This window comes from Pseudanabaena sp. PCC 6802 (assembly GCF_000332175.1).
Classification (GTDB): domain Bacteria; phylum Cyanobacteriota; class Cyanobacteriia; order Pseudanabaenales; family Pseudanabaenaceae; genus PCC-6802.
This window is the reverse complement of the sequence record NZ_KB235911.1, coordinates 1-55,664: the sequence shown is the minus strand read 5'-3', so window position 1 is coordinate 55,664 and position 55,664 is coordinate 1. Positions and strand designations below refer to the sequence as shown.

Annotated in this window: 60 protein-coding genes and 1 pseudogene; 36 read left to right on the top strand and 25 right to left on the bottom strand. The window is 47.2% G+C overall.

Going from position 1 to position 55,664, the window contains the following annotated elements; all coding sequences use genetic code 11:
- Positions 1–65: 65 nt before the first annotated feature.
- The 3 genes from PSE6802_RS34215 (at position 66) to PSE6802_RS0104655 (ending at position 1,687) form a co-directional block, all read left to right on the top strand.
- The gene (locus PSE6802_RS34215; protein ID WP_019498900.1) at positions 66–296 is read left to right on the top strand and encodes a hypothetical protein; all 231 of its coding nucleotides are present in this window, start codon (positions 66–68) and stop codon (positions 294–296) included.
- 46 nt (positions 297–342) lie between these two features.
- Positions 343–1,080, top strand: coding sequence for a carbon dioxide-concentrating mechanism protein CcmK (locus PSE6802_RS0104660; RefSeq protein WP_019498899.1), 738 nt, complete (start codon positions 343–345; stop codon positions 1,078–1,080).
- Positions 1,081–1,240: 160 nt separating this feature from the next.
- Positions 1,241–1,687 carry a DUF29 domain-containing protein gene (locus PSE6802_RS0104655; RefSeq protein WP_019498898.1) on the top strand — a complete coding sequence of 149 codons (447 nt, stop codon included), beginning with the start codon at positions 1,241–1,243 and terminating at the stop codon, positions 1,685–1,687.
- A 34-nt stretch (positions 1,688–1,721) separates the two neighbouring features.
- Here the strand turns inward: PSE6802_RS0104655 and PSE6802_RS0104650 are convergent, their stop codons facing one another.
- Positions 1,722–2,039, bottom strand: coding sequence for a tetratricopeptide repeat protein (locus tag PSE6802_RS0104650; RefSeq protein ID WP_019498897.1), 318 nt, complete (start codon positions 2,037–2,039; stop codon positions 1,722–1,724).
- A gap of 411 nt (positions 2,040–2,450) precedes the next feature.
- Here PSE6802_RS0104650 and PSE6802_RS0104645 point away from each other — a divergent pair, with 411 nt between their 5' ends.
- The 5 genes from PSE6802_RS0104645 (at position 2,451) to PSE6802_RS27785 (ending at position 7,017) form a co-directional block, all read left to right on the top strand.
- Positions 2,451–3,224, top strand: a complete 774-nt coding sequence (locus PSE6802_RS0104645; RefSeq protein ID WP_019498896.1) for a ParA family protein — start codon at positions 2,451–2,453, stop codon at positions 3,222–3,224.
- Complete coding sequence (locus tag PSE6802_RS0104640; RefSeq protein WP_019498895.1) at positions 3,221–4,150, top strand: ParB/RepB/Spo0J family partition protein; 930 nt, start codon at positions 3,221–3,223, stop codon at positions 4,148–4,150. The genes PSE6802_RS0104645 and PSE6802_RS0104640 overlap by 4 nt, the downstream gene beginning before the upstream one ends.
- Before the next feature lie 6 nt (positions 4,151–4,156).
- The gene (locus PSE6802_RS0104635; protein ID WP_019498894.1) at positions 4,157–5,035 is read left to right on the top strand and encodes an Rpn family recombination-promoting nuclease/putative transposase; all 879 of its coding nucleotides are present in this window, start codon (positions 4,157–4,159) and stop codon (positions 5,033–5,035) included.
- A 211-nt stretch (positions 5,036–5,246) separates the two neighbouring features.
- A complete protein-coding gene (locus PSE6802_RS0104630; RefSeq protein ID WP_019498893.1) occupies positions 5,247–6,329 on the top strand; it encodes a 2OG-Fe(II) oxygenase in 1,083 nt (360 codons plus the stop codon).
- Positions 6,330–6,483: 154 nt separating this feature from the next.
- Positions 6,484–7,017, top strand: a complete 534-nt coding sequence (locus PSE6802_RS27785; RefSeq protein WP_019498892.1) for a PI-PLC domain-containing protein — start codon at positions 6,484–6,486, stop codon at positions 7,015–7,017.
- On the opposite strand, the gene tnpA is transcribed toward PSE6802_RS27785, so the two are convergent.
- A complete protein-coding gene (tnpA, locus tag PSE6802_RS0104620; RefSeq protein ID WP_019498839.1) occupies positions 7,014–7,412 on the bottom strand; it encodes an IS200/IS605 family transposase in 399 nt (132 codons plus the stop codon). The genes PSE6802_RS27785 and tnpA overlap by 4 nt on opposite strands.
- Positions 7,413–7,463: 51 nt before the next feature.
- Here tnpA and PSE6802_RS0104615 point away from each other — a divergent pair, with 51 nt between their 5' ends.
- The 4 genes from PSE6802_RS0104615 to PSE6802_RS0104600 all read left to right on the top strand — a co-directional run bounded on the left by PSE6802_RS0104615 (position 7,464) and on the right by PSE6802_RS0104600 (position 10,412).
- On the top strand, positions 7,464–8,612 hold the full coding sequence (locus tag PSE6802_RS0104615; protein WP_026103057.1) for an RNA-guided endonuclease InsQ/TnpB family protein: 1,149 nt from the start codon (positions 7,464–7,466) through the stop codon (positions 8,610–8,612).
- A gap of 218 nt (positions 8,613–8,830) precedes the next feature.
- Complete coding sequence (locus tag PSE6802_RS0104610; RefSeq protein ID WP_019498890.1) at positions 8,831–9,415, top strand: YdeI/OmpD-associated family protein; 585 nt, start codon at positions 8,831–8,833, stop codon at positions 9,413–9,415.
- A 5-nt stretch (positions 9,416–9,420) separates the two neighbouring features.
- Positions 9,421–9,729, top strand: coding sequence for an excalibur calcium-binding domain-containing protein (locus tag PSE6802_RS35740; RefSeq protein ID WP_019498889.1), 309 nt, complete (start codon positions 9,421–9,423; stop codon positions 9,727–9,729).
- An 86-nt stretch (positions 9,730–9,815) separates the two neighbouring features.
- The gene (locus tag PSE6802_RS0104600; protein ID WP_019498888.1) at positions 9,816–10,412 is read left to right on the top strand and encodes a Uma2 family endonuclease; all 597 of its coding nucleotides are present in this window, start codon (positions 9,816–9,818) and stop codon (positions 10,410–10,412) included.
- A gap of 100 nt (positions 10,413–10,512) precedes the next feature.
- On the opposite strand, the gene PSE6802_RS0104595 is transcribed toward PSE6802_RS0104600, so the two are convergent.
- Genes PSE6802_RS0104595 through PSE6802_RS30780 form a run of 3 tightly spaced genes read right to left on the bottom strand, consistent with a single transcriptional unit; the run spans position 10,513 to position 14,763 of the window.
- Positions 10,513–11,673, bottom strand: a complete 1,161-nt coding sequence (locus tag PSE6802_RS0104595) for a hybrid sensor histidine kinase/response regulator (protein WP_019498887.1) — start codon at positions 11,671–11,673, stop codon at positions 10,513–10,515.
- 22 nt (positions 11,674–11,695) lie between these two features.
- The gene (locus PSE6802_RS0104590) at positions 11,696–12,085 is read right to left on the bottom strand and encodes an MAPEG family protein (protein ID WP_019498886.1); all 390 of its coding nucleotides are present in this window, start codon (positions 12,083–12,085) and stop codon (positions 11,696–11,698) included.
- A gap of 20 nt (positions 12,086–12,105) precedes the next feature.
- Entirely contained in the window at positions 12,106–14,763 is a 2,658-nt protein-coding gene (locus PSE6802_RS30780; protein WP_083901659.1) for an ATP-binding protein, read from the bottom strand.
- Positions 14,764–14,851: 88 nt separating this feature from the next.
- Between PSE6802_RS30780 and PSE6802_RS0104580 the strand changes: the two genes are divergently transcribed.
- Entirely contained in the window at positions 14,852–15,505 is a 654-nt protein-coding gene (locus PSE6802_RS0104580; RefSeq protein ID WP_019498884.1) for a response regulator transcription factor, read from the top strand.
- Here the strand turns inward: PSE6802_RS0104580 and PSE6802_RS0104575 are convergent.
- Both PSE6802_RS0104575 and PSE6802_RS0104570 read right to left on the bottom strand, forming a co-directional pair.
- Positions 15,502–16,758 (bottom strand): urease accessory protein UreH domain-containing protein, encoded by a 1,257-nt coding sequence (locus PSE6802_RS0104575; protein WP_019498883.1) that lies wholly within the window; start codon positions 16,756–16,758, stop codon positions 15,502–15,504. The two genes, PSE6802_RS0104580 and PSE6802_RS0104575, sit on opposite strands and share 4 nt — an antisense overlap.
- A 2-nt stretch (positions 16,759–16,760) precedes the next feature.
- Positions 16,761–17,396, bottom strand: coding sequence for a hypothetical protein (locus PSE6802_RS0104570; protein WP_019498882.1), 636 nt, complete (start codon positions 17,394–17,396; stop codon positions 16,761–16,763).
- A gap of 584 nt (positions 17,397–17,980) precedes the next feature.
- Between PSE6802_RS0104570 and PSE6802_RS30775 the strand changes: the two genes are divergently transcribed.
- Positions 17,981–18,556, top strand: coding sequence for a helix-turn-helix domain-containing protein (locus PSE6802_RS30775; RefSeq protein ID WP_019498881.1), 576 nt, complete (start codon positions 17,981–17,983; stop codon positions 18,554–18,556).
- Positions 18,557–18,564: 8 nt separating this feature from the next.
- On the opposite strand, the gene PSE6802_RS0104560 is transcribed toward PSE6802_RS30775, so the two are convergent.
- Positions 18,565–19,605, bottom strand: coding sequence for an IS630 family transposase (locus PSE6802_RS0104560; RefSeq protein ID WP_019498645.1), 1,041 nt, complete (start codon positions 19,603–19,605; stop codon positions 18,565–18,567).
- A gap of 66 nt (positions 19,606–19,671) precedes the next feature.
- Between PSE6802_RS0104560 and PSE6802_RS27770 the strand changes: the two genes are divergently transcribed.
- Complete coding sequence (locus PSE6802_RS27770; protein ID WP_019498880.1) at positions 19,672–19,908, top strand: transposase family protein; 237 nt, start codon at positions 19,672–19,674, stop codon at positions 19,906–19,908.
- Positions 19,909–19,951: 43 nt separating this feature from the next.
- Here PSE6802_RS27770 and PSE6802_RS27765 read toward each other — a convergent pair whose 3' ends face one another.
- Positions 19,952–20,266 carry a hypothetical protein gene (locus tag PSE6802_RS27765; protein WP_019498879.1) on the bottom strand — a complete coding sequence of 105 codons (315 nt, stop codon included), beginning with the start codon at positions 20,264–20,266 and terminating at the stop codon, positions 19,952–19,954.
- Between the two features lie 114 nt (positions 20,267–20,380).
- On the opposite strand from PSE6802_RS27765, the gene PSE6802_RS0104545 reads away from it, so the two are divergent.
- On the top strand, positions 20,381–21,634 hold the full coding sequence (locus PSE6802_RS0104545) for an IS256 family transposase (protein WP_019498360.1): 1,254 nt from the start codon (positions 20,381–20,383) through the stop codon (positions 21,632–21,634).
- Between the two features lie 79 nt (positions 21,635–21,713).
- On the opposite strand, the gene PSE6802_RS27760 is transcribed toward PSE6802_RS0104545, so the two are convergent.
- The 3 genes from PSE6802_RS27760 to PSE6802_RS0104525 form a co-directional block, all read right to left on the bottom strand.
- Positions 21,714–22,601 carry an IS110 family RNA-guided transposase gene (locus tag PSE6802_RS27760; protein WP_225902651.1) on the bottom strand — a complete coding sequence of 296 codons (888 nt, stop codon included), beginning with the start codon at positions 22,599–22,601 and terminating at the stop codon, positions 21,714–21,716.
- A gap of 906 nt (positions 22,602–23,507) precedes the next feature.
- Positions 23,508–23,972: a hypothetical protein gene (locus PSE6802_RS0104535; protein ID WP_019498877.1), complete on the bottom strand. Its 465-nt coding sequence runs from the start codon at positions 23,970–23,972 to the stop codon at positions 23,508–23,510.
- A 297-nt stretch (positions 23,973–24,269) separates the two neighbouring features.
- Entirely contained in the window at positions 24,270–25,304 is a 1,035-nt protein-coding gene (locus PSE6802_RS0104525; RefSeq protein ID WP_019498875.1) for a lipase family protein, read from the bottom strand.
- A gap of 157 nt (positions 25,305–25,461) precedes the next feature.
- Between PSE6802_RS0104525 and PSE6802_RS32475 the strand changes: the two genes are divergently transcribed.
- The 3 genes from PSE6802_RS32475 to PSE6802_RS0104515 all read left to right on the top strand — a co-directional run bounded on the left by PSE6802_RS32475 (position 25,462) and on the right by PSE6802_RS0104515 (position 28,657).
- A complete protein-coding gene (locus tag PSE6802_RS32475) occupies positions 25,462–25,686 on the top strand; it encodes a hypothetical protein (RefSeq protein ID WP_083901658.1) in 225 nt (74 codons plus the stop codon).
- A gap of 342 nt (positions 25,687–26,028) precedes the next feature.
- Complete coding sequence (gene ltrA / locus PSE6802_RS0104520; protein WP_019498560.1) at positions 26,029–27,339, top strand: group II intron reverse transcriptase/maturase; 1,311 nt, start codon at positions 26,029–26,031, stop codon at positions 27,337–27,339.
- 259 nt (positions 27,340–27,598) lie between these two features.
- A complete protein-coding gene (locus PSE6802_RS0104515; RefSeq protein WP_019498874.1) occupies positions 27,599–28,657 on the top strand; it encodes a ParA family protein in 1,059 nt (352 codons plus the stop codon).
- Between the two features lie 250 nt (positions 28,658–28,907).
- On the opposite strand, the gene rd is transcribed toward PSE6802_RS0104515, so the two are convergent.
- The 3 genes from rd to PSE6802_RS27750 all read right to left on the bottom strand — a co-directional run bounded on the left by rd (position 28,908) and on the right by PSE6802_RS27750 (position 30,947).
- Positions 28,908–29,066, bottom strand: coding sequence for a rubredoxin (rd, locus tag PSE6802_RS31710; protein WP_071592261.1), 159 nt, complete (start codon positions 29,064–29,066; stop codon positions 28,908–28,910).
- A gap of 86 nt (positions 29,067–29,152) precedes the next feature.
- Positions 29,153–30,367, bottom strand: coding sequence for an MFS transporter (locus PSE6802_RS27755; protein WP_019498872.1), 1,215 nt, complete (start codon positions 30,365–30,367; stop codon positions 29,153–29,155).
- A gap of 328 nt (positions 30,368–30,695) precedes the next feature.
- Positions 30,696–30,947 carry a hypothetical protein gene (locus PSE6802_RS27750; RefSeq protein WP_019498871.1) on the bottom strand — a complete coding sequence of 84 codons (252 nt, stop codon included), beginning with the start codon at positions 30,945–30,947 and terminating at the stop codon, positions 30,696–30,698.
- 336 nt (positions 30,948–31,283) lie between these two features.
- On the opposite strand from PSE6802_RS27750, the gene PSE6802_RS0104495 reads away from it, so the two are divergent.
- The 5 genes from PSE6802_RS0104495 to PSE6802_RS0104475 all read left to right on the top strand — a co-directional run bounded on the left by PSE6802_RS0104495 (position 31,284) and on the right by PSE6802_RS0104475 (position 37,394).
- Positions 31,284–33,125, top strand: coding sequence for an NAD(P)H-quinone oxidoreductase subunit F (locus tag PSE6802_RS0104495; RefSeq protein ID WP_026103055.1), 1,842 nt, complete (start codon positions 31,284–31,286; stop codon positions 33,123–33,125).
- A gap of 84 nt (positions 33,126–33,209) precedes the next feature.
- Complete coding sequence (locus PSE6802_RS0104490; RefSeq protein ID WP_019498869.1) at positions 33,210–34,793, top strand: NADH-quinone oxidoreductase subunit M; 1,584 nt, start codon at positions 33,210–33,212, stop codon at positions 34,791–34,793.
- 23 nt (positions 34,794–34,816) lie between these two features.
- Positions 34,817–36,133, top strand: coding sequence for a CO2 hydration protein (locus PSE6802_RS0104485; RefSeq protein ID WP_019498868.1), 1,317 nt, complete (start codon positions 34,817–34,819; stop codon positions 36,131–36,133).
- Positions 36,134–36,151: 18 nt separating this feature from the next.
- Positions 36,152–36,619: a fasciclin domain-containing protein gene (locus PSE6802_RS0104480; RefSeq protein ID WP_019498867.1), complete on the top strand. Its 468-nt coding sequence runs from the start codon at positions 36,152–36,154 to the stop codon at positions 36,617–36,619.
- 292 nt (positions 36,620–36,911) lie between these two features.
- A complete protein-coding gene (locus PSE6802_RS0104475) occupies positions 36,912–37,394 on the top strand; it encodes a hypothetical protein (RefSeq protein ID WP_019498866.1) in 483 nt (160 codons plus the stop codon).
- A 79-nt stretch (positions 37,395–37,473) separates the two neighbouring features.
- On the opposite strand, the gene PSE6802_RS27745 is transcribed toward PSE6802_RS0104475, so the two are convergent.
- The 3 genes from PSE6802_RS27745 to PSE6802_RS0104460 are packed head-to-tail and all read right to left on the bottom strand — an operon-like array spanning position 37,474 to position 39,188.
- On the bottom strand, positions 37,474–37,863 hold the full coding sequence (locus PSE6802_RS27745; protein ID WP_036945471.1) for a DUF4087 domain-containing protein: 390 nt from the start codon (positions 37,861–37,863) through the stop codon (positions 37,474–37,476).
- 6 nt (positions 37,864–37,869) lie between these two features.
- The gene (locus tag PSE6802_RS0104465) at positions 37,870–38,769 is read right to left on the bottom strand and encodes a M56 family metallopeptidase (RefSeq protein ID WP_019498864.1); all 900 of its coding nucleotides are present in this window, start codon (positions 38,767–38,769) and stop codon (positions 37,870–37,872) included.
- Positions 38,769–39,188 (bottom strand): BlaI/MecI/CopY family transcriptional regulator, encoded by a 420-nt coding sequence (locus tag PSE6802_RS0104460; protein WP_019498863.1) that lies wholly within the window; start codon positions 39,186–39,188, stop codon positions 38,769–38,771. Before PSE6802_RS0104460 ends, PSE6802_RS0104465 begins: the two co-directional genes overlap by 1 nt.
- A 121-nt stretch (positions 39,189–39,309) precedes the next feature.
- Between PSE6802_RS0104460 and petJ the strand changes: the two genes are divergently transcribed.
- The 5 genes from petJ to PSE6802_RS0104435 all read left to right on the top strand — a co-directional run bounded on the left by petJ (position 39,310) and on the right by PSE6802_RS0104435 (position 42,909).
- Positions 39,310–39,717: a cytochrome c6 PetJ gene (petJ, locus tag PSE6802_RS0104455; RefSeq protein ID WP_019498862.1), complete on the top strand. Its 408-nt coding sequence runs from the start codon at positions 39,310–39,312 to the stop codon at positions 39,715–39,717.
- A gap of 219 nt (positions 39,718–39,936) precedes the next feature.
- On the top strand, positions 39,937–40,893 hold the full coding sequence (locus tag PSE6802_RS0104450) for a tetratricopeptide repeat protein (RefSeq protein WP_036945469.1): 957 nt from the start codon (positions 39,937–39,939) through the stop codon (positions 40,891–40,893).
- Between the two features lie 18 nt (positions 40,894–40,911).
- Positions 40,912–41,484, top strand: a complete 573-nt coding sequence (locus tag PSE6802_RS0104445) for a superoxide dismutase family protein (protein ID WP_019498860.1) — start codon at positions 40,912–40,914, stop codon at positions 41,482–41,484.
- 187 nt (positions 41,485–41,671) lie between these two features.
- Positions 41,672–42,082 (top strand): DUF1993 domain-containing protein, encoded by a 411-nt coding sequence (locus PSE6802_RS27740; RefSeq protein WP_263970308.1) that lies wholly within the window; start codon positions 41,672–41,674, stop codon positions 42,080–42,082.
- Between the two features lie 227 nt (positions 42,083–42,309).
- Entirely contained in the window at positions 42,310–42,909 is a 600-nt protein-coding gene (locus tag PSE6802_RS0104435; RefSeq protein WP_026103051.1) for a DUF6151 family protein, read from the top strand.
- Positions 42,910–43,428: 519 nt separating this feature from the next.
- Here the strand turns inward: PSE6802_RS0104435 and PSE6802_RS0104420 are convergent.
- Both PSE6802_RS0104420 and PSE6802_RS27735 read right to left on the bottom strand, forming a co-directional pair.
- On the bottom strand, positions 43,429–43,911 hold the full coding sequence (locus tag PSE6802_RS0104420; protein WP_156815420.1) for a hypothetical protein: 483 nt from the start codon (positions 43,909–43,911) through the stop codon (positions 43,429–43,431).
- A 42-nt stretch (positions 43,912–43,953) separates the two neighbouring features.
- Positions 43,954–44,181 carry a helix-turn-helix domain-containing protein gene (locus PSE6802_RS27735; RefSeq protein ID WP_019498854.1) on the bottom strand — a complete coding sequence of 76 codons (228 nt, stop codon included), beginning with the start codon at positions 44,179–44,181 and terminating at the stop codon, positions 43,954–43,956.
- 204 nt (positions 44,182–44,385) lie between these two features.
- Between PSE6802_RS27735 and PSE6802_RS0104410 the strand changes: the two genes are divergently transcribed.
- The gene (locus PSE6802_RS0104410) at positions 44,386–44,976 is read left to right on the top strand and encodes a Uma2 family endonuclease (RefSeq protein WP_019498853.1); all 591 of its coding nucleotides are present in this window, start codon (positions 44,386–44,388) and stop codon (positions 44,974–44,976) included.
- Here the strand turns inward: PSE6802_RS0104410 and PSE6802_RS27730 are convergent.
- The 3 genes from PSE6802_RS27730 to PSE6802_RS0104395 form a co-directional block, all read right to left on the bottom strand.
- Entirely contained in the window at positions 44,973–45,947 is a 975-nt protein-coding gene (locus PSE6802_RS27730) for a tyrosine-type recombinase/integrase (RefSeq protein WP_019498852.1), read from the bottom strand. The two genes, PSE6802_RS0104410 and PSE6802_RS27730, sit on opposite strands and share 4 nt — an antisense overlap.
- On the bottom strand, positions 45,940–46,149 hold the full coding sequence (locus PSE6802_RS0104400) for a hypothetical protein (protein ID WP_019498851.1): 210 nt from the start codon (positions 46,147–46,149) through the stop codon (positions 45,940–45,942). Before PSE6802_RS0104400 ends, PSE6802_RS27730 begins: the two co-directional genes overlap by 8 nt.
- Positions 46,150–46,278: 129 nt before the next feature.
- Positions 46,279–47,613, bottom strand: coding sequence for an HlyD family secretion protein (locus tag PSE6802_RS0104395; protein WP_019498850.1), 1,335 nt, complete (start codon positions 47,611–47,613; stop codon positions 46,279–46,281).
- Positions 47,614–47,909: 296 nt separating this feature from the next.
- Between PSE6802_RS0104395 and PSE6802_RS0104390 the strand changes: the two genes are divergently transcribed.
- The 6 genes and pseudogenes from PSE6802_RS0104390 to PSE6802_RS33140 all read left to right on the top strand — a co-directional run bounded on the left by PSE6802_RS0104390 (position 47,910) and on the right by PSE6802_RS33140 (position 53,129).
- Positions 47,910–48,494: a sigma-70 family RNA polymerase sigma factor gene (locus PSE6802_RS0104390; RefSeq protein WP_019498849.1), complete on the top strand. Its 585-nt coding sequence runs from the start codon at positions 47,910–47,912 to the stop codon at positions 48,492–48,494.
- A gap of 7 nt (positions 48,495–48,501) precedes the next feature.
- A complete protein-coding gene (locus tag PSE6802_RS0104385) occupies positions 48,502–49,248 on the top strand; it encodes an anti-sigma factor domain-containing protein (protein WP_019498848.1) in 747 nt (248 codons plus the stop codon).
- A gap of 349 nt (positions 49,249–49,597) precedes the next feature.
- A complete protein-coding gene (locus PSE6802_RS35190) occupies positions 49,598–49,732 on the top strand; it encodes a hypothetical protein (RefSeq protein WP_019498847.1) in 135 nt (44 codons plus the stop codon).
- A gap of 181 nt (positions 49,733–49,913) precedes the next feature.
- Positions 49,914–52,058 carry a peptidase domain-containing ABC transporter gene (locus PSE6802_RS0104375; protein ID WP_019498846.1) on the top strand — a complete coding sequence of 715 codons (2,145 nt, stop codon included), beginning with the start codon at positions 49,914–49,916 and terminating at the stop codon, positions 52,056–52,058.
- Positions 52,059–52,416: 358 nt separating this feature from the next.
- Positions 52,417–52,767, top strand: a pseudogene (locus PSE6802_RS27725) (Uma2 family endonuclease); the annotation flags it as partial.
- Positions 52,768–52,982: 215 nt separating this feature from the next.
- Positions 52,983–53,129 carry a hypothetical protein gene (locus tag PSE6802_RS33140; RefSeq protein WP_156815418.1) on the top strand — a complete coding sequence of 49 codons (147 nt, stop codon included), beginning with the start codon at positions 52,983–52,985 and terminating at the stop codon, positions 53,127–53,129.
- 137 nt (positions 53,130–53,266) lie between these two features.
- Here the strand turns inward: PSE6802_RS33140 and PSE6802_RS0104365 are convergent, their stop codons facing one another.
- Positions 53,267–54,406, bottom strand: coding sequence for a CO2 hydration protein (locus PSE6802_RS0104365; protein WP_019498845.1), 1,140 nt, complete (start codon positions 54,404–54,406; stop codon positions 53,267–53,269).
- Between the two features lie 16 nt (positions 54,407–54,422).
- Positions 54,423–55,664: NADH-quinone oxidoreductase subunit M (locus tag PSE6802_RS27715; protein WP_019498844.1), on the bottom strand; the 1,242-nt coding region annotated here is incomplete at its 5' end.

Below are 55,664 nucleotides of genomic sequence, written 5' to 3'. Positions count from 1 at the left end.
GCTACAAGTTTGCTACACTATTCGAGAGAAGTGTGGCACATTCTGCACCACAGGCTGGATCGCATATGCCAAGAGATAAAACTTTACGAGTTCGTCTAAATCAACGCGAGTTTGATAAGATTCAGCTTCTGGCGCAGCAGCACGACGTGCCCATGTCTGAAGTTGTGAGGGATTTAATCAAACAATTACCAGAACCGCTAACTGGCTCGTTATCTGAAGGATCGCTATATACGAGCGGTGAAGTATCCTCGCCGTCTCTCTATACCCCTGTGCCAAGCGATCTCAGGGAGGTATGAGTACATGGCTGACCCAATAGCTGATACGGATAGAATGACAACTAGAATGACAACCGCTCGGCGAGCTAGAAAAGATCTCGATCTGCGCGAGATGGCTTTAGGCATGATTTCGGTCAGTAGTTTCCCCGCTATTATCGGTACGGCGGATATGATGCTGAAGTCGGCGGCGGTGACTTTTGTGGGCTACGAGAAAATTGGATCGGGGCATTGCACGGCGATCGTGCGCGGCAGAATTACGGATGTGAGGCTGGCGGTGCAGGCGGGCGTGGAGACGGCGGAGCAGTTCGGTCAGCTTATTTCTACCTCGGTGATTCCGCGACCGTTTCCTAACCTGGATGCGGTGTTACCGATTAACAGCCGCCTCAGTCAGTATGCCAATGGTGAATACAGTCGCCTCAATAATCAAGCGATTGGCCTATTGGAGACGCGTGGCTTCCCGGCGATGGTGGGGGCGGCGGATGCCATGCTCAAGTCGGCGGAAGTGCATCTGGCTGCCTACGAGACGATTGGGGCTGGTTTATGTACGGCGATCGTGCGCGGTTCGGTGGCGGATGTGGCAGTGGCGATCGAAGCTGGCATGTATGAAGCCGAAAGGATTGGCGAGTTTCACACCCTGATGATTATTCCTAGACCGCTCGACGATCTCGAAGAAACCCTACCTGTGGCGAGCTGCTGGATCGAGCAAGCCAAACCAGTGATGTTGCCGCTGACGATTCGAGAAAAAGAAAGAGAGCTGATGCAATTACCCGACCTGGAGAAACTTTCTAAAGAAGATCGCACGTAATTTGCTGATGTAGAAATCCATTGACGTAGGCGCAGTAGGGGCAGGGGCAGGTTTTGTAAAGGCTTTACTCGTTTAAGTCAGGAAGTTTTAGCTAAACCTGCTCCTATATATAACCCGTCAATGCATATCAATTCAATAAAAATGTATAGGAATAATCGCTATGATTGCAGTTAACAAGACGCTTTACGAGCAAGACTATCATTTGTGGTTGTCGCAAACTGTTGAGAAATTGCGATCGCAACAATTCAGCGAGATAGACTGGGAAAATTTAATTGAGGAACTAGAGGCTTTGGGAAGATCCGAACGGCAGCAACTAAGAAATCGACTCAACACTTTAATCGAACATCTACTTAAGCGCTTGTACGTCAATCTACCCAATGATTTTAATGGCTGGGAACGCACAATTAGGGAGCAACGCAAGCAAATTATATGGTTGTTATCGGATTCGCCTAGCTTGAAAAGTATATGGGGTGAATCTTTTGATACGGCATGGCTGTTTGCTATTCGAGACGTTGCTAAAGACTATCCAGGGTACCAATTCCCTGCCAAATGGCAATTTAGCAGCGACCCTGATGAACTTTTGTATAGAGAGTATTGGGTTGATTAAGCTGAAAGCTAATAGCTAATAGCTTTTTAAGATTTCACATGTTTTTTGCGTAGTTAGTGTCTTCTCTGGCTCCTTCGATATCACCCAGCTTGGCGCGTGCCATCCCGCGATTAAAGTAAGCTTCAGCGGCATTCGGTGCTAGTTCGATTACTTTGGTATAGTCGGCGATCGCCCCCTCGTAGTCTTTAATCTCAGAGCGATCGTAGGCGCGATTGAAATATGCCTCCGCATATTCTGGGTCTAGGGCGATCGCTGCGGTATAGTCAGCGATCGCTCCCTGAAAATCCCCTGCATCGCCGCGTTCGACAGCACGGTTATAGTAATCTTCTGCTGTATTTAATTCTTCAGACATGAAATTTATTTTGTGATTTGCTTAGATATCTATACCTTTAAGGTGGGCAATGCCAGCCCTACTATATATAGCGTTTTTCAATTGAGAACAGGGTTTATTAGTGGGGTGAAGGGGTTTCACACGGCAGTGGCTCTAGCGGGGAACCCCCAAGGGTGAAGGGGTTTCACACGGCAGTGGCTCTAGCGGGGAACCCCCAAGACCGCCCTGCCTCACCTTCTTGGGGGCAACGCCCCCAAACCCCCTTCTCGTTTTCATCTGAAAACCTCTATATAAACTTTAAAAAAGCTAAAACCTGACCGCTGAAACCCGATCGCTATATCACTATCTAGAATTTTACCGCCCAAGTGCTGTATGCTCTGTCAACAGATACTTGCAATATTAGATTGTCTATATTTCACTTCACATTTTTAAATGGCATTGCCGATGAGCCAGATCGTTGCCCTGTTTAATCAAGCTGGTGGGGTGGGTAAATCGAGCCTCACAATGAATATTGGCTATAGTCTTGCCCAAAAAGATTACGACGTGCTGCTGGTTGACATGGATCCGCAGGCATCTTTAACTTTTTTTATGGGTCTGGAGCCATTCGATCTAAAACAAACCATCTACGAAGTTTTAATCGAGGATCGACCGATCGCTTCGGTACTGCAAAAAAATATTAATGGCATGAGCCTGGTGCCGTCAAATCTCCGCCTCAGCGGGGCGGAATTGGAGTTAGTTACAGCCGATATGCGCGATCTGCGCCTGCAAGATGCCCTCAAACCTGTTCGTAAAGACTATGATTTTATTCTGGTAGACTGTCCGCCCAGTTTGGGAATTTTAAGCTACATTACGCTGGTGGCGGCTAATTATGTGTTGGTACCTGTACAAACCCAATACAAAGCTTTTTGCGGTACGGAAATGCTGCTGGGGACGTTTGCCAGAGTGCGATCGCGCGCCAATCGATCGCTGAAGATTGCGGGATTTATTCCTACTATGTTTGCCTCGCGTAACTCACAGGACGTACGGGCGCTGGAAGCCATCCAAACGCAAATGTCCGAATATGGCAAGGTATTCGATCCGATTGTGCGAGCCACGGCTTTTGCCGATGCTGCCGAAGAACATATTCCCTTACTAAAGCACAGTCCCAAGCATCCTGCTCTAGAAGTGCTGGAGCAGGTTGCCTCGTACCTGGAGGAGCTACCATGAACCGTAAAAAAGAAGTGCCATTTCGCCAGATCAGGGGCAAAGGTTTAGATGCTCTATTTGGCGACGCGGATAGCCCCAGCCCTGCTGTAGTAGGTATAGATTCGATCCAGACACCCGATCGGCAGCCGCGCCGCTACTTCGATCCAGAGAAGCTGGAGCAGCTAGCAGAGTCCATCAAAGCGCATGGCATTATTGAGCCATTATTGGTGCGTCCCTTAGATGCAGGTCGCTACGAACTGGTTGCGGGTGAGAGGCGCTATCGAGCAGCAAAAGAGATCGGCTTAACGGAAGTACCGATTACCGTGCGCGATCTGACGGATAGTGAAGCATTGCAGTTAGCCCTGATCGAGAACCTCCAGCGCGAAGACCTCAACCCCGTAGAGGAAACCGAAGGCATCTTGCAATTACTGGCATTTCGCCTCAATTTTCCGATCGCTGATGTCTCGTCTCTGCTGTATCGGATGAATAATGCCATAGTGGGCAACACTAATCATAACGTTATGATTAGTTCGGAATCGGATCTGGTCAAGACGTGCTTTTTAGAACTCGGCAAAATGAGTTGGGAGTCGTTTACTCGAAACCGCCTGCCGCTGTTAAAACTGCCTCAGGATGTTTTGACTTGCTTGCAGCAGGGCAAGCTGGAATATACCAAAGCTAAAGCGATCGCCAAGGTTAAGGACGAGGCAGAGCGGGCGGCACTGCTAAAAGCGGCGATCGAGCAGAATTTATCGCTCAAGGAAATTCGCGATCGCATAGCAGGATTGCGTCAGGTAGAGGCGGATTCAGCTTCCCCCTCGCTCAAAGCAAGGTTTGCAACCACCTATCAAAGAGTACAAAAATCTCAAATTTGGCAAGACCCCAAAAAGCAGAAGCAATTGGAGAAACTACTACTCAATCTAGAGAAACTGTGCGACGAGCTACCCTAACTCAATATGAGAACTGACACCCTATTCTATCAGTTGTTGAAAACCTTTCACTCGCTCCTGTTTGAGCTAACCGAGCAACCGATTCCCAGTGTAGACGATTATGAGTTTGTTTCTGTCGAAGTGAAGGAAAAGGCATTTCGATTTGATGGCGTTTTTTTACCCAAAACTGGCGATAAACCGATCGTCTTTACCGAGGTGCAGTCCCAGCGCAAAAACAATTTCTACAGCGCTTTCATGGCGGAGATTTGCATGTACCTCAGCCAGTACGAACCGGAACAAAATTGGCAAGCCGTTGCTATCTTTGCCCGTCGCAGCTACGACCCTGGTGAAGCCGAGCATTTTCGCGAACTATTTGCCAGTAATCGAATCAGGCGGGTTTACCTGGACGATTGGCAAGAGCGCGAAACCGATTCTTGGGCAATAAAGATCGTGCAATTGATCGTGACACCATCGGCGACAATTCCTGAATTAGTTGAGAACCTCAAGGCAGAGGTGGAGCAGAGATGCTTGCCAGAGCTAAAAGAGACTGTAGTAGAATTTATGGAGACGGTCCTAGTATATAAATTTCCTAAGTTAAGTCGGGAGGAGATTCAAGCGATGTTTACGTTAGACGATCTGCGGCAGACTAAGGTTTATCAGGATGCCAAGCAAGAGGGTATGCAGCAAGGTATGCAGCAAGGTATGCAGCAAGGTAGAGAAAATGAGGCGCGATCGCTTTTATTGCGTCAACTATCAAAAAAGTTTGGTACTTTAGAGCGCTACCAAGCCCAAATTGACAATCTTACTCTCGATCGAATGGAATCTCTCAGCGAGGCTTTGTTAGATTTCGATAATATTATTGACTTAGAGCGCTGGTTGAATCATGGAACAGGGCAAGCAATCTAATCCCAAAAAGCAAGAAGAATATAAGCGAAGAAGAATATCTAGATTCTCCTTAACCTGTGCGATCGCTTTTTGTGTTTTCCGATAGGAACTTCAGTACATGCGATCGATTTACCAAGACGATTGGTTAATTTAGTGATGGGCATCACTTGCAAAATGTATTGACTTAGCTACAATATTGCCAACATTTTTTTAGTTAGGGGTAACGGGAAAAATGGTTTTGGCAGTAGGAAGACCTGCACCCTGGTTTGTGGCGGCTTCGACGACGAATCCTAACTTTTATTTTGATACGATCGCTGGGCGATACGTTGTACTCTGTTTCCTTAAATCGTCTCACGATCCAGCCAGTCAAAAAGTGCTGGGTGACTTAGCTATATACCGAGAGTTCTTTGATGATAAATTCTGTTGTTTTCTTGGTGTCAGTACCGATCCAGCCGATAAATTCCTATCTCGACTAAAAGGTCAACTGCCGGGGATTGATTTCTTTTGGGATTTCGAGCAAAAAGTCAGTCGCTTATTTGGCGTAGTCGATCGCGATGATACGTACCACTTATGTACCTATATTTTTGACGAGCGGTTGCGAGTACTGGCAGTCGTACCATTTGCTGATGCGCCCGAAAATCATGTGACTCAGCTAGTCGATTTCCTCTCACAGTTACCAAAACTCGATGCTCGGGGCATGGCTGCCGTGCAAGCACCTGTTTTAGTCGTACCTCGCGTCTTTGAAACTGGGCTTTGTCAAGCGTTGATTTCTTACTACAAGCAGCATGGTGGGGAAGAATCAGGGTTTATGCGAGATGAGAAAGGAGTGACTGTACCGATTGTCGATCGTAGCTTCAAGCGGCGGCGAGACTGCGCAATTGAAGATGAAGATCTGCGCAATGCAGCCATGTTTCGCATTCACGATCTTTTAGTGCCCGAAATTTACAAGGCATTTCAGTTTAAGGCAACGCGCATTGAACGGCATATGGTGGCTTGCTATGACAGTGAAAGTGGAGGTTTTTTTAAGGCACATAGAGATAACACAACCAAAGGCACTGCTCATCGCAAGTTTGCGGTCTCGCTCAATCTCAATACTGGGGAATATGAGGGAGGGCTACTCAAGTTCCCAGAGTTTGGATATCAAACTCACACGGCTCCAGCAGGCGGTGCAATTGTATTTTCATGCTCGCTGTTGCATGAGGCTACGCCAGTTACCAAAGGGCGCAGGTACGCTTATCTCCCCTTCTTATACGATGACTCTGCTGCGAAGATTCGAGAAGTGAATCGAGAATTTCTTGGCCCAGAAACCAGGTAATCTCGACAACTATTTCTTGTCTTCCTTCGTCTATTTTCCCAGGTAGGCACATGTGAATTAGATATGCCCAGAACGACAAATCGACGGCGAAAGAGACTATTGAGTAGAGTTGTCAAAGTAGAACGAACGGTCAGGGTGTAACCCACAACAAAGCATGGAAACCTTGAAAAAGCTTGATATTGGCTACGGTTATACGGCTGATGGTGGCAAAACATATCCGTTTCGTGGCAAAGCGATCGCTCTGATGCCTACTTTTGATGAGGTGATGCAGTCGTTCCCCAATCGAAAACTTCTGGTCGATCAAAAAGATGCATTCGAGCGAACCATAAGGTTGCTGGCTAATTCGCTCAAAAAATATCCCGTGCAACAGCGTCAAAATATTTATCTGTTTTCGGGAGACGAACAATATGCACTGCTAAAGCAAGAGATTCCAGAGATACAAAAAATTTTCCCTACGCGCAAAGAAGCTAAGGAGTGCGTAAACCAATACGTCAAAATGGTGTTTTCTGGTAACATTTCTTCATCTTGTGGTAGATATGCGATCGGGATACCTGTAAGCTATCTTAAATATGCACCTGGTTGGCCTGGATTGTTTCTGACTCAAGCTCGATGGGCAAACCTGAAGGTCTATGTTATAGATGTGGATACGACTGACCGAGAATATGGGATTCAAGCCCCGTCCTTCTAGGACGGCTTTTCCTGGTTCCTGATGTATTCCTTAAGTACTTCCAGCGGCGCACCGCCTACGGCTATCGCGAAATAGCTGGGACTCCAAAGCGCTTCCTTGTGAGGCTTTGGTAATCCAGCTTGGCCATAGCGACGGCTGGATACCCCCTTCAGAGCATTCACAATTTGAGACACAGACAGCTTAGGTGGATACTCAATCAAGGCGTGGACATGATCCCCTTCCCCATTAAATTCAAGAATTTGGAAATCCATTTTCTTGGCAACTTCGTGAAACGACTTCTCAATCAAATCAAGCCCCTTCGCTGTGAACACAGACCGACGATACTTCGTCACACAGACCAAGTGAATCTTAAGGTCTGTAACGCTATGCCGCTCTCTCCGAAATTGGGTTGCCATTTGGTGTAGACCAATCTATAATCAAGTAACAGACCAATTCTAGTATAAGTCATGAAAGCTAGGTATCAATACCGTTTTTACCCGACAGACCAACAACGCCAGAGTCTCGCTCAGGTGTTTGGTTGTGTGCGGGTGGTTTGGAATGATGCCTTAGCTATTTGTAAGCAGGCTGAAAAACTGCCCAGCAACAACGACTTGCAAAAGTTGGTCATCACTCAAGCCAAGAAGACAGAGGGTCGGGAATGGCTGGCAACCGTTTCTAATATTCCATTGCAGCAGTCGGTTTCCGATTTAGGTGTTGCCTACAAGAACTTTTTCGACTCGCTCAAGGGCAAGCGGAAAGGCAAAAAAGTCGGTTCTCCCAAGTTCAAAAAGAAGGCTGGTCGGCAGTCGGCACGATTCAGGATGGGCGGATTTTCCATCAAAGGGGATGCAGTCTACCTTGCCAAGATTGGCGACGTTAAGCCCATCTGGTCAAGAGAATTACCATCAGAGCCTAGCTCTGTCACGGTAATTAAGGATGCTGCAAATCGCTATTTTTTGAGCTTTGTTGTAGAGATTGAGCCTGTTCAAGTTGATGCTAAAAACCACAGCATCGGCATTGATTTGGGCATCAAAACCTTTGCAGCAATGAGCAACGGGGAAATGGTGAAAAGTCCAGACTACTCAAGGCTGGACAAGCGATTGAGACGCAAACAGAAGCAACTTGCCCGTCAGGTAAAAAGCTCTAAACGTCGGGAAAAGACGCGGATTCAAATCGCCAAATTGCATAACAAAATCGCAGATACCCGCAAAGATTTTCTGCATAAATTGTCTACCCGTGTGGTTCACGAAAACCAAGTAATCACGCTGGAAGATTTGAATGTGTCGGGAATGGTCAAAAATCGCAGACTCGCAAGAGCGATTAGTATGCAGGGATGGCGGGAATTTCGGGTGTTGTGTGAGGCAAAGTCGGAGAAGTTGGGTCGCGTCTTCAATGTCATTAACCGTTGGGAGCCAACCTCTCAAATCTGCTCAAATTGCGGCTACAAATGGGGCAAGCTGGATCTCTTGGTTCGGTCTGTTCTCTGCATCAATTGCGGGGCGGAACACGACAGAGACGAGAATGCCGCCAGAAATATAAACAAAGTCGGGATAGGGCATTGCCACGACTCTAAACGGGCACGGATCGACCGTAAGACTACTTCGGTAGCAAGTTGAGATGATGTGTCAAGAATCACCGTGGCTTCAGCCCGGTGAGTATGTCAAATTATTGCTCCACGCTTGAGAACTTATAGCGGTTTTCAGCTCGAAAAGAGCAGGGGGGTTGGGGGCCTTGCCCCCAAGAAGGGTTTCTACCCCTTCACCCCGTCAATAAAACCCGTTCTCAAGTGAAAACCGCTATTAGTTTATGGAAGTTCTGGTTAACTATATCAACTATGGAATTCAAAGACGGCGTAAAAACTTTCCATGCTCAATCCAGGCAGGAATGGCGCGATTGGTTAGGAGCAAATCACCAGTCGGAAAAATCTGTTTGGCTGATTATCTACACGAAGGATAGCAAAGTCCCAAGTGTTTATTATCCAGAAGCAGTTGACGAGGCACTATGTTTTGGATGGATAGATAGCAAGCCAAACAAACGCGACGATCGCAGCTATTATCAGTTTTTTGCTAAACGGAGTCCCAAAAGTAACTGGAGCAAGGTTAATAAAGAAAAGGTGGAAAACCTAATCGTGCAAAATCTGATGGCTCCGGCAGGATTGGAAGCGATTGAAATAGCTAAGCACAATGGCACCTGGACTGCGTTAGATGCAGTAGAAGATCTGATTATTCCTGACGATTTGCAAAAAGAGTTCGATCGCAACAAAACAGCCTGGGAGAACTGGGAAAAGTTCCCGCGATCGTCTAAGCGCGGTATTTTGGAATGGATTGTAGGTGCTAAGAAACCGGAAACGAGGCAAAAGCGAATTAACGAAACCGTTAGATTGGCAGGCGAAAATATTAGAGCAAATCACAATTACTAAAACTAATGAAAAAGCTAATAATTCTTTTGGTTCTGGGCTTTGTTGGTTGGCAAATATACGCTAGATCTAAAAGCTTTCTCCCCTTCACCAACCCGATCGCTAATAATAAGCAGTCGGTATCAAATACCGCCAAGCCAAGCCCAAGCTTGCCAAAAGACACAAGTCCGTCGTCAGTTTTCAAATGCGATGGAAGAACTTATTGTTCGCAGATGACATCCTGTGCAGAAGCAACGTTCTTCCTTAAAAATTGCCCGAATGTGAAGATGGATGGCAATAACGATGGCATCCCCTGCGAGAAGCAGTGGTGTAGGTAAGGTAGATATCTTGACCTCGCCATCGGTCTGGCATAGTAAAATTTATTAAATGGAAATGGGCAAAAATATAAAGTGAAATAGCTGGGATGCAAACTCAACAACGCTACTACACGCCACAAGAGTATTTATTACAGGAAGAAGTTTCTGAGTTTCGCAGCGAGTATCGAGATGGGGAAATTGTGCCGATGACGGACGGATCGATTGATCGTAACCAGATTGCTGGTAATGTCTATGCCTATTTGAAATTCATGCTGCGCAAAACAGACATTAAGCCGTACATTAACGATCTGCGTCTGTGGATCCCTCAGTATCGACAATACACTTATCCAGATGTGCTTTTAATCCAGGGACAACCAGTTTTGTACGAGCAACGTACGGATACGATTTTGAATCCTTGTTTGATTGTTGAGGTTTTGTCTAAGTCTACAAGGAACTATGACCGTACTGAGAAATTTCGTTATTACCGTTCTGTTGTAGAGATTCGAGAGTACATATTGATAGACCAGTATGAAATTGGGATCGAGCAGTATGTAAAACAGGAAGATAATTCCTGGTTATTTCGAGCTTATGAATCTGATGCTGAGAAGGTGGCTCTGGCTACTATTAATCTAGAGATCGCGATCGCGGACATATACGAAAACGTGACGTTTGAACTAAAAGACGACAATCCCATGCCGTTCTGAACTAATCATAACGTTATGATTAGTTGCCAACTCTCTCTGGAGAAGGCTTGTTGTGGTAGGGAGGCACTGCCCCTACAGTCATGGTGATTTTTTATGGAAATTAGGCAACTGGGGGATTTGCGATCGGCAGGGTGAACCAGAACTGAGAGCCGACGTTCACTTCGCTCTTGATGCCTATGCTGCCGCCGTGGGCATCGACGATCTGCTTGCAGATGTAAAGACCGAGACCGAGACCGAGCGATCGCCTTTTACTTGCCCCTTGTGCGTATAACTCAAACATACTCTCGCATTGTTCTGGCGATACGCCAGTTCCGTTATCTTCGACCGTGCATATCAACATTTGGGGTGGGGCTTCTACTTTATCCTCTGTAGTGTGGGGATGGGCAGTAATTTTAAGGTTTAGGTTGGGAGCATTATGTTTGACGGCATTAGCGATTAAGTTTTGGAAGACTCGACCCACCTGTAAAGCATCCACATTTACATTCGGCAAATCGGGGCTAACCTGGTTGAGTAGCGTAGTGTGATTTTCCCGAAGAATAGGTTCTAAATCGTAAACTGCTCCCTGGACTATTTCGCTTAGTTTAACAGGTTGACATTTGAGAGCTATCCCCTGGATGTCATTGGCATGGGATTCCAGTAATGAGTCGATCAGGTTTAATAGTCTATTGTTGCTTTGGGTCATGCGTTCTACGACCCCGCGATTTATGCTGATTTTATCGTCAGACTCCTCTAAAAAATTCTGTAGCACCATATTCATTCCCGTCACTGGGTTGCGCAGGTCGTGGGAAACGGCATGGAGAAATACCCATAAAGCTTTCTCAGCACGCTTGCGTTCTTCGATCTCTTGTTTGAGGGAAAGGTTAAGTTTTTGGATGGTTAAATGGGTTTTCAGGCGCACCAAAACTTCCTCGCGATCGAAGGGTTTAGTGATATAGTCCACAGCGCCGAGATTAAAGCCCCTTACCTTATCGATTGTGTCGGCTAAGGCGGTCATAAAAATTATCGGTATCTCAGCAGTATCAGGGGTTGCTTTCAAGCGCTCGCACGTTTCAAAACCATCGATGCCAGGCATCATGACATCAAGCAGAATGATATCAGGTCTAGCATAGGGAATTTGCGCGATCGCGCTTTCCCCATCTTCCGCAACAAGGGTTTTGTAACCAAACTCGCGGAGCAAACTAACCAGAACGCTGAGGTTATTAGGGTTGTCATCTACAACTAAAATGGTACCTGGAGTGGATTTATTGTCGAGGTTGGACATGGTTGGGTAAGTTCAGTTCAGGTTAGAGTTTGAACAAATTGTATGGGATGTAGAAAAAATTTAGAATTGCTAAACCAGCGATTGTAAAAATTGTAATTTGCATTCCCAACACTCGCCCTGGGAGATTTTTGGATAGAAGGCTGTATGCATGAATAGATCGCCCTAAAATAAGCGCAATCCCTAAGGCATGGATAACCCAAATGTTGGCACGATTGTACTCTAAGGTAAATAGAAGTAGTAAAGCGATCGGAATGTATTCAGTGGCATTAGAATGGGCTGCTCTAGCAATTTGTAAATCCTTGTTGCCGCCATCGCCGTACAATATTTTGTTTTGCCCGCGTTCTTTGATGACGTTTAAGGATAGGTAAACGATCAGAAGGGCTGAAAGCGATGCATATATTGCTGTAGTCATTACGATCTCCCTGTAAAAATTTAGTTTTTCTCTGTCAAATAACTTTTCAAGAGCGCTTGAATTTGCTTAATTTGAAATCCTTTGGATAATTGCTTGAGTTGCCTTGCGAACTCCCTGAATCTATCATCTTGTTGCTCGATTTGAATCGCTCGTTCTTCGATCCCGATCGCATCGCCCATCATGGCTAACTGTAGTAAGTTGTTAAGGGTTTCTGGATCTGGGATGTCATTAACGCGATCGCTAGATGGTGAAATTGTTTGCGTAGTGTTGCGCTTGTCCGATCCTCGATCTGCTGCTAAAGGCGTTGCATTCTGTTCCGGCGCGTATTCCCACTCTAAACCCAAGTGGGTTTTGATGCGATCGAGTAAAGTTTCCTCGCTCACCGGCTTGGGGATAAAGGCATTACAGCCCACATCAAGGCTGGCATCCTGATCGCAGCCAAATACGCTGGCAGATACAGCAAAAATGACCGTGTCTTGGAAATCTGGGATCTGACGCAGTTGACGGGTGGCCTCAAAACCGTCCATCACGGGCATGACTAAATCTAGCAGGACGAGGTCTGGTTTAAACTCGATTGCTTTCTGGATGCACTCTGCACCGTCGATCGCCTCCATCGTCTCGAACCCCAAGGGTTTGAGCAGATTGCTTAAAACTAAACGGTTCGCTCGCTTATCATCGGCGATCAGAACTCGGAGCGCGCCTCGATCCGGGCTTCGCTTATAACTCGCGATCTTTCTCTCGCGATCGCCGTTGAAATCCGTGAATTTGTCGTCTGTCTGTAAATCTAGATCGAACCAGAAGCTGCTACCTTGGTCTAAAGTGCTGCTGACCAGAAGCTTGCTATTCATCATTTCTACTAATTTTTTACTGATCGCTAAACCCAATCCCGTACCCTCTGTCATCCGCCTACTATCGCCTACCTGTTGAAAGGGGAGAAAGATAGCTTCGAGTTGATCGCTACTGATGCCGCTGCCTGTATCATCAACCTGAAAGCGTAATTCGATTGCATCAGGGCTAACAGAGTTCAGGACGCTGACTTGAAAGTGTACGTGACCGCGATCGGTGAACTTAATAGCGTTACCCAGGAGGTTAATTAAGATCTGACGCAGTCTTTGTTCGTCGGCATTAACGCCTGTAGGCAATCGATCTGGTACTATGTACTCAAAGGTGATACCTTTTTGCTCGGCTCTGATCTCGAAAATGTTAGCGATACTATGGAGAAAACTGCGGAGGTTAAATGTATGGGGGTGTAACTCCATGCGCCGCGCTTCAATTTTGGAAATGTCTAAAATATCGCTGATGAGCGTTAGCAAGTGTTCGCCGCATTGTTGAATAATGTTTAGCCCTTCTTCCTGCCGATCTGATAGATTGGGATGTCGTTTGAGGATTTGAGCGTAGCCAAGGATGCCATTCAAGGGAGTCCTTAGCTCGTGGCTCATGTTTGCGAGAAATTCGCTCTTAGCACGGTTAGCTACCTCAGCCGCTTCTTTAGCTTTTTGGAGCGCGATCTCAGCTTGCTTGCGATCGCTAATATCTTCGGAAATACAAATGAGATAAGCTTCTTGCCCATTCTCATTGAAAACAGGAACCTTAAGCGTCCTCAGTACTAAATGACCCTTTTCCATGGTGTCCAGTACTGCTTCGGGAATTTCAACGATCTTGCCTTTCTGGATTGCCTCCAAATCGCCCTCGACAAAGAACTTTGCTTGTTTGGGCGAATAAAACTCCTCTGCTCGTCGCCAGTAGATGGCTCTTTTGGTGATGCCAAACATGTCTTCGCTGGCTTGGTTCCAGATCTCAGTGCGAAAATCGTTGCTGGCATCTTTAACATAAACTGCGAGGGGAATATTTTCGATAATATTATCCAGAAATTTTTGCGATCGCCATAGCTCCATTTCCAGTTGTTTGCGATCGCTAATATCGTTCAGAATGCCCAGGAGATAAGGCTCGTCATTTAATTCGATAATTTCACCGGAATATAAAACAGTTCTCGGTTCCCCCGATTTGGTGTGGAACGTATATTCGCGATTGCGTACCGAGCCAGTTTCTTTGAGTAGTTGGAATACTTCTTTGCGTTCGCGCTCGTCTTCCCAAATATCTAATCTTAAGGAGCCACTATCAGCTTCTTCGGTGCCGACGTACCCAAAGAACCTGAGAGCACTATCGTTAACCTCTACGACTTGACGGTCTTTCATCCTGACGATGCTGGTGGGATTGGGACTGGATAAGAATATCTGGGCAAATTTTTTCTCTGACTTGCGTAACTCCTGCGTTCTTGCTTCTACGCGCATCTCTAATTCTTCATTGGTTTGCGCCAGATTCTGAAATGATTCGCGCAACTGCGCTGCCATTCTATTAAAGGAATGGGATAGCAGTCCTAATTCCTTAATTTGAGGTACTCGAACAAATTGATCTAGTTGGCCGTTGGCAATCGCTTCTGTAGCTTGGATTAACTTTTGAATTGGTTTACTAATCAATCGGCAAGTTACTATGCTAAAGAACATAGATATGCCTATGGATATGAGGCCAAGCACGGCAGCCTGTTGGCTATTACGCCAGGAAAGCCAATTTGTCAGACCTACTGCTAAAATCATCTGCAACAGGAACGGTACCACTAAGAAGAGGCACAGTGGCAGGTGATTGGGGTGAGAATGGCTGCGGCTGTGTGTATTTCCCATAGATCGCTAAATTTCTAAGTTTTTTCTGCGTTGGTTTGCGGTTCTGTGCTAGTTTGCATTTAGAGGATGTTACGTACTCAAGCTAATCATGAACTTACCCACAAGCGTTCCCCAAATAAAGATTTTGATTGTTGAGGACGACCCTCTGATTCAACTTGGGTTAGAACAAGCATTTTCTAAGTATCCTCAAGCCACGGTTGTAGAAGTTGTAGGTGATGGTTACTCGGCTGTCAGTGCTGCGATCGCGCACAAACCCGATGTCATCGTCATGGACATAGGCTTGCCCCGCCTGGATGGGATTGCGGCAACGCAAAGGATAAAGGCGGAGCTACCAAACGTGCATGTAGTCATGTTAACTTCACATACCGATAGTACGGAAATTGTGGCAGCACTGTCGAGTGGGGCGGAGGCTTACTGCATTAAGGGCACGAGTATGAATCGGTTAATGGCAGCGATCGAGGCCGCCTATGAAGGTGCTACCTATTTGGACCCGCAGGTGGGCAAAAAGATTTTTGAATATCTCAAGCCCCCCATGCCATCAACGGGCTTTGGGGAGCTATCGGAGCGCGAGTTGGACGTGCTGAGACTAATGGTAGATGGTAAGAGTAACCCTGAAATTGCGGCGGAATTGTTCCTCAGTACCAACACGATTAAAACCCACGTACGCGGCATTATGAATAAATTATCGGTTGACGATCGCGTCCAGGCGGCTGTAGTCGCACTGCGTAGTGGTTTAGTTTAGCCAGAACTTCGCGACGGTGCCGTATAGAACTTTTCGAGGCCGACTAACCGCCACAGCCAGCGCCAGCGCACTGCCATTACTAATAAAACCAGGACACCGCAGATCGCGGACGTAATTTTGCCAGAGTGCGTGGACTCAAGACTGCCGAGATAGTGCGACCCGATCGCGATCGTATGGATGGCAGCTAGTAAAAGTGCGGGGACGGCTAAGAGATGCAGCGATCGCCAGTGTTTCCCAAGTTTCTGTACCATCCAGTCAGAACTGGTGATAGCCGCTGGGGTGATGAGTATGAGGGCAGTTAGACCGCACCAGATCGCGCACTGGTGTGTAGGTAGCATAAACTCCAGGACTTGCAGTTTCCAGTTAAAGGTATGCTCTAGCATGTGGATTGTATGGGCGATCGCGAGGACAAAAGCACCTACACCAATGGCACGACGGTAACGGAGGGGATGGGACCACAGGTTTGCTAAGGGGCGAGCAACCAGGGCTAGCATGAGTAGAAATAGAGAAGCGTGTCCTGTGTAGTCAGTTTGATTTGCCGTGCGCGTTAGCGTGAGAATGCCGATCGCTAGGGTAATCCAACCGCCCAGGCGAAATAGCTGGCTGCGTTTGTCTTTGCTCAGCAAACTGGCCGACACTCCCACTCCCACCATAGCGGGCATCGTCCCCAAACCGAAAGCCAGCATGGTCATGGCACCTTTGAGCATATCGCCCGTTTCTGCTGCTTTGATCTGGGCAATGTAGAGAAAGCCGCAGGGAATCAGACCCCACGCCATGCCCAGCAAACCAGGTGTCCACCAGGAGGAACTTAGTGAGAGTTTAACCATCGCAGTACTGAGCTTTTGATGGAGATTGAGGTTTTGGATAGGATGGGGTAAGGGAATTCGCGGCAGAAGTTTGGGATCGATCTGGGCAATACCCAGCCATATCAATAAAATTCCCGTGAAGATAGCCAGCCCTTGCCTTAACGAGCTATCAATCCCTGCTAGTTGTCCGCCTGCAACCAGGACGGAGCCTAGACCCCCGATACCCATGCCTGCCAGGGCATAGCTCAGAATGCGCCCGAGGTTGAGCGTGGTATGGAAATAGAGATAGTGCCGCCAATTATGGGTTGTTTGTTGTGGCGATCGCGATGCTTCTGACTCCTGTTGACCCGATAGGGAAAATGCCACAGTTAAGGGGCCGCACATGCCGACGCAGTGTCCAAAACTACCCAGAAAACCCAGTGCAGCAACTAGGAGCAGATCTAGCATACCTAGCCTCGATCTGACCTCAACAACCAAATCGCACCAACGACAACCCCAGCCGTAAGCAAGATCCCTGTAGGGACTATCCACCAGAGGGGAGTATTTGAGTCGGATTCAGTTTGTCTGGATACTTCGCTGAGTTTTTCTGCCTTATTTCCCGATTTGTTCTCTGTTTCCGCTGGTTTTTGTTCGGGTTTGGGCGACTCTTTGGCTGTCTCTACTTTTCCCGCTACTACTACGTCATAACTCAAGTTAAACGGGGAAAATTTAGCACCGGACTTGGGGCTGCCGCTGAGTTCGAGTTTATATGCTCCCACATTGGGAAAAGTTACTTCTGCACCGGGGATACCTTGATATTGTTCTACTGCGATCGCTTTGAGGGGTGGCTCTACTAGAGGTTTATCCGTTTGCTTGCCTGTATATACTTTGAGCTTGCAATCGCATTCTGACAAGGGAATTACCTTTCCCCCTTTTTCAGTAAGCGCGAACCACACCTGCGTTGGTTCTCCCGCTTTGGCGCGATCGTCTGGCTCTATATGCAGGGTGGCACCGACTTCACCAGAGATTTCGACCTCATGGGCGTAGATGGGCGCAGCCACTAACAAAGCGGCTGCTAGCCATCCTATACCTGTAATTTTTGACATTGGGCTTTCTAGTTACTGGCTATGGCATGACTGCACCACAAGCTATTCTACGCTGTTGCCAGCAAACCTAGAACGATCGGCTTGCCATTTGCTCTTTGTCCAGGTTGTAAAAACTATAGTGGCAATTTGGTGGTGCTAATGGCGCGATCGCATGTTCTGTAAAATGCGGGAGTTCTGCCTAAAATACTAACCAAAAATCAATCTAAACTCTCTTAATCCAAATCCAGCCTGAATTTCTAACAACGTTTACGTTGCCAACTCAGACTGATATGCTGTATAGGCAGATATATTTCAGCCTATATCCCCAAATTTGGGATCTTAGGCAGAATATCGTCTGGCTATATGCCTCTATGGGTTAGTTAGGCAGAAAAAATTCAGTCTAAATAATAGTTATGCAGATTTAGCTCGTATTTTTGACTCACACCAGTTATGAGAATGAGGAATAAGTTTCGCTATTTAAAGATGAAATTTTCCCAGTTGATCCTTTACATGGTACTTTGCTCTTCTTTTGCACAATTTTGACGAGATAAAATCAATAGACTTTATCGGCAATAAGTTAAGACAGAAGCTGATACGATTGCTTTATGTCTAGAGGCAACCATGAAGCCATGCTGAGCTATAAAGAGCTACAAAACAAGCCGAGGATATTACAAAGTTTAACAGGACTAAGCTTGCCAGAATTTGAGCAATTACTCGGAAGCTTTGAGCAGGCATGGCAAGACTATCTAAACCAGCATTACAAGAAGCGGGACAGTCGAGTGCGCAGATATGGAGGAGGGCGCAAGGCAGAACTGCACGAAACGCAAGACAAACTGCTGTTTATCCTGTTTTACTTTCGACAATATCCCACGCAGGAGGTGCAAGGATATTTGTTTGGGATTGGGCAAGCGCAAGCGCATGAATGGATACATCGCTTAACAGGAGTGTTGAATCAGGCACTCGGAAAAAAAGGCACGACGGTGAAGAACAACATCATCAGCGAACGCATCCGCGGCGGGAAGGTAAAATATCTCTCGCAGACGGTAGCAGGCAAGAAGCATGACAAGAAACTGGCAGACGAAGAGGGGTATCAATTTCCAACAGGGAGTAGCCTGTGGCAAGATACGGGATTTCAGGGATATGCACCTGAGGGGGTAACTATTGCCTTGGCAATAAAATAGAATGCAATCTATAGAGCAGCATAAATAATAGATGGATGCTTAAAGTAACTCCTAATGTGGGCAGGCAATCTCTGCAATTTCTGCAGTTGAGATAGCAATCTATGTTTTAATTGACCCAGGTTTCGCGTCAGAGGTTTGGCGTGAACTCCCTGTTTCACATCACCATTGAAATACTCTACTGGATTCAACTGCGGCGCATAGGAAGGCAAATAAAATAACTCGATCTCCTGGGAGTGCTGTTCTAACCATTGCTGCACGGGGCGCTCTCGATGGACGGGATGGCGATCCACGATCCAAAACAGTTTGCTTGAACGCTTGTCAATCAACCGTTGCAGAAATTCAATAAATACTGGGGCTGTCAAGGTACAGGTGTAAAGCATAAATTGAATCGTGCCTTGATTACTGATGCTAGCAATGAAATTCAACCGTGTCCGCTCGCGTTTACTAGGACGAATTTCAGGGGGATGTCCCTTGGGTGCATAACCTCGCCCTCCATACTCATCAGAACTGAGTCCCGATTCATCTCCCCACTCGATTTCGGCACCTTCTGCTTGTGCCCGTTGCTCAATCGCGGGATATTCTTCCTGTAACCAGTGTTTCACGGCAGCGGGGTCTTGCTCATAGGCACGTTCGATCGGCTTCTGGGGGCTGTAGCCCCATCGTTTGAGATATTCCCCCACTGTGCGTATCGGCATCTCCACTCCTAATTCTTGCTCGATTAGTATTTGCACGGCTTGTCTAGTCCACAAGGCGCTCTCGATCTGGTATTCCTCCGGGCTGTGTCCCCGCAGCATTGCTTCAATCGTTGTTTCCTCTGAGGCACTTAAACTGCGCCCTTCCCCTACCTCTCGTCCTCGTCGCTGCTGAAACAGGGCTGCTTCTCCGTAATCTTGATACGCCCACCACCACTCCGTAATCGTGTTACGATGAATCCCCAGGTACTCACTAATATCACATACTCGTTTCCCTTGTTCTCGCAACCGGATCGCTTGCTGTCGAAGGTAATTTTGCGTTTCTATCGATAGGTGTCGGCCATCTGGTTTATCCATGTCAAACCTCCTTGTGCCTTTACTTCTATTATCCTATGCTTTCTTTTTCATTGCCGGAGCAATATATTGCAACCGAAGAAGAAACCGCGTGGAGGGGAGTTAACTACAGCCGCAAAGGAGCGTAATCGCGAGATTTCGAGTCAACGCATCATAGTTGAACATCATCTCAGTGGGGTGAAGCGTGCGCGCATCGTGCGCGATCCCTTCCGCAATCGCAAGGCACAATATGTGGATATAGTGATGGAAACTGCCTGTGGATTACATAACTTCAGGGTCACTCACCGCCAGGTGACGGCTGGCTAAATCCTCGCAGATAAAGAGGAATTGCGATTAAATTTTATCACTCCTATTTCCAATAAAGTCTAGTTTGTTCTGACTTAATTTCAAGACCAAGGTTTTCCACATCATTGAACAACTTCAGAAAGAATAAAATTGTTTCTACAAAAAAATCCGAACCTGCTTGAGCAACTTTCTTATCAAGAAAATCTTTCATTCCTGATTGTGAAAAATAAAAGGCACGTAGCCGATTAATGATGGCTTGAGAATAATCGAAACTGCCATTAGAAGCACATGATAGCTTCATCTTCTCATATGAGCTTTTCAATGTGGGTATCAAGCTATCTAAGGCGAACGCATATTCATCCTGAATTTCAATGGACATATAGATGTTTATTCAAAAAGCTTATTTGGAGTATTCCCTTGTAATGAGTTTTTCGAGACTGATCAGAATTTTGTGTAAGCGGTCTAGAATCACAAAAACCAAGGAGACCGCAACATGTTAAGAGGCAAACAAGCAACTAATCGTACAGATGAACTACTAGACGAGTTGGTGTCAGAGTGCCATAGCCCCGAGGACATTCTAGGAGAATCGGGCTTACTGAAGCAACTGAGTCAACGACTAATCGAGCGAGCGCTCACGGGAGAGCTGAGCCATCACCTCAAATCAAGCACGCCTAAGGGAGAGGAAGCGGTAGAAGACGAAGTTGTGCGACGCAACAGCCGCAATGGCTACTCGCAGAAGACGGTGCAGTCGCAACAGGGCGAAATGGAGTTGTCGATACCGCGAGACCGTAACGGCGAGTTTGACCCCGTGCTGGTACCGAAACACCAAAGGCGAATAGCAGGACTCGATGAGAAAATCCTGGCTATGTATGCACGGGGATTAAGCACCCGAGACATTAGTGCTCAACTCGAAGAACTCTATGGTGCCAAGATCTCCGCCGCACTCATCAGTGAGGTCACTGATGCAGTTAGCGACGAGGTCAAGGCTTGGCAGTGCCGTCCCCTGGAACCTGTATATCCCATCATTTACCTCGATGCCCTCTACGTGAATATCAAGGTGTCGGGTCGGGTGAGCAAGCGAGCGGTCTATGTCGTCTTGGGTATTACGGTTGAGGGCAACAAAGAATTGCTTGGGCTGTGGATTGGGGAGGTGGAATCCGAAGGCGCTAAGTTCTGGCTCAAGGTGCTGACTGACCTCAAAAACCGTGGGGTCAAGGACATTCTGATTGCCTGTTGCGATGGCTTAGTGGGATTCCCCCAGGCGATTGAGGCTGTTTTCCCGCAAACCCAGGTGCAACTATGTATTGTGCATCTGATCCGCAACTGTTTGCGTCATGTGCCCTGGAAAGACGCTAAAGCTGTTGTGGCTGACCTCAAGCCCATTTATCATGCTGCCACTTTGGCAGAAGCCGAAGCTGCGCTTGAGGCTTTTGCCGCCAAGTGGGATCGCCTATACCCCGCGATTAGCCAAATCTGGCTGCGCCATTGGCAGAACATTATCCCCATCTTTGACTATCCCATGGACATCCGCAAAGTCATCTACACTACCAATGCCATTGAATCCCTCAATCGCTCCCTGCGCAAGGTGATTAAAACCAAGGCTGTCTTCCCCGATGAGGAATCTGTCTTCAAGCTCATGTTCTTGGCCATGCATAACATTGCCAAGCGTTGGACTCGCCCCCTTAAAGATTGGAAGGCAGCGTTGTCATATTTTGCTATCCTATTCCCAGGACGTTTAAATTACTGACCTTATTTCTCGCTTACACAAAAATCTGAGCACTCTCGTTTTTCTAGTGCTGTACTACATTAATGAATTTTCCCGGAGTTTAAGCTGCTGGAGTTTCCGCAACAAGAAATTCTTTTTGGTAGTGCTCTCTTTTTTGAAAGGCTGCGCGAATCCGACCAATAAGTTTCCGAGCGACGGCAACGATGGCTTTGGTCTTTCCGGTTCTAGGATAAAGCCTCTCAAAAAAATCAGCCAGTGTTTTATCTTTCCCAATCGCTCTCCATGCGATCTCGATTAATATCCCTCTAACTCGACTATTGCCTTGGCGACTGATGTGACCTCGACGGATCGTTTCACCACTAGAATGTTCACTGGGGGTTAGACCTGTAAATGAGAACAACTGACGTTCATTCTTAAATTGGCACATATTCCCCAGTTCATTTGACAAGATCCGAGCAGACAGTGGCCCAACGCCAGGGGCGGAGCGGTAGGTCTTTTCGTTGGGGTCTTCTTTAGCTTGATGCTTCAGTTCTTCCTCAATCTTCTTAATTTCCTCATCTAGATTTCTCCAAACGCTCCAGTAGGCGTTAATCGCAATCGTTAATTCTTTTGATGGAGCATTTTCCAGAAGCTCATCGACGAGTATGTGGGTCATCTGGCGGGTCTCATCATCATCAATCAGCCCAAACTGGTGAAACTTCATCCTGATTTTGTTTTTGACAGCAGTGCGATCTTCGACAAGCTGTTGTCTGGTGCGACTCAGCAACCGATGGGCTTCTTCTACCTCACTGGGAATGCGGATTCCCTTTAATCGCCTTACTTCCAGCAGGGTGGATAATTTGAGCGCATCTCGTTTATCGGTCTTGACGCGGTCATTGACGGAAACTTCAACCCATGATGCATTCACCACTAGATTCTGGATTCCATGCTTCTTAAGTTCTCGATGTAGAACAAACCCTGAAAACCCAGCTTCATAGGCAGTATGGATGGTGGCTCCATCAAAATATTTAATGAGTTGTAGGGATAGAGTTTGAGGGGATGCTTACGAATTAGAGAGGTTAATACATTCCTACCTTCAGGTTCGCACCTTGTTGAGCGCTTTACAATCCATCATAGGAACAGCATGGGCGTGAACTAATGGGGTGAAAGTCCCCTGGAGGAGAACCAACGTCCAAATGCTCGTAAATTTTGGAGCCGAGTGACGAAAACTCCTAGCCAAAGGCAAGGGCGTTTCCGCGAGGAAAGGTCTGAAGGAAGCCAGCGGCAAACCTGCGAGCTGACGGACAGAAACGTCATAGAAGGCTGAAATTCCCGTGGCGAGTGAGCACAACATCACAAAGCCTTTTGGTTCGGGGAACACAGTAAATGACGCGGTTGTGCAGGGACAGTTCACGTTCTTATCTGGGGAGATCTGCTCAAACGGCGGTCTTTGAAGCTAAGGGAGTCTGATTGAGGTCTAGCTGGAAACGGCTAGGTAGCCACAGAACCCTAAGACAACTCAGACCGCGTGAGTTGCGGCAACGTTACTCATGATTGGGCAGAAGTCAGCAGATGCTATAGTAGCCAAACGCTCATCGTAATGGGTGAGACACGGTGAAGGGCTGAACCTTGGCAAGCAAGGAGGAGTTGCAAAGCTCGACTTGGTGATGAACCCGACCGGGGGAGCCATATTGTCGGCGCTTAATTGCACAACCAGCCTTGGATATCGGTTCTTTTGAGCCTAAATATCTAAACCTTTCTGGGGAAGCGCCCCGTGCGGAGCCGCACGCGGGGTGCTGTGGGGACTGGGGGAGAAAATCCCCTGGTTACCCGATTAGACGGGCTTGTATTTAAAAAGGTAAAAGGTGCGTGGGACGCACCCTACAAGATCGGCGATCGCACTGCATTTTAATTGTTAGCCTGTACCTTGCGACTTGTGCTGCTCAACCAACTCCCGCAAAGTAACAAAATCCTTACCAGTTTCAGTAACCCATACATACTCTGAAAGATTCTCACCATACTCAGGAATCTTGCTAACAGAGTTATCTTTTACTTCTATGTAACCAATATTGCGGAGGTGGCGAAGCTCACGATCTAAACCTCCATCAGGGTTCTTGTGATATTTTCCAAAATGACCTGACGCTATTTTCTTCAAGTTCATATATAGATCAGGACCCATTGAGAGTAAAAATAAATTGTCTACCTTTTCCTTGTTAGCTTCGATCTCAGCTTGAGCTTCTGTCAAATTATTCTCGGTTTTCTCTAACCTTGTGTTGAGATTGCTTAACTCAATCTGTAACCCGTCTTTGCCAATATTAGCTCTTATTATTGCTCCGGCAACCTGAGATATTACAGGAGATACGGTTGTTTCAAGGGTCACTACCTAAAAAATGCACGCTCTATCATTGCCGGAGCAATATGTCCTCAAGCCGAAAAGAGAAGATCAAGAGGGTTGTGATAACACCGATAGCCACAAGGAGATCTGTAGAAGATTGGCTGGTTAATAGCTTGATAAGCAGAACTATGTCAACTGTAGCTACTCCAATGAAAACCGCCCACGACTTAGCTGATGACATCATTATTGCTCTATAGCCTCATTTAATAAACTACTTAAATTTCTTCGATTTGCTTTTTTAGTTCTACAAAGCCATAAAGAACCATGGTACTAAATCAAGGATCAGATAATGCCTAAAGCTTCTTTGTATGCCGGAATAATGTGATTATCGGCAATTGCTCCTTTGTGATGAGTAAAGTAAATAGGCTCACCAATATGATGGTAATCAAGATCGGGAAGTAGAGAAGAAAAAAGTTTAGGCAGATTTTTTGTCTTTGCTAAAGACTTGCTAGTCGTATCATTTGAACCAGATGTTAAATCAATGCTTGCTAAAGGTAGGGTAGGAACAATATCCTCGCTGTTAGCAATACGAAAACATTCTAATCCTTCAAATCTCTTAGAAAAGTTGACACCTCCCGCCCTCGGATTAGCAAAAGCATAAAGAATGGGGTTAAAGGGGTTAATTTTTGCTTTAATATGAAGTGTTGATAATGTAGCTAAAGCTCCACCTAAACTATGGCCTGTAATATATACCGTAGCATCTGTAGGACATTTTTCAATAGCTTCCGTGGGCCATAGTCCAATAGTATGTTTAGGACAACCTTTAATTGCATTTTCTATACATTCTCGGATTGAAGGTATATCGTCCTCTTCTTTGACGGGATTTGACCCAATATCTTTACGGGTATAAATCTTATGAAATCCACGATGAACTTTACCTAAATCATTTTCTCCAAGGAAAGATTCACATCCAGGTTTAAATTGAGCATTAGTGATCCATTCTGCTGGGGTCATTGTTCCGCGAAAAACAATATAGACTGCATTACTCTCTTTATTGTAAGCAATAAATCCAAATGGAACCCTTTCTCTCCCTACGCCTCCTAGATCTCTAATGTCCGTCTTTAAGATTTCTCCTAACGTGAAAAAATATTCAGCAAAACCAAACCTTAACTTGATTTCATATGTTTTGCCGTCAACGGTTATTGAGCTTCTATCCGTGTCCCACTCCCAGTCAGGATCGCTTTGAGATCTATCAAATTCTTTATGAGCTTCTTCAATCAATAGAAGAAGCTCTTTAGCAATTTCTAGTTTGAAATTGGAGTTTTGTGGAATCTTAAGAATCATTTCAATTTTCTCTTCGATTGAATTTAACTGCATCTAACTCACTGTCTAACGGTCGAATTGAGCGGCAAAAGATCGTCCCACAACTCAACCCCGAAATATCACAATATTGTCCGCTCCAATGATGTGTGTACGCCCAGCATGGGCGTGAACTAATGGGGTGAAAGTCCCCTGTAGGAGAACCAGCGTCCAAATGATCAATTTACAGATCCGAGTGACGACCACTACTAGCTTAAGGCAAGAATGCTTTCGCGAGGAAGTGTTTGAAGGAAGCCGGATAGCAAACCGACGAGCCGACGAACAGAAATGTCATAGAAGGCTGAGACCCCTGGGTGAGTTGGCACAACACAACAAAACCTCTGGTTCAAGGGGCACAGTAAATGACACGGTTGCGGCGGGACAGTTCACGTTCTTATAGCGGTTTTCAATTGAGAACAGGTTTTATTTATGGGGTGAAGGGGTTTCACCCCTTCTTGGGGGCGCAGCCCCCAACCCCCCCTTATCGTTCCGATCTGAAAAGCGCTATATCTGGGGAGGTCTGTAAGGTTGCGGTTCTAAGAGTAAAGGGAGTCTGAATGAGGTAAGAGCCGGAAACGGTTAGGAAGCCACAGAACCCTAAAGCAAAAAGGACAGCCCACTAAGAGGGAACTCTTGGTGTCAAGCCTTGCAGAAGTCAGCAGAAGTCATAGTAGTCCAATCCAGGACGAAGGACAGAACATAATTGCCATAAGGAGGAGCAATGAACAACTCAGACGCATCGATGAACCCGACCGGGGGAGATGACGGATGGCGTGCTGACATAAAGCCAGCCTTAGACAACCTGATGGCGCGAATATTAGAGCGCAACAATGTGCAACAGGCATGGGGAAGGGTGAAATCGAACCAAGGAGCAGCCGGAATCGACGGTATGACTATAGGAGATTTCCTCGACTATGCAAGGGAGCATTGGACAGAGATTCGCGCTTCCCTGAAGGATGGTACGTATCAACCGCAGCCAGTGCGACAGGTAGTAATACCAAAGCCAAGAGGCGGCGAGAGAAAGCTAGGAATACCTTGTGTCATAGACCGGGTAATCCAGCAAGCCATTCTACAAGTGTTATCGCCAATGTTTGAGCCAGGATTTTCGGACTCAAGCTATGGCAGTCGACCCAAGCGATCTGCCCACGGAGCAATTCGGCAGGTAAAGTCCGCCATCAAAGCAGGGTATCAAGTTGCGGTAGACATTGATTTGGAGAAATTCTTTGACAATGTAGACCACGACATGCTGATGTCCCGCATTGCTCGGAAAGTAACCGATAAGGTACTTCTGGGTTTAATCGGACGGTATCTGCGAGCGGGAGTTATGGTCGGTCACACTTTCGCGGCAACGGATTGGGGCACTCCACAAGGGTCGCCACTGTCACCGTTGCTCGCCAACATCTTGTTGGATGACCTCGACAAAGAGTTAGAGGCAAGAGGACATCGCTTTGCTCGCTATATGGATGACTTGGTAATTCTGGTCAAAAGTAGACGGGCAGGGCAGAGGGTGTTGGCTAATATCAGCCGATACCTGAGCCAAAAGCTGAAGCTCAAAGTAAATCGGCAGAAAAGTCGTGTGGTCAGGACTGACAAATTAGAATTTCTGGGATTTACGTTCCGAGGAATTCGGATTTGGTGGTCAGACCAAGCCTATCGGGATTTCATACATCGACTGCGGGGCTTAACGTCACGTAGTTGGGGTGTTTCAATGGAGTACCGCATGGAACGATTGAACCGATACTTACGGGGCTGGATGAACTACTACGGCATTTCCCAGCATTACAGTCCAATTGAGCAGTTGGATGGTTGGTTGCGGCGACGGATTCGCATGTGTTACGGTCAACAGTGGCGCAGACCTCGCACTCGTATTCGCCATTTGCTTGCTCTCGGAACCAGTAAGCGACAGGCGATTTTGACCGGCATTAGTCGCAAAGGCTATTGGCGTTTGTCAAAGACTCTGGCAACCCATACGGGAATGACGAATCAGTGGTTACAGTTACAGGGTTGGCTTTCAGTGCGAGAACTTTGGATGAAAGTCCAGGGTTATGCCTGATTTTCTTGAGGTTTGTTTGCGCGGCGATTATGAACCGCCCGGTGCGGACCCGCATGCCGGGTGGTGTGGGAGGGAAGGGCTAAACACCCTTCTCGACCCGATTAGGCTGAGTATTATTGCTGTATATTTCAACGTTAACATTCTAAAGCAACACTCTTTTGTGCTTTGAGCCAAATTACCACCAAAATTGTATTACCAGTAATAGACCAAACTCGTCTAGAATTCTCGAAAGTAATTAACTAAAAGGATTTTGAGGTAAATGGCAATCTACGCAATATGGAACAACAAAGGCGGTGTGGGTAAAAGCTACCTAACTTTTCAATTAGCTTCAGAGTATGCACGTCAGAATCCGTATAAAAAAGTTCTAGTAGTTGACCTATGCCCACAGGCTAACTCATCCTCTATGCTTTTAGGTGGAATGGATCAAGGAGAAACAAAACTTACTCAAATCCATACACAACAACCAAGACTTACAATCTCCGGGTATATCGAGGATCGAATTCGGAGTCCATACGTATCTCCGAACTCAGGCACTAGCTACATCACACAAGTGTCCCGATACAACAGTGAAGTACCAAGCAATGTATACCTTGTGGTTGGAGATGAGCAACTTGAAACACAGTCTTCAAGAGTATCAAGCGCGACAAATCCAGGTCCGCAGGATGCTTGGCGAATTGTCCACTTATGGATACGAGATCTGATAGCAGATGTTCAAAACTCTTGGCACAATGAAAATAACTGTGTTTTCATTGACTGTAACCCCAGTTTCTCTATTTACACGGAATTGGCACTAACAGCGGCTGAACGATTAATAATTCCTTTTTCTGCTGACGGTTCTTCAAAGCGAGCAGTAAAAGCAGTTCTAGCCTTAGTTTACGGTATCCGAAGACATACTGGAGACACTCAATCAGAGTTCTTCTTAGAGTCGGATAGATATCGGATGGCGTTGCCAACAATATACATGTATGTAGGAAATAGACTTACACAGATGAACAGTTCCTCCGCGTCGGCTTTTAGAACTGTTGTAAATGAGATCGGCGAAGAAATATGGGGTGTTTGGAAAACAACTCCTCAGTCTTTCTGTATACATCCTAGTGGTGCTTCAACACCAGTTAGTCAAAGAGCTTTTCGAGAAATGTTTCAATATGAAGTCAATGATGCTAATACTGCATCAGTTGTTTCGGGAGCTTTAGGAATACCTATCGCATCCTTGACCGCTGGACAAAAAACAGTAGCTGGTAAGAACATTACGGTCAATCAATCTCAACTAGATAAACAAGTACCGAATATAGAAGATCTTGTAAGAAAAATTGAGTAAGGGTTATTTTCAGCATAACTATTTATTACTATGCAAAATGCTAGATAAACACCCCATAGTGGTTGTTATCCTACTATCTGCAGAATAAATCAACCATTGGTGTTATTATCCACACTTTTGTTAGGTAACGTCCTTATTTAGGGTTTTATTTAACAAAATGCAAAATAACGTTCCGCTTCACCCATCGCCAAAACATTTGCGGTTGACGACTAATTTTATACAGTCGGCGAGCAACAGGAGTTTTAGTTCCTTATTCTGGGGCAAAATCTTCTTTACTTGCGCCACACACGGGACACACCCAATCTTCTGGTAAATCTTCAAAGGGCGTACCAGGCGGGATATCCGAATCGGGATCGCCTTCTTCGGGGTCGTATACATGACCGCAGGTCGAACATACATATTTTTGCATAGCAGGACACCTCGTTTGCAAATGTACGTTCTCAGAATAACTGCTATCAACAAAGGAATTTTCAAATCCCAAACAAGAATTAACACTTAACGATTTAATCTAATACATACCAAGGTTATAGGTAAGGCAACCAGCGCGATCGCAATTCCTACACCCACCTCTATTCGATCCAGTTGGCTGCCAAAGTACAAGGCGAATCCATTCAGTAAAGCCGTCGCTAAACCACCTCCGCCAAAATATAAACCTGTCGCCAGCCCCTCATTCCCATTGGCAAGCATGGCTAGAGCAAACGGAATCATGCTGGTGAAAACTAACCCAAAGGCCACCCCAGCGAGGAATATGTGGAACAACTCGAATATGAGATTCGAGCCGAAGGCAGTTTGCCGCAGAAAGGACATGGCGATCGCAACTGATACAGCGCACAAACCTATTACCATGCCTTTACGCTCGCCGATCTTGACTATTAATTGCCCGAGAGGAAAGGTCGCGATCGCGGCAATTAACAAGATCGCCGAGGCTGTGTATTCTCCACTGAGATTTAAAGATGAAGTTTGGGATAATACTCGCGGTACCACAGCCATCATCAAATTCACTTCTGTTGCTGCTCCCATCCCAATTAGGAAGGCCAGGAACATCGATCTTGTCGAAGTTCGTGCCTCAGACAGCATTTGAGAAGCAGCTTGCGGGGATGGAGATAGATATTTAGGCGACGATCGCCAGAGCCAGGTAGCACCAATTAGCAACCCCACAGCACCAAAAATGAACGCCTTTCCAGCTCCAGAATTCTTTAAGAGGCTATTAATAACTGGGTGACACGCACCGACTAAGGCAAATACAAAGACAAGTAGAGAATTGGCTTGAGGCAGAAATTTTGTAGGTGCGAGTTGTTGCAAAATCGCGATCGCAGGCCCCCGAAAAATAATCATGGCAATTACCCAAGCTGTCATCAGGATGGGAACTAGCCAGCGCATACCGTCAGGCAAATGACCGTCCAGCAACCAGGAAACTATTAAGAAAATGGAGCCAGCGATCGTTACGCCGACGGCTATTATGGGTAGACGGCTACCGAACGAGCGCATGATGCGATCGCTCATACCTCCCACCACAGGCTCGACTCCAGCTACCAGGACACCCTGAACTACTCCCAACCAGGTTGCTAATTCCACAAAGCCCATATTCCTGAGAATTTGGGGCTGATAAAACTCGTAGATCGTCCAGGCAAATACGATCGCCGCCAACATAGCGGCTAGTCCAACTACCTGTTGCCACAAAATTTTTCGCTCATTTTCGATCGCATTCATATCTTTCCAAATCGCTCGCTTTAGTCATTTACTCCGCAATAGTAGGTACGTTCCTTCCCATAATTTAGTTTCGTGCGATCGGCGATCGAAAGCAATCAGATTGATATAGCGGTTTTCACTTGAGAACGGGTTTTATTGACGGGGTGAAGGGGTGGAACCCCGACCTGGGGGCAACGCCCCCAAACCCCCTGCTCTTTCCGATCTGAAAACCGCTATAGAACCACACAAACATAGGAAAACGAGCCATAAACTTACCCCCCGTAAATTTATGGCTCTTGTTGAGTTTTAATTTGTAGTTTCTATGGGAGCAAAAGTAGCCAAGTCAGACTTATTGAGCTTGCTCGATTACTTCTGTAGTGCGATTGCCGTTGGCATCTTCTGAAACGGTAACCTGATTACCATTCTCATCGACTATTGAAACCGCCGCATTACCATGTTCGTCCACTGCCGCACAGGCAGCTACTTCCCCATCAGTAGAACACGCAGTAGACGTTTCACCAGCCTTAGCAGGAGCGCTAAAACCCACCAGAACTGCTGCACTGAGAGTAGCGATCGCGCCCAAAGAGAAAAGTTTTTGCATTACCTTAAATACCTTTTAATTCCTTAAATTGACACTTGACAGGTAGAGGTTCATTTCATTCCCCCTTAAGACATATACTTCCCACAAATCAGCAAAACGATCGCATCAAGAGCGAAATTTAGCTGCTTGCCCTCGACTTTGCCCGGAAAGTGCGTTTAGGCAAACTGGGCAAGTCTAGAAAAACTGGCCGACGACTGCTTAATATAAATTAATCTTTGCCAAACCATTAGGTATTCCGATGCATGGCAAGGTCAAAAAGCTTTGACTTTTAGCCTTATTACAGAACATTATTAGTTAATACTCTAAGTATGCTTGTTCTTCCATAGACAATTATCAATGAATTCCATAGTTCTCCAGACTATATGGCTAATCCCCTGCTACGCCCTAGCAGGAACATTCATTTCGGTGCTCTGGTTCCCATCCATTACACGTCGGACGGGACCGAGACCGGCGGGTTATGTCAATGCGATCGCCACCTTTTTCGCTCTGACTCAGAGCCTCCTGGCGCTCAGGGACATTTGGGGTCAGCCCCCACAGCAACTATTTATTCCCTGGCTGAAAGTTGCCAATCTCGATCTGACCATTTCTCTAGAAATATCTGAAGTAGCAGTGGGGGCAGCAGCTTTAATCTGCGGTCTGAACCTCCTCACTCAGATCTATGCGATTGGCTACATGGAGATGGACTGGGGCTGGGCGCGCTTCTTTTCCTTACTAGCCTTATTTGAAGCAGGGATGACAGCCCTGGTTCTATGCGACTCGCTGTTCTTCAGTTATGTAATTCTAGAAATTCTCACGCTCGGCACTTACCTATTAGTAGGCTTATGGTTTAACCAGTCCCTCGTAATAACGGGCGCGCGGGATGCTTTCTTAACCAAACGGATAGGAGACTTAATACTCCTCATGGGTGTTGTGGCTCTGTTGCCTTTGGCAGGTACCTGGGACTTTACCGAGCTAGCAGCTTGGGCTAAAACAGCCAATGTCGATCCAACCATCGCTACTCTGGTGGGCTTAGCTCTACTGGCGGGGCCGATGGGTAAATGCGCCCAGTTTCCGCTACACCTGTGGTTGGATGAAGCTATGGAAGGTCCTTTACCCAGTACGATTTTGCGTAATTCTGTTGTGGTTGCCACCGGAGCTTGGGTATTGGTGAAGCTAGAGCCGGTGCTTTCTCTGTCTCCAGTGGTAATGACCGCCACGATCGCGATCGGTGCTGCTACGGCTATCGGTGGCACTTTAATTGCGATCGCCCAGATTGATGCCAAGCGAGCGCTCTCTTATTTGGTCAGCGCCTACATGGGTCTAGCCTTCATCGCGGTTGGACTGCATCAAACTAATACGGCTCTGTTGCTGATGTTCGCCTATGCCGTCGCGATCGCGCTGCTGGTGATGAGTATTGGCGGCGCGATCTGGAACTGCACCACGCAAGACTTACGACTCTATGGTGGGCTGTGGTCTCGTCGTCCGGTGAGTGGATTCTCATTTGTAGTCGGCACTCTGGGCTTAGTAGCTATACCTCCCTTCGGATCGTTCTGGGCCGTACAGCAACTGACGGAAGCAGCATGGCAAACTCAGCCCTGGTTAGTCGCCGTCCTGTTTTTGGTCAATGCCCTCACTGCCTTTAGCCTCGTCCGCACGTTCGGCCTCATCTTTGGCGGTAAACCCAAGCAAATGACCGAGCGATCGCCCGAAATCCACTGGCCGATGGCCTTACCAATGGTATTTCTGATGGGTATTGTCCTGCACGTTCCCCAATTGTTGTTCGTTTGGCAGGTCGTTCCTGGATGGTCAGTCCTGACGGAACCCTCATCCATTGTTTTAATTTCGTCCAGTGCGATCGGATTGGCGGCGGGAGCTGGATTTTACCTGAATGACAAGGTAGCTAAGCCCGTATCCCTTCCCAGTAAAGCCCTGCAAGATTTTCTCTCCTACGATCTATACACGGCTAAACTCTACAAAATGAGCATAGTTTTTGGAGTTGACTGGATTTCTAAACTCTCTGATGCGTTCGATCGCTACTTTATCGATGGCTTTGGCAGGCTGTTTGGATTGGCAACAATTTGGAGCGGTCAAAACCTGAAGTACAGCACCGTCGGCCAATCTCAGGGATATCTGCTAACTATTTTAGTCGGGATAGCGGTTTTGATACTTTTAGTACTCGGTTTCGCCATCCGTACCTAAATCCAGCCTGTTGTAGGGTGGGCATTGACCACTTTATGACTAAAAACTTTAAATTCCACTTTAAATTCCACCAAACCTTAAATTATGCTCAGTAGTCTGATCTGGTTGCCAATTATGGGTGCCCTACTGATCGGCTTCTTGCCGATCGCCACCGACACCACTTATGCAAATACATCCGATGGTAAAGCACCCCCCTTATCCGTGCTTAAACCCAGCACCGCCAACGCCACGCTCAGGAATTTGGCCTTAGCGATCGCTACGATCGTTCTTGGGTTATCGATCTATCTAACTACTCAATTTGATATTAGTAGATCGACCATGCAGTTCCAGGAGCATTTTCCCTGGCTGCAATCTTTGGGGATCAGTTATAGTCTTGGTGTAGATGGGATTTCGCTACCGTTGATCGTTCTGAATGCGCTGCTTACCTGGTTAGTTGTACTCAGTACTCCCATCGAGCAAGAACGTCCCAAACTGTTCTATACCCTGGTTTTCCTGATTAATGCCGGACTGGCTGGTGCTTTTTTGGCGCAGGACGTGCTGCTGTTCGTTCTGTTCTACGAACTGGAACTAATTCCGCTCTATTTGATGATTGCGATTTGGGGCGGTGCCAAACGCGAAAAGGCGGCGATGAAGTTTCTGATTTATACAGCGATTTCTGGCATTTTGATTCTGGCTGGCTTTGTGGCTTTCGGCTGGATTGCCGCTAACCCCAATCCTTCCTTTGACTATGCCACGCTCAAAGGTGCCGCCTTACCGCTGAGCTTGCAGATTCCCATTCTACTGTCGTTACTGATTGGATTTGGGATTAAAACCCCACTCGTGCCTTTACATAGCTGGCTGCCAGATACATACGTGGAAGCATCCACGCCAACCGCGATTCTCCTGGGCGGTATTCTGGCTAAGCTCGGTGCCTATGGCATTATCCGTTTCTGTTTGGGCATGTTCCCCGAGGCGTGGGCTTACTTTGCCCCCTGGTTTGCGATCTGGGCTGCTGCTGGCGTATTGTATGGCACGATCGTGGCGATCGCTCAAAAAGATATCAAACGCATGGTGGCCTATAGCTCCATCGGTCACATGGGATATATTCTGCTGGCCTGCGCGGCTGCTACCCCCTTGTCCATGGTTGGTGCTGTATCCCAGATGGTGAGTCACGGATTAATTCTAGCGATTCTGTTCTATCTGGTCGGCGTGATCGAAACCAAAGTTAGAACGCGCGAACTCGATGTCTTGAACGGATTGCTCAATCCCATTCGTGGTTTGCCAGCGATCGGTGCCATGTTGGTATTTGGCGGTATGGCCAGTGCTGGGATTCCAGGCATGGTGGGCTTTATCTCGGAGTTCTTAATATTTCAGGGTAGTTTTGCCAAATTCCCCATCTCCACGTTGCTATGCATCGTGGGAACGGGTTTTACTGCCGTGTATTTTGTGATTCTGCTCAATCGCACTTGTTTCGGCAAGTTAGATAATGAGAAATCCTACTATCCGCGCATTACCTTTACCGAACAGGTTCCTGCCTTAATTTTGACTGTGCTGATTATTTTCCTAGGCGTGCAGCCCACCTGGCTGGTGCGCTGGAGCGAAGCAACAACGAATCAAATGGTTGCAGCTATCCCGACCAGCACGCAGGTTTCTCTCGCTAGCCCTCCATCACTTCAAAATCAAAATTAGGAATTATCTAGGAATTTTCAATCATGGTACAAGCCCCACCACAACCCGGCACGAAGCTGCCCCCTTCTCAGCACGAATTTGCGGATGTCATCCATCGCCTCGAAGCAGGTGGTGCGATGCTACCCGACACCCCAGAGAATCTCATGCAGATTATTGGCTTATACAAAGCCTATGCTGTCCCGATGGATTTCTACTGGCGCGACCTCCTCTACATTGCCGAACGTGTCTTTCTCGATCCCTTGCCTTTCTTTAAGTATTTCCTGCCCAAGGAATATTTAGAACTGCACAATCACTATGCCGGTGACGATGCGGATCTGAGAATCTGGCGCGGTTATGCCACAGCGCACAAGGAACTCCTGGAGTTCATGGACAAGGGAGAACTGAAAATGAAAATCCCTCGCCTTTTCCATCACTGGTGGCACGATCGCATCAATATGGAATTTGCCGAAGAGTGCATGCGAGCCATGCTCTGGCATCGGAATATGGGCGGTCAGTTCGATCCCTATCTCGACAGCGACGAATACAAAGCCAATGCCGATCGCGCCATCAAAGCCTATTTCAAATACAACCCGCTGATGCTGGGGCTGTACAAGCTCTTCCCCGATTTATTCCTGGAACAGTGCCGTCAGATGTCCTACTACGCCAATCTGGGTCTATTTTGGGAAATTATGGCTCCGGTCTTCTTTGAGATGAGCGATCTCTACGATGAAGGCAAAATAGCCAGCGTACCCGATGCGATGAACTTTCTGATTAACGGGATTTTTGCGATCGCCGGTCGTCCCATCTACCATCACGTCTATATCAGGGGAGAATGCTATGAAATCATTCCTAAGTCAAAAGGCTTTACCTGGCTGTACGAAGCAGCATTTCCCTATGTAGAGGCAGTGTTCTATCGCACTTCTCCTTTCCGTGGCACTAAATCCTACAACGCTCAAGCGGGTCAGGTACCAGACGATCAAAATGACTTCCACTATGGAGTTCTCTATGCCGACAAGTTCCCTGTAGGCACGGCAGGTATTCCACCTACGCTGCTCCATCAAGACATGTTCCATTTCTTACCGCCCTATCTGGTGGAATACTACAAGCAACACTGTCGCGGCGAGGATGACACGCTGATTCAATTGGCAGTTAGTTTTCAGCGATCGATGTACTGCGTTACCTCTGCGGTAATCCAGGCCGGACGCGCCGCCTTTTTCTATCCACTTGACGATCCCAATCCCAAACATTTGCTGGCAAATCGCGCCTACTTTGAGGGACAGATCAATCGATTCTGCAACCGTAAATATGGCATGAATGAAGCAGCCCGCCTGCGCAACATCCAAAAACAAAGTTATAGATAAAGGAGATTAGAGAAACACATGGCTGATATTGTTGATATTGCTGTAGGAGCAGGTGCATTTACAACTCTAGTCACAGCGGTACAGGCTGCAAATCTGGTCGATGCGCTCAAAAGCCCAGGCCCCTTTACGGTCTTTGCACCAAATGATGACGCATTTGCCAAACTCCCACCCGGCACCATTACAACCCTAGTACAAAATATCCCTCAACTGACCAGAATTCTCACATTCCATGTAGTTTCTGGCAGATATAAAAAAGAAGATCTGGCTAAGCTCAAGACCGTAACCTCACTTGAAGGTACAACCATTGAAATCGATATCGATGACAATGCCTTTGAAGTGAATAATGCCACTGTCGTCGCCGCCGACATCGAAGCAGATAACGGCATCATCCACGTCATCGACAACGTCATCCTCATGCGCCCGCACTGGGTAGCCAACATTATGGCTTCCGGTCGCAAGAGCATGGAAACTGGTATCTGCGGCTAGTCTGACTGACATCTCTGCCTGGAGTCCAGTTTGATAGATACATCTTTTTTAACCGAGATGTTTTTTAAACTATAGCGTTTTTCAATTGAGAACAGGTTTTATTGCCGGGGTGAAGGGGTAGAACCCCTTCTTGGGGGCAACGCCCCCAAACCCCCTACTCTTTCCGATCTGAAAACCGCTATATAACTAAAGTCATGCCTAAGTCGTGACCTATGTCCGATGACGCACTCCAGTTATTCTTGGTAGCTTAAAGACAACAAAAGTTCACAAAAGGTTAACAGGAGTCGATCCCATGAAATTTTTAGCTAATAAGACCGCGATCGCCGCATTTTCCGCTATCATTCTCGCTGCCCCTTTCCACATATCGGCAGCACACGCCCAAGCTCGTTTTGGTGGAGTTCGCAGCACTAACGGAGCAGCAGGTTGCCTCGGCAACACGACCCAGGGCGGCTGCAGAGCTAACTACAACGACGGCACTGGCAATACGTTTAAAGGTCAGAGTAACTACAGCAATACCAGCACCAACTTTAGCAATCGCAGAAATACTAGCTGGACGCGCAACAATGGCAACAACGGCTCTGGCACGGTCAGCAACGACTACGACAAAACCACCAAAACGGGAGTCCGCAATGCCAATCGCAGCGGTACTTACAACGGCACGGACTATACCTATGACAAAACTACTAACTATTCAGAAGGTCAGGTTTGCCGCACGGTCAACGGTACCTATGGCACCTACACCTACACCAACAGCGGCAAGCTAAGCTGCCAATAAACTTAAGCAGATAGCTCCAAAACTAGTTCTGTTTCTAGCCCTGCAAGTAGCTGCAGGGCTTTCGCGTTCATCGCGATCGCTACCCTGGTTCGCGCAGATTGGGATCGGTGCGACATACTTTCAGAGCCTGGGCTTGCGCAGACTTAATCTCAACTATACGTTTTGGGTTGGTCGAGCGATCTACCGTGACATCAAAACAAGCACAGCCATAGCCATAACTGCCCACATTTGTACGAATCCATTGATTGGGCGGGAACTCTGGCGGCCAGTCACCTTGAGCCTGATAGCCACCTTGGGAAGAAATTAACCACAAACCATCGCGATCGCTCAGCCAAGCATTTGCTGGTGTGGGGTTTTGGAACCAACCGCATCTTTTCTCAACCTTACTCTGTGCGCTCAGACCAGAAATCGAAGTAGTAGAGAGTAGTGCTGCAATTGGTAATAGAAAAAGCAAAGACTTTCGCATCATGAAATTTTAAGAGTGAAATGGAATAGAGGTTAAAGGTAGTAAAGAGAGGACTAGCAAACCCAACAGGAGATTATTAGATTCAGGCTCAGGTACAGTCTCGTCTAAAATAGCATCAATCCTTTTTTCGAGACGGCTGCGCGGTGTGGGGTAGCTAAAAGCAGCACAGAAAATTTCTGACTCCGGCGCGATTGGCTGCGCCACGTAAACTAACGCGCTACTCACAGACCATAATAACGCTTCTGCCAATACCAGTCTGTCTACATACTGAGCAGCCCAGCGATCGGCACGCATTTCTCGCAATAACAACAGTTCTTGCCATAGAGCATCCGTATGCGGCAACCACCTCGTTACTTGTCTGATATATCCCAAGCAAAAGAACCAAAAGGTATCGCGATAATGGTAATGTGCCTGTTCGTGCTTCAAAACCGCTTCCAAGTGAATCGGATCGAGTGCCTGCAACATGCCCTGACTGACCGCAAGTTGAGGTCGCCAAAACCCAACTTGGGCGGCAAAGATCTGGGGAGAATCCAGCTCCCTCACCGTTTGCCCCGCTAATTGAGTTGCAAATTCGCTGTGAGGATAGCGAGCAATCTTGCGTGCAGCAATGATACCTTGTGCCCCAAGCGTGCAACCCCAAACGATCGCATAGCCAAGAAAAGCGATCGCGATCGCATAGCTAAACCAGCCACCATGAAACCCCAGCATCTGCCCAGTTGGCCCCATGCAGAGCACGGCGATCGCTGTCATCAGGATGAGCAAAGGTGGGAATAGAAATAGGAACAGAATTTTTTGCCATCGCGCTTGATATCCACCCAGATCGATATCCGAGAAATTGAGCAAACCAGGATAAATCCACCTCAAACACCAGGCTAAGCTCAATACCACCATAATTATGATTACGTGCATTATCTTTCCTCCCGTTCCTGGCGAATCGCTTTTAGCCGCTGCGCGATCGCTTCTAAGCGATCGACGCTAGCAAGATCGAGTTCATCGGCAAAGGCCGCCACAATATCAGCATTGCCCACTTCCAAAAATCGATTTAACCGCTCGTGGGCTTCTAATGCCTGTGCTTCAGGGCGCGAAATGGCAGCCTGCCAAAACAGGATTTTGCCGCGCTTATGGGAAGTCAGCCAGCCTTTCTTGACCAACCGCGACAATACGGTGATGACTGATGAGTAGGTTAGCTCGCGATCGGGATCGGAGAGAATGCGATCGTGAATCTCTCTGGCTGTCGTAGTACCAAGCTCCCAGATGAGATGCAGAATCTCTGTCTCTAGAGGCCCCAGAGACAACTGCTTGGGACGATAGTTGGGAAGAGGAACCATAAATTACTTTGTCTACGCTTCAGGGATAAATCAACAATAATGGCAAGAATATTAAGCATTCCTGTATATTCGGCAAGTTTGACGGCTTGTCTTTTGACTTAAGCATTATAGAGCTTAAACAATGTGGTTTGAACTTATGCTTAAATTTTCGATCGCGATAACCATGAAGTCTCTATTTAGAAACATAGCCTCAGCACTCCTAATAGCGTTACTAGTATTGAGTCTAGGCATATTCAATTTTAGTCAGCCCGCCTATGCCGCAGACATAGAAGCTGGTGCCAAACTGTTTAAAGCTAACTGTGTTGGCTGTCATCTCAATGGCAATAATACCGTCCAAAAGGAAAAGACGCTAAAAATTGACGCGCTTAAAGCCAATGACAAGTACTCCCTAGAAGCGATCGTCGCCCAAGTCAAAAACGGTAAAAATGCCATGCCTGCCTTTGGCAAGAAACTGAAAGCGGCTGAAATTGAGAACGTCGCCAGTTACGTCTTGGCTCAAGCCGATAACGGTTGGAAAAAGTCTAAGTAGATTTCTACCAGAGAACGTATCGATTACCGTAGGGACAGCGCCCCCGTGCCTGCCCCTAAATATAGCCGTAGACAGATCTGTTAGGACAGGGGGTGTGGGGGCTGCGCCCCCACGCAGGGGTTCCACCCCTGCACCCCGTCATAAGCCTATTGGCTATAGCTATATCTATCGTACCGACAAGAACCATCCTTAGATTGCCCTCTACATATCGATAAAGCTATGGACTTTTTATGCAAAGGATTCCGATCGCTAACGATTATCAGCTTCTTGCTGACGATGCTACTTTTGCCCATTAATCCCAACCAGAGCCTCGCGATCGCCTCACCATATTCTCCTACCCATATCTCTCATGGGGAATTCCTCCAACGGGGGATCGAGCGCATGCAAAAGGATGATTATGAAGGAGCGATCGCTGAGTTTACTAAGGCACTTAAACAGAATGCTCGGCAAGAAGATCGAAACTCTACAGCCCATAGCAATCGCTGTCTGGCCTATCTGCAAACAGATCGCTATCAGAGCGCGATCGCAGACTGCACGCAAGCAATTAGCATGAATCCCCGGAATTTAGAAGCTTTGCTCAATCGGGGGCTTGCCTATTTTCGTTCTGGTAATTATCAAGCAGCGCTGACGGACTATAACACTATGTTAGAGCTTTCACCAGATGACTTTAGAGCTTATTACAATCGCGGCTTGGCAGAGATGGCTCAAGGACATTATCAAACAGCGATCGCTGACTACACTCAAGCGCTGAAGATATCTCAAATATCTCAAGCAGGTGGATCTTCGGCGGCTGACTACGCCAATATTTATACAGATCGAGGAATCGCTAAGTTTATGTCAGCCGATGTCAGCGCGGCAATTGGGGATTTCAGTCAGGCGATCGAACTGGATCGACACAACGCCAGAGCGTTCTTCAATCGCGGTTGCGCTCACCACAGACAAAGATTTTTGGCACAAGCGATCGCAGACTTCACTAGATCGCTGGATCTAGATCCGCATAACCCAGATGCGTACATGGGCAGAGCAATCGCGCTGCATAACCAGGGACAGAACAGAGAAGCACTCCATGACCTGCAAATTGCAGCTAACGAGTTTCTAGCTAAAGGCAAAGAGGACGCTTCCAGGCACGCTCTAGATCTGTGGCATCAACTCCAACAGAAGACAATTTTTACCTAAGCTAAGGAGAGAATTTATATGTTAACGCAGTCCATGCACAATCGCCGATCGATTTGTCTCGCCCTCACGATCGGCATTGCCCTACCGATCGCAATTGCCCTACCAGCCACCCGCACGTCAGCCGCTCCTGGCAAGACTGCCACAGCTAAACTCCTGGATGCGAAAAAACAGGCGATCGGCACTGTTAAATTCGCGGAAACTCCCAAGGGACTGCAAGCCACTGTAGAGGTGAAGGGGCTGAATCCTGGCGAACATGCCATTCACGTCCATGAATTCGGTAAGTGCGATCCGCCCAACTTCTTATCCGCTGGCGAGCATTTCGATCCATCAAAAACCACTAAAAAGCCAAAACACGAAGCGAAGACAAAAGGGAAAACACCAGCCGGCGATCTGCCCAACATCAAAGTAAAATCAGATGGTACGGGGACGTTAACTGCGATTCTGCCAGGTCTAAATCTAGGAAATGGTTCCAATTCGCTACTAAAACCAGGCGGTACCGCTGTAATCGTTCATGCGGGAGCTAATGGCAAATCTACAATTCCGGGTGTCGATGCGAAAACTAGAATTGCATGTGGTGTAGTCACGCCGTAGCAAACAATCGACAAAATCGCTTCATCCTATCTCTGAAATTTATTATTGCCAATGCCGAGCAGTATTGGTTTGTCAGGGTTTAGTTTAGCTATAGCGGTTTTCAGATCGGAAAGAGTAGGGGGTTTGGGGGCAACGCCCCCAAGAAGGGGTTCCACCCCTTCACCCCAAAAATAAAACCCGTTCTCAAGTGAAAACTGCTATAGCGCCCGATATGTTTCCTTTCGGCACACAAATCGCATTTACTTGCAATCAGCCTCGCAATTTCGCATTGTGGTGCTTAGGACAGTCGGCGAATAACTTGAACCCCGATGTAGCATCTCTAGATGAGGCGCGTGGTCATATTTCATCGACTAAGGAGTTGTTGGCAAGTATTAATATTACTGATTCTAAACTGTCAGAACTCAATCGGCTCGATCTTGGACAAGGGCTATATGCAGAATTATCTGGACTTTCGTATGTAGATGATTTTCTGATGCCAAACTTTTATTTCCATATAACAACGGCGTACAATATCCTGCGTATGGCAGGAGCACCAATAGGTAAGCGTGACTTTATGATGCATTTAGTACCTTCTCTGAAACATCAAAGCAATGCATAACAACCGCAATGCACCAGAACTTAAAAGTATGCTGGTTTGTGGCTAGTACACCAAAACAAAAGTTTTGGTGGGGGTGGAGGGGGTGAAATCCCCTTCTGGGGGCTCTGCCCCCATTCCCTCATGTTGCAAAATTTATGATTTGCAACATGAGGTTTATCTGAGGCCGGTGATTGCGACCGTTATACTGCGTACGATCGCAGGTTCTTTAAGAAGAGGCACAAAAAACTATGGCTAACTCGATTCGTTGTCATTGTGGCAAACTCAAGGGCACGCTGAACCAAAGTCAAGCAGTAAACAGATGTGTGTGCTACTGTGCGGATTGCCAAGCCTTCGCCCGTTTCCTAAAACGAGAGCCTGAAATACTCGACGAAGTGGGAGGAACTAACATTATTCAGACCATCCCTGCTAATATCACGTTTACCGAAGGCATCGAGAATTTGGCCTGTATGCGTCTTACAGCGAATGGGATGCTGCGATGGTACGCTGCGTGTTGTAATACTCCAATCGGTAATACGCTTTCAACCCCCAACCTCTCTTTCATTGGTGTTATCCATACCTGCTTGATTTCAGATCCAACTTCGTTGGACAGCGTGTTGGGGCCTGTCAGAATGTACGTCAACACCGAATCGGCGATCGGGGAAAATAAGCCCAAACCAGCAGGAGTTCTATCTGGCACCTTGCGCGCGATCGGTATGATGCTGAAAGCGCGTTTTGATGGTAGGTACAAACAAACCCCCTTCTTTGTTATGGAATCCCGTACTCCGATTGTTGTCCCGAAAGTGCTTAACGCTGAGGAGTTGAAGAACGTAAAGAATACTGTACAATAATCTGCTGTGCTCGTGACATGGATCGCGGCAAAGAAGTCGATACTATTCTTGAGGAAGAAGAACCTGTAGATTTCTATTATAGCGGTTTTCAGATCGGAAAGAGTAGGGGGTTTGGGGGCGTTGCCCCCAAGAAGGGGTTCTACCCCTTCACCCCGTCAATAAAACCTGTTCTCAATTGAAAAACGCTATATCTTGCTTTTTGGCCAGCAGACTTACTTCCAGATGTGGTTTTGAAGCAGACTTCTGAGACTGCGGCTTACTGGCACGAATATGCAAAAAGTTTGTAGGCTCTATTGTTGCCGGAGTCATAATACCTGCGATCTAAGTCACACCAAAACGTAGAAAAGATCGCAATGTTCTCAAGAGAGCGATCGCATTCACCTTAGAGAAATCAAGCTATGGCAGTTTTCACTTAAGAACGGGTTTTATTTTTGGGGTGCAGGGGTTTCACCCCTGCGTGGGGGCGCAGCCCCTGTTACCCGACACGCAGTTCACTCATGTGTGCGACATCAGGTTACATCAAGGAGTAGTTTTGGGGAAGAGGGTACGATACTTAGCTGTGGAACGATACTGTTGCAATTGACAGATAACGGTCGGATTAATTTCCAATGCCAATGTACGTGCGACTTCGCGACCAGCGTCATCGAAAACGAGCCAATCTCCAGTGGAGGCATCAAAGCGCACCCATACGGGGTGTTTGGCTAGAGCACGAGCAACAGTGTAATTGCGGTTGTAGAGAGAGATTCTGCCAGACGCATCCACCTTCCGTTGCCAGCAACCCTGCGCCAGGTAGGTGTAAACCCGTTGTAACGACCACAGTTGTGCTTCCTGGGAGCGTCGATAGGGACGAGTGCAGATGAGTAAATCAGGATGGAGTTCTAAGCGGGTTCGTCCCCTGACAGCGGGATAAAATGGGATGGACACCCCTGCTGGCACAAACCACCTCTGCAATGTCCGTTCGCTCGGGATTTGCTGTTGTGGCCAGCGTTGTTGCAATTGCACCCGGATGATGCCGCCGCCCCAGTCGGGGTGACGTCGTTTCAGCTAAATTGCGGCTCGCCAAATTAATCGCTCTGAGCGGATCCCTCCATGTCCACAGTGTTGATAATCCGGGGTCAATGCACTGTCTCCTCCTTGGCTCCAGCGCCGACAGATTTGCCGCACACTGTGGCGCGATTGTCCTAATGCCTCTGCGATCGCTCTATAACTTTTGCCTTGTTGACGCAGTTCTATCATCCGTTGACGGATGGGGACAGCTACTGCACTGGGCATATACACCTCCTGAGATCTCAAATCCTGACTTAATTCTGGTGTACCATTTACTTCCCCTGAGGAGGGTTAAATCTTGTGTCGTTCTACATGTTCTAACCGCGTGTCGGGTAACACCCCCACACCCCCCTGGCCTAACAGATCTGTCTATGGCTATAGCTAGTATGGCATAATAGTTTGAAACTCACCCATTGACTAGGTGTTGTTATGACTTCGCTCACACTGCCACTCGTATTCGATCTCACCCACGTACATCTGAGCGACGAGCAGTTTTATCAACTCTGTATCAACAATCCCGATATTCCGCTCGAACGGAATGCCCAAGGAGCTTTGATTGTTATGTCACCAGTTGGAGGAGAGAGCGGCAACAATGAAATAGAGATTGGTACAGATTTGGCAATCTGGAATCGTCAGACGCAATTAGGTAAGGTGTTTAGCTCTTCTACGCTATTTAAGTTACCGGGTGGGGGCGATCGCTCGCCAGATGTGGCTTGGGTTGAGATCTCTCGTTGGCAAGCACTCGCTCCCGAGCAGCGCCAAAAATTCCCACCGATCGCCCCAGATTTTGCGATCGAACTGCGCTCTCCTACAGATAAGCTGGAGACGTTACGACAAAAGATGCAAGAGTATATGAACAGCGGCGTGCGACTTGCCTGGATGTTTAATCCCCAAGCGCAGGAAGTAGAGATTTATCGTCAAGGGCAACCCAAAGAGATTCGCCAACTGCCAACGGCATTATCTGGGGAAGCAGTTTTGCCTGGATTTGTTTTAAAGGTCGAGCGGTTTGATGCATTCTAATCATTCTCCTCGCCGATCGCTTGATAAAAAGCTTTTTCAGCAGCTATAGACCTGGCTCGCTTGGCATAGCGATTGAAGCTGGCCTCTGATTGGTGGCGGGTTAGACTGCGAGCCAGATAGCTATCCATGCCTAGCAGCAATAGCTTGGTAGCATAGGTGTGTCGCAGCCTGTGGGGATGTAAGTTTGGAATCTCTGCCTTTATCCCCCACGCTGCCACAATTTTGTAAATGCCCTCATAGCTGAGAGCTTCTCCCTGATTGCGATTGCTGCAAGAAAGTAGTAGGGGAGATGAGTCTGCTAGTTTTTGAAACTGCTTTTCTCTCCAGTTGAGATAGTTGGTAATGTGCTCTCTAGCTTGTCCGTTCAAAGGTACTGTCCCTGTGGAGTCATCCTTAGCAACTCGAACGTATAATCGCTTGCCGTCAAAATCGCCGACAGTTAAACCCGCTACTTCGCTAGCGCGCAACCCGTGGCTGAGAATAGATAATAATGCGGCGTTGCGCAACTGTACGGAGTCTGAAGCGTTAGAATTTGTCACCACATGCCACAGGCGCATAACCTCAGATTCTGATAAATCTCGAGCGATGGGAACAGGCACGGATGCGAAGTCAATCGCCTGCGTGGGATTCTGGCTGTATTGGCTGGGATAAGCCTGGATTAGCCAGTTGTAAAAACTCGCGATCGCCGCGATCGCGCGATTGATCGAAGCAGGTTTGAGATGTCGCTCCGCTTCTAAATATTGTTTGAATTGAACGATCTGCTTAGTCCCGATCTCAGGAAGTGGAAGATTGCTCCAGGTGAGAAATCGATTTAATTCTTTGGTATAAGCCTTGCGCGTATTGGGAGCGAGATGGCGCGATGCCAAAAAATCGTGGATGTATCTAGATCTCAGGTCGGTCGGGCGATCGCCCGACCGTCTCTCATCCGTATGAGTACTCTGTGTGAGTGAAGGGAGAGGATAGCTATTCATCGATTTGCAACGTGCTTACCAGTTTGCGCCATGCCCTGACCATTTCAGGTTCTCGATCGGGTTGGATATGTCTGGAGACCAGGTCGATAAAGTTTTGGTATTGCTGCCAATTTACGTCATAGAGGGTTATACGCGGTTCCGCGATCGCGCTCGCAATTAATCTTTCCAGTTCGACCTGGGGTATATCAAGGGTAATTTTCATCTTTTTCCTTTGAAAGGTTCGCCACCGTGCAATGCCTCGATTGTATCAAAGATTTGCTCCGGTGCCGCTCCACTTCACGACTCCCTAAAGAAAGTGGGTGTCGGAGTACTGCGAATATCCCTGTTAGCCCTAAAAACCTGCTAATAGTCTTGTCTTTCTTAGCAAGAAAGTCAAAACAGTCTCTTCGCGAGAGAGGATATCTGCGGAAATTTCCATGCCAGCTTGAATTGGATATTGACGATCGCCCTTCTCTAAATACAGCTTTTCGGGTTGAATAGTCACTTCATAGTACTGGCTTGGCGTACCGATTTCATTACTTTGAGTAGCGATCGCGTCAGGCGATCTCGATCTGATCGCACCGTTGAGCGTACCGTATTCCGGGTAAGGATAGGCAGCCACTCGCAGTTGTACCCTGCCCTCCTGACAGTCTGTCGCCTTTTCTGCCTGGCAGATCTGGATCTTGCTAATATCTCGCGATGGTACTAGAGCCTTCACAATGAGTGGAGCGCGATTGGGGGCAATTTGGGCGATCTCAGTACCGGGCTGTACCATCTGACCTGGATTGCGCAGATCTAGTTTGAGCACTGTTCCATCGATTGGTGCCACAACTGTTCTCTTTTGCAGATCGCTTTTAATCTTTTGCAGTTCCTGGAGATCGCGATCGAGTTGATTCTTTAAATCGATTTGTCTGCTGAGTACGCGATCGCGTTCTTGAAGCAACGCAGCCAGTGCTGCTTCTCCCCTAGCTCGTTCCTGGGCGATTTGTTCTGTCGCGATCGCGACTGAAGCATTGCTGGGGTCGAGTGCCGCTTTTACTTTCTCCAGGCGAGCCTGGGCAATTTTGAATGCCTGTTCCTTTTCCTGAATTTGCAGATCGGTAATGGCTCCAGTGTTTGCCAATTTTTGATAGCGCTGCATCTCTATCTTTGCCATCTCCATGGCAGATAAGGCTTCTTGCACGTCTGCCTGCGTGGTAATTTGCCGATCTCGATAGTCGCGTTGATTGTGGCTGAGGGTTGCTTGAGCAGAGGCAACGGTGCGATGCATCAAATGGGCGGCTGATGCCATCTGCCGATCTAGAGCAACTACTTGAGTGGCTATTTGAGTCAGTTGTGCCTGGCTGCTTTGGATGGACGCCTCTAGCTGCTTTTGTTTGGTCTGGAGTTGGTAATTGTCAACCGTGGCGATCGCCTGACCCCGTTTTATCGTCTGATGTTCTTGGACGTGGATGCTGCTAACAATCCCTTCAATTGCTGACTGGGCAAGCCTTATTTCTCCGGTTGGGCGAATTGTGCCATAGACTCTGACACTGGGGGTATACCGAATAACGGCTGCAAGGGTGACTGTTGCCACAAATGCAGTAGAAATAAACAGCCCGCCCATTACCGTCCATCGACCTAGCGGGGGCAGAAATTCTTCACTTTGAATGGGCTTGAGAAAGTCAAAATTGGTTTCGTTAAGCATCTAACACCCTAGGTTGCAATCAATACCTTTGCGACCCATACCGAACTCTGTAACACTATACTTACGAAGAAGGGCTATTTTCGGATCACAATAATTGCAAAAATTAATGCTAGACAGTGATCCAAGTGATTTTGTCTGCCGTATACATTATTAAGTAGCGATAGTTAATTATGGTGTAGTTGTTTTATATGGCCACTAACGTCATGGGATGAAGGAGCAAGTAGGACTACTTCCTTACAGGGGAAAGTGGAAAACGGTTAGAGAGTACTCTGATTTTCTGGTTAAATGAGATCCAATTGACTATCGGCTACTTTGCATCTCCTGTGGAAAACCCGCTCTCGGATTTAGAGCTGTTTAGGGCGCTAAAAGCAAAACATCCCTCTATTTTGGAGCAGTTATATGACTGCTACGGAGATCTCATGTATAGCCTGGCATGGCAAATTCTCAGAAATCATCAAGAGGCAGAAGATCTGCTTCAAGAAGTTTTTCTGAACTTATGGCAAAACTGTACTTACAACCCAGAGCGAGGATCGCTCAAGACTTTTTTGATGATATTGGTGCGATCGCGGGCAATCGATCGCTTGCGATGGCAAAAGAAAACTTTAAACATGCTGGAGCGATCGGGTAAGGAGGTTAATACTGGACAACCTGGAATAGTTTCTCTAGATGAAGTAGCTTCTGATGAAGTAGCTCAGCGCGTCCGATCTGCGCTAGAGGATTTGCCAGACAAGCAGCGTATAGCAATTGAAATGGCCTACTTTGGTGGGCTGACACAACAGGAAATATCCCAGCATCTGGAAGTTTCCGTCGGCACTGTTAAAAGTTGGTTTCGTTTGGGGTTTACTAAGCTAAGACAATCACTACAAGACCTGATGAGCTAGATATTCTATGCCTGAACCAACCTCCCAACAGCCATTACCAGAACACTTGGAAGAGTTAGCGGCAGGATATGTTCTTAATGCGCTCTCCCCTGAAGAAACGGTGGAACTCGAACGTTACCTCCAGGAAAATCCTGCATCGCTCGCTCGCATAGAACAGTTGCAAGAAGTCATGGGACTGATGGCGCACCTCTCCCCTAGATTAACTGCACCTCTTCATCTGAAAACAAAGATTATGGGGGCAGTACGATCTTCTGTGGCTGAATTGCCTAGAGCTAGACGGTTGCCTAAACCTGACTGGGGGAAAGTTGTCCTTGCCGCTATTGCTTTAGCAACTCTAGCACTCGGAGTTGACAATTATTACTTGCGCCAAAAACTGACCTCGGTCAAGATGACGTTTGATAGCAATCGAGAGGTGGTGGAAACTTATGTGTTTGAACTGAGGGGCACGCCTGCTGCTGTAAACGCCTCAGGGAAAGTTATATTGGACTTACACACTGGTAAAGCGTTATTTGGTCTCCACAATCTACCGACCTTACCAGAAGGAGAAGCATATTACTTATGGGCGTTTACCCAGGATAAGAAAATTCTCTGTGGCAAGTTCAATACTACTTCGACTGGTCAAATTGTCAGCGTACTTCCAATACCTGTTAAAGAATATAGCAGCGCTGTGAAGTTCATGCGGATATCGCGTGAATCAACCACTAACTCTTCCGATCCTAAGAAAAAATTTCTCGTGATGACTAGCGAGTTGTAACAGGAAAACCTCTAATCCTTTGTTGGTAGGAGTTGTGTGGTTAAGCAAAAAATTTTCAGAAATTGTGATCCAGAATCAGGGTAACTCCGTAATACCCCTAGATGGTTACATAGAAGCTTTTGAATCGATTGGTAAACCTAACACTTTATCATGCTTATCTTGGGAATGCTGAAGTAGTATTCTCTGCAAAATCGCTAGTTTCTAGTTGGCCAAGGATTCTGCGCGATCGCTGTTCGATTCACAATAGCATTTTGTCCAATTTCCCCTCATCTATAGCTGGCATGATGAGAGTTGTCTTTGGATATGTAACCGCTCGTTCACTACAAAATAACTTTTTACGGAGAAAATCATGAAAGATAATCAAAAGAGCAAACTTCTGATCGAACTGACGGCAGCAGAAGCCTCTGCTATCAATGGTGGCAAACACGGTGCTGACGATCCTCCTGGGCATGATGCTGGTGATGACAAAGGTGGACGTCGTTAATCTTTCTTAATGTATCTGTAGAAGAGCCTTGAGCGCGATTTGCTATTTAGACATGTAACCCTGTCTAGATTGCAGAAGATGGCTCAAGCTGACATACACGACTCGTGATGGAGCCGCTCGATTGAGTCGCGATCGGCTCCCATCATCTTGCGAGCAGTCAGATATGGGAAAAATATTGAGAATGAAATACCAGAACGTCCTACAGCATAGTGAAGAAGATTGCGGTGCTGCTTGTTTGGCAACAATATCCAAATATTATGGACGTAACTTTAGCATCAGTCATATCCGCGAAGCCGTTGGTACTGGGCAACTAGGTACTACACTGCTAGGGTTGATTCAAGGATCAGAGACACTGGGGTTCAACTCCAGAGGCGTTAAAGCAGACCCACAGATCCTGGATCGGATGAAGGAACTGCCTCTACCAGCAATTATTCACTGGCAAGGCAATCACTATGTAGTTTTCTACGGGCAGCGAGGGCAAAACTACGTCATTGCCGATCCAGCAGTTGGGATTCTCTATCTGTCTAGAAAAGAACTGTTAGCAGGTTGGACGCATGGCGTAACGCTCTTATTAGAGCCAGATCCAATCCGCTTTACAGAGAAAGAGGACGATGCGATCGCTAGCTTTTGGCGATTTCTCAATCCTGTCTGGAGTTATCGTTCTATCTTGGGCGAAGCTTTACTGATTAATCTCATACTGGGCTTACTCTCGCTTGCCTTGCCATTTTTAATTCAAATCCTCACTGATGATGTATTGGTACGGGGCGATCGTCAATTGCTAGTGGGAATTGTCGCGGCTGTAGGGGTAATGCAACTCATGAGTAGTAGCTTGCAGCTCGTGCAATTTAATCTAATTGCCCACTTTGCCCAGCGGCTGGAACTGGGACTAATCCTGGAGTTTGGGCGAAAAATTTTACGCTTGCCACTCTCATACTACGAATCCCATCGCAGTGGAGAAATAGTCAGTCGTTTGCGAGATATTGAAGAAATTAACCAGCTAGTTTCCCAGGTGGTGGTGAGTTTACCCAGCCAATTGTTTGTTGCTGTCATATCTCTAGGCTTAATGCTGTACTACAGTGGGAAATTAGTGGCTGTGGCGCTAGCGATCGCGGCATTTATGACGATATCGACGATTGTTTTGATGCCCGTGTTGCGCCATCGCATCCGCAGGTTATTGGTAATAGAAGCAGAGAATCAAGGTGTTTTGGTGGAGACGTTTAAGGGGGCGCTTACCGTCAAAACCACAAGTGCCGCCCCACAATTTTGGGAGGAATTTCAAAGTCGATTCGGACGCTTAGCCAATGTCACTTTTAAAACAATTCAAATTGGTATTATCAATCGCACGTTCTCCATTTTTGTGGCAGGAGTGGGCAATGTGATTTTGCTCTGGTTTGGCAGCCACTTGGTAATTAGTCAGGAACTCAGCATCGGTCAGCTACTGGCATTCAACACGATGAATGCAAACTTCCTCGTATTCCTCAATGTCGTCGTTCGCTTTGTTAGTGATTTTATTCGCGCCAATACTGCAGTCCAGCGTCTTGCTGAAGTGATTGATTCTACCCCCGAAACCCAAGGCCGCGCTCCCAAACCCTGGGTTGCTATTCCTAGCGATGCAGATATCGCTTGTACGCGACTTAATTATCACTATGCTGGTAGAGTGAACTTGCTGACAGATTTTTCTTTAACTATTCCAGGTGGTAAGATTACCGCTTTGATTGGAAGATCTGGCTGTGGGAAAAGCAGTTTGGCGAAATTAATTGCCAGCCTGTACGATCTTCAATCTGGCAACATTCGCATTGGTATCTATAACCTGCAAGATATCGCCCTCGATTGCCTTCGCCAACAGGTAGTTCTAATCCCACAAGAACCTCATTTTTGGAGCCGTTCTATTCTAGAAAATTTCCGTTTAGGTGCTCCGCACGCGACTTTCGAGCAGATTGTGAAAGCTTGTCAGATTGCTGAAGCTGATGATTTTATCAGCAATCTACCGGATAAATATCAAACGGTACTCGGTGAGTTCGGTGCCAACATATCCGGCGGGCAGCGGCAGCGGCTGGCGATCGCTAGAGCGATTGTTAGCGATCCACCCATACTGATTTTGGATGAATCGACTGCTGGTCTCGATCCTGCCAGCGAAGCCCAAGTACTCGATCGATTATTGTTACATCGCAGGGGTAAGACAACAGTTCTAATCAGTCACCGTCCCAGAGTAATTAATCGAGCGGATTGGCTTGTAGTGCTAGATCGCGGCGAGCTAGTTTTGGAAGGAACTCTCCACGATCTGCACAGTAAACCGGGGAACCACCTGGATTTTCTGCGTCCATAACCTAAATACAGATAAAGCAACATTATCTGGAATTAATATGTAAAAAGCTAATTCTTGAAATCTCTCAGTGATTACTCGATCGATCGTATAGCGTTTTTCAATGTCATTGAATCGATGCCTGCTCTATAGCGGTTTTCAGATCGGAAAGAGTAGGGGGTTTGGGGGCGTTGCCCCCAAGAAGGGGTTCTACCCCTTCACCCCGGCAATAAAACCTGTTCTCAATTGAAAAACGCTATAGGGTTCCGGTTGTAAAGTCAAAGACGTTTGTAAGCGTTGTAAAATCTACTAATCATGTAGGTTTCTGTGAGGGCACATTCATTAATTTGCAACCTTTAATTTCTGAAACAACCGTGAAATAATGGTAACCACATCAACAAAGCCGATTAGCTTAGAAGCATTTCTCAATCTGCCTGAGACTAAGCCTGCCTCCGAATTTCTCAACGAGAAAATTACTCAAAAAGCTATGCCGCAAGGAAAACATAGCTTATTACAAGGTACGCTTTGCGAAACTATTAACCAATCTACGCGACCTGCCAAGCTCGCGATCGCTTTTCCAGAGTTGCGCTGTAATTTTGCTGGAGCTTCTATCGTTCCCGATCTGTCTGTATTTCGTTGGGGTAGAATCCCGTGTAATGACTTAGGTGAAGTTGCGAACCGTTTTGAGACTCATCCTGACTGGGCGATTGAAATTCTCTCTCACGAACAAAGACAAAATATAGCGGTTTTCAGATGAAAACGAGAAGGGGGTTTGGGGGCGTTGCCCCCAAGAAGGGGAGGCAGGGCGGTCTTGGGGGTTCCCCGCTAGAGCCACTGCCGTGTGGAACCCCTTCACCCCGTCAATAAAACCTGTTCTCAATTGAAAAACGCTATAAGGTCTTAGCAAATTTATTACATTGCATCGAAAATGGCACGGAGTTGGGTTGGTTGCTCGATCCTGAAGATCGGAATATTTTAGTTGTGTTTGGCGATCGCCGCATCCAAATTTTCCAAGGAAGCGATCGCATTCCAGTGCTCAATGGTCTTGAATTAGAATTAACTTCTGAGCAGATTTTTAACTGGCTCAGTTTTTAAAAGTTTTTCTCAAAACCTCTGACTCGATAAACTAGTGTTGCAAATCATAAATTTTGCAACATGGGGGAATGGGGGCAAAGCCCCCAGAAGGGGGTTTCACCCCCTCCACCCCCCTCCAAAACTTTGGTTTTGGTGTACTATGTGTCAGTTTGCACGTCTAGTAGGCGCGACTTTTCCAGGCGCTTCAACCACTTTTGTAAATAGACGCGGTTGGCTTGCTTTTCTTCTGGATCGGTCGTGTCCATTGGATGCGGTGCTAAGCCCTTAATGGCAGCGGTAGTAACGCAAAACATCGATTTTTGGAAGGAGACGCAAATTTGCACCCGCACGTCGGCTTCGCCACGCGAACTGCGATCGTAGATCTCTTGCAGATAGTCTGGGATAAAGTGGCGCATGTCCTGCATCAGTAATGTGGGTGGGATGCCAGCGCCACCTACGGGTAGCGGATCGGCATAGAGAGCGCCATAGTTAAAGTCGGCAGGATCGCTGGAGATTTGGTATGCTTGAGCGTTGTAGGAAACCGTGCCTCGGAATGGGAACGAGCGGAAAAAGACGGCTTCGACATAGGGAACAGCAGTATCCATTAGGAAAGTGAGACCTGCAGATCTGGGCATAATTTCATAAGCCTGACCGCCGATATTAACTGTATAGTCAACCGGGAGATTGGCAGCTTCTACTAAGCCATCGAGGACGTGCGCGACCACATCGGGGATATTTTTAATTTCACCTCGATCGTAGCGATCGCTGAGATTCAGAAACATCGGAGCCATCACTGACCAGAATACTCCTAATGCCCTGTAGTAGCACATCTGGCGGATCTGCTCTGGCAGGAATTCTGGGAAAGCGCGGTGCAGCCCCATAATCAACGGATTCCATTTAAACTTGGCTTGAATCGCTTTCTCAGCCAGTTGTTTGAACTCCGGCGTATCCAAATAGGCATCCATGCCGCCGCCGCCGTGCCAGAGCATTGCCTTCATGCAATATTCGGCAAACTCGTAATTAATCCGATCGTGCCACCAGTGCTTGAGCAGTTGACCGATCTCTACCTTGTCGTTGAAGTATTTGAAGAACGGAAAGAAGTTGAGGAACTGGCGGTCGGCGATCGCGATCAGATTGCGATTGTAGGCATCTAAAACCACACCATAACTCTTGAGGATGCCCACCACTTCCTTGAGATTTTGGGGATTGTCTGGCAGTAAGGCACCACCTGCTTCTAAACGTTCCAAGATGGGAGCGGTGGGATTGCCGATCGTTCTGTTAGTGCTCGTAGTTGTCATTTTTTTGTCCTCGTGTCTAGAGCAAGTTCGATGCGATCTTTGATGCGATGTTTGATGTAGTAGGTGCGATCGCCGTGCGAACTGGGATTGTCTTAGCGATGGCTGAAGTCGTAGGCTCGATCGACTGCACTGCCCAACTGGGCTGCAAGCCTAGCACCACAATTGCGATCGCCAGGATAATGCTGGGCGTGCGTTCTTTCCAAGTGACTCGCGGTAGGGTGGGTTGCAGACTGATGGGGCGATCGATATCGAGTGTAGATATGGAGATGCGGCCAAAAAACACGCGATCGATCAAGATCAAGAAGTAGACAGCAGTCAAGCCAGTACCGATCATGCACAAAAGCGTCTGCACTGGAAATACGGTAAAGCTGCCTCTAAATAGAATAAATTCGGAAATGAATCCCATCATGCCTGGAATCCCAGCGCTGGCCATCACACCTAGCACCATTAAGGTGCCAATTAAAGGCATTCCTCGCTCCGGGTTGAACAGTCCGTTGAGATTATTGATATCTCTCGTCCCCGCCTTGCTATAAATCACGCCCACAATCAGGAATAGTAAGGCGGAAATTAAGCCGTGGCTCACCATTTGTAATGACACGCCCAGTAGTGAAAGTGATGAAGCTGCCGAGCTTCCTAAGAGAATGTAACCCATGTGGCCGACGGAACTGTAAGCGACCATTTTCTTCATGTCGGTTTGGGTGATGGCGGTGAGGCAGCCGTAAATGACGCTGATTACCGCCCAGGTTGCGAGTATCGGCGCGATCTCTTGCCACGCCTCTGGGAATAATTGAAGTCCAAATCTAAGGAGGCCATAGGTGCCTAACTTCAGTAGAATGCCTGCAAGTAAGACAGATACGGGTGTGGAAGCTTCTACGTGAGCATCGGGCAGCCATGTATGTAGAGGCACGATCGGAATTTTAATGCCGAATGCCACCAAAAGCATCACTAGCAAGATGGTTTGAGTTCCTATAGGCAGAACCTGTGTTTGGAGCGTGTCTAAGTCGAAACTCAGACCTGACTGAAGTTCCGAACCCACCAGACCCGCTGTCCCAAAGAAAGCCGCTACAAGTAAAATGCCGGATACGGCTGTATAAATTAGGAATTTTGTCGCCGCGTAGCCCCGCCGCGCTCCACCCCAGATGGCAATTAACAGATACAGCGGTACTAGTTCTACTTCGTAAAACAGGAAAAACAGCATTAGATTTTGCGATACAAAAGCTCCGGAGACTCCACCGCTCAGTAACAGGATCAGAGCATA

Bases quoted from the DNA above. Each gene is read 5' to 3' on its own strand.
- PSE6802_RS34215 (WP_019498900.1), top strand. From the start codon at position 66: ATGCCAAGAGATAAAACTTTACGAGTTCGTCTAAATCAACGCGAGTTT.
- PSE6802_RS0104660 (WP_019498899.1), top strand. From the start codon at position 343: ATGACAACCGCTCGGCGAGCTAGAAAAGATCTCGATCTGCGCGAGATG.
- PSE6802_RS0104655 (WP_019498898.1), top strand. From the start codon at position 1,241: ATGATTGCAGTTAACAAGACGCTTTACGAGCAAGACTATCATTTGTGG.
- PSE6802_RS0104650 (WP_019498897.1), bottom strand. From the start codon at position 2,039: ATGTCTGAAGAATTAAATACAGCAGAAGATTACTATAACCGTGCTGTC.
- PSE6802_RS0104645 (WP_019498896.1), top strand. From the start codon at position 2,451: ATGGCATTGCCGATGAGCCAGATCGTTGCCCTGTTTAATCAAGCTGGT.
- PSE6802_RS0104640 (WP_019498895.1), top strand. From the start codon at position 3,221: ATGAACCGTAAAAAAGAAGTGCCATTTCGCCAGATCAGGGGCAAAGGT.
- PSE6802_RS0104635 (WP_019498894.1), top strand. From the start codon at position 4,157: ATGAGAACTGACACCCTATTCTATCAGTTGTTGAAAACCTTTCACTCG.
- PSE6802_RS0104630 (WP_019498893.1), top strand. From the start codon at position 5,247: ATGGTTTTGGCAGTAGGAAGACCTGCACCCTGGTTTGTGGCGGCTTCG.
- PSE6802_RS27785 (WP_019498892.1), top strand. From the start codon at position 6,484: ATGGAAACCTTGAAAAAGCTTGATATTGGCTACGGTTATACGGCTGAT.
- tnpA (WP_019498839.1), bottom strand. From the start codon at position 7,412: ATGGCAACCCAATTTCGGAGAGAGCGGCATAGCGTTACAGACCTTAAG.
- PSE6802_RS0104615 (WP_026103057.1), top strand. From the start codon at position 7,464: ATGAAAGCTAGGTATCAATACCGTTTTTACCCGACAGACCAACAACGC.
- PSE6802_RS0104610 (WP_019498890.1), top strand. From the start codon at position 8,831: ATGGAATTCAAAGACGGCGTAAAAACTTTCCATGCTCAATCCAGGCAG.
- PSE6802_RS35740 (WP_019498889.1), top strand. From the start codon at position 9,421: ATGAAAAAGCTAATAATTCTTTTGGTTCTGGGCTTTGTTGGTTGGCAA.
- PSE6802_RS0104600 (WP_019498888.1), top strand. From the start codon at position 9,816: ATGCAAACTCAACAACGCTACTACACGCCACAAGAGTATTTATTACAG.
- PSE6802_RS0104595 (WP_019498887.1), bottom strand. From the start codon at position 11,673: ATGTCCAACCTCGACAATAAATCCACTCCAGGTACCATTTTAGTTGTA.
- PSE6802_RS0104590 (WP_019498886.1), bottom strand. From the start codon at position 12,085: ATGACTACAGCAATATATGCATCGCTTTCAGCCCTTCTGATCGTTTAC.
- PSE6802_RS30780 (WP_083901659.1), bottom strand. From the start codon at position 14,763: ATGGGAAATACACACAGCCGCAGCCATTCTCACCCCAATCACCTGCCA.
- PSE6802_RS0104580 (WP_019498884.1), top strand. From the start codon at position 14,852: ATGAACTTACCCACAAGCGTTCCCCAAATAAAGATTTTGATTGTTGAG.
- PSE6802_RS0104575 (WP_019498883.1), bottom strand. From the start codon at position 16,758: ATGCTAGATCTGCTCCTAGTTGCTGCACTGGGTTTTCTGGGTAGTTTT.
- PSE6802_RS0104570 (WP_019498882.1), bottom strand. From the start codon at position 17,396: ATGTCAAAAATTACAGGTATAGGATGGCTAGCAGCCGCTTTGTTAGTG.
- PSE6802_RS30775 (WP_019498881.1), top strand. From the start codon at position 17,981: ATGTCTAGAGGCAACCATGAAGCCATGCTGAGCTATAAAGAGCTACAA.
- PSE6802_RS0104560 (WP_019498645.1), bottom strand. From the start codon at position 19,605: ATGGATAAACCAGATGGCCGACACCTATCGATAGAAACGCAAAATTAC.
- PSE6802_RS27765 (WP_019498879.1), bottom strand. From the start codon at position 20,266: ATGTCCATTGAAATTCAGGATGAATATGCGTTCGCCTTAGATAGCTTG.
- PSE6802_RS0104545 (WP_019498360.1), top strand. From the start codon at position 20,381: ATGTTAAGAGGCAAACAAGCAACTAATCGTACAGATGAACTACTAGAC.
- PSE6802_RS0104525 (WP_019498875.1), bottom strand. From the start codon at position 25,304: ATGCAGTTAAATTCAATCGAAGAGAAAATTGAAATGATTCTTAAGATT.
- PSE6802_RS32475 (WP_083901658.1), top strand. From the start codon at position 25,462: ATGATCAATTTACAGATCCGAGTGACGACCACTACTAGCTTAAGGCAA.
- ltrA (WP_019498560.1), top strand. From the start codon at position 26,029: ATGAACCCGACCGGGGGAGATGACGGATGGCGTGCTGACATAAAGCCA.
- PSE6802_RS0104515 (WP_019498874.1), top strand. From the start codon at position 27,599: ATGGCAATCTACGCAATATGGAACAACAAAGGCGGTGTGGGTAAAAGC.
- rd (WP_071592261.1), bottom strand. From the start codon at position 29,066: ATGCAAAAATATGTATGTTCGACCTGCGGTCATGTATACGACCCCGAA.
- PSE6802_RS27755 (WP_019498872.1), bottom strand. From the start codon at position 30,367: ATGAATGCGATCGAAAATGAGCGAAAAATTTTGTGGCAACAGGTAGTT.
- PSE6802_RS27750 (WP_019498871.1), bottom strand. From the start codon at position 30,947: ATGCAAAAACTTTTCTCTTTGGGCGCGATCGCTACTCTCAGTGCAGCA.
- PSE6802_RS0104495 (WP_026103055.1), top strand. From the start codon at position 31,284: ATGAATTCCATAGTTCTCCAGACTATATGGCTAATCCCCTGCTACGCC.
- PSE6802_RS0104490 (WP_019498869.1), top strand. From the start codon at position 33,210: ATGCTCAGTAGTCTGATCTGGTTGCCAATTATGGGTGCCCTACTGATC.
- PSE6802_RS0104485 (WP_019498868.1), top strand. From the start codon at position 34,817: ATGGTACAAGCCCCACCACAACCCGGCACGAAGCTGCCCCCTTCTCAG.
- PSE6802_RS0104480 (WP_019498867.1), top strand. From the start codon at position 36,152: ATGGCTGATATTGTTGATATTGCTGTAGGAGCAGGTGCATTTACAACT.
- PSE6802_RS0104475 (WP_019498866.1), top strand. From the start codon at position 36,912: ATGAAATTTTTAGCTAATAAGACCGCGATCGCCGCATTTTCCGCTATC.
- PSE6802_RS27745 (WP_036945471.1), bottom strand. From the start codon at position 37,863: ATGATGCGAAAGTCTTTGCTTTTTCTATTACCAATTGCAGCACTACTC.
- PSE6802_RS0104465 (WP_019498864.1), bottom strand. From the start codon at position 38,769: ATGCACGTAATCATAATTATGGTGGTATTGAGCTTAGCCTGGTGTTTG.
- PSE6802_RS0104460 (WP_019498863.1), bottom strand. From the start codon at position 39,188: ATGGTTCCTCTTCCCAACTATCGTCCCAAGCAGTTGTCTCTGGGGCCT.
- petJ (WP_019498862.1), top strand. From the start codon at position 39,310: ATGTGGTTTGAACTTATGCTTAAATTTTCGATCGCGATAACCATGAAG.
- PSE6802_RS0104450 (WP_036945469.1), top strand. From the start codon at position 39,937: ATGGACTTTTTATGCAAAGGATTCCGATCGCTAACGATTATCAGCTTC.
- PSE6802_RS0104445 (WP_019498860.1), top strand. From the start codon at position 40,912: ATGTTAACGCAGTCCATGCACAATCGCCGATCGATTTGTCTCGCCCTC.
- PSE6802_RS0104435 (WP_026103051.1), top strand. From the start codon at position 42,310: ATGGCTAACTCGATTCGTTGTCATTGTGGCAAACTCAAGGGCACGCTG.
- PSE6802_RS27735 (WP_019498854.1), bottom strand. From the start codon at position 44,181: ATGCCCAGTGCAGTAGCTGTCCCCATCCGTCAACGGATGATAGAACTG.
- PSE6802_RS0104410 (WP_019498853.1), top strand. From the start codon at position 44,386: ATGACTTCGCTCACACTGCCACTCGTATTCGATCTCACCCACGTACAT.
- PSE6802_RS27730 (WP_019498852.1), bottom strand. From the start codon at position 45,947: ATGAATAGCTATCCTCTCCCTTCACTCACACAGAGTACTCATACGGAT.
- PSE6802_RS0104400 (WP_019498851.1), bottom strand. From the start codon at position 46,149: ATGAAAATTACCCTTGATATACCCCAGGTCGAACTGGAAAGATTAATT.
- PSE6802_RS0104395 (WP_019498850.1), bottom strand. From the start codon at position 47,613: ATGCTTAACGAAACCAATTTTGACTTTCTCAAGCCCATTCAAAGTGAA.
- PSE6802_RS0104385 (WP_019498848.1), top strand. From the start codon at position 48,502: ATGCCTGAACCAACCTCCCAACAGCCATTACCAGAACACTTGGAAGAG.
- PSE6802_RS35190 (WP_019498847.1), top strand. From the start codon at position 49,598: ATGAAAGATAATCAAAAGAGCAAACTTCTGATCGAACTGACGGCAGCA.
- PSE6802_RS0104375 (WP_019498846.1), top strand. From the start codon at position 49,914: ATGAAATACCAGAACGTCCTACAGCATAGTGAAGAAGATTGCGGTGCT.
- PSE6802_RS0104365 (WP_019498845.1), bottom strand. From the start codon at position 54,406: ATGACAACTACGAGCACTAACAGAACGATCGGCAATCCCACCGCTCCC.